This window comes from Rummeliibacillus suwonensis, assembly GCF_007896435.1.
GTDB classification, from domain to species: Bacteria; Bacillota; Bacilli; order Bacillales_A; family Planococcaceae; genus Rummeliibacillus; species Rummeliibacillus suwonensis.
The window spans coordinates 230,685-288,355 of record NZ_VCBL01000002.1 but is presented as its reverse complement, the minus strand read 5'-3'; the positions used below and the strand labels follow the sequence as shown (position 1 = coordinate 288,355).

53 protein-coding genes, 1 pseudogene and 2 riboswitches (2 of these 56 cut by a window edge) are annotated in these 57,671 nt (G+C 38.0%); of the genes and pseudogenes, 42 read left to right on the top strand and 12 right to left on the bottom strand.

Features of this window, described 5'->3' with window-relative positions:
* On the top strand, positions 1-536 hold the 3' portion of the coding sequence (locus FEU33_RS14695; RefSeq protein WP_146550233.1) for an L-threonine 3-dehydrogenase. It extends 412 nt beyond the left edge of the window; only the last 536 of its 948 coding nucleotides appear in the window; its start codon lies off the left edge, out of view; its stop codon occupies positions 534-536.
* Between the two features lie 434 nt (positions 537-970).
* On the opposite strand, the gene FEU33_RS14690 is transcribed toward FEU33_RS14695, so the two are convergent.
* Positions 971-1,297, bottom strand: coding sequence for a YflT domain-containing protein (locus FEU33_RS14690; protein WP_146550232.1), 327 nt, complete (start codon positions 1,295-1,297; stop codon positions 971-973).
* 659 nt (positions 1,298-1,956) lie between these two features.
* On the opposite strand from FEU33_RS14690, the gene FEU33_RS14685 reads away from it, so the two are divergent.
* On the top strand, positions 1,957-3,561 hold the full coding sequence (locus FEU33_RS14685) for a long-chain fatty acid--CoA ligase (RefSeq protein WP_146550231.1): 1,605 nt from the start codon (positions 1,957-1,959) through the stop codon (positions 3,559-3,561).
* 326 nt (positions 3,562-3,887) lie between these two features.
* Here the strand turns inward: FEU33_RS14685 and FEU33_RS14680 are convergent, their stop codons facing one another.
* Positions 3,888-4,391, bottom strand: coding sequence for a QueT transporter family protein (locus FEU33_RS14680; protein ID WP_146550230.1), 504 nt, complete (start codon positions 4,389-4,391; stop codon positions 3,888-3,890).
* A gap of 7 nt (positions 4,392-4,398) precedes the next feature.
* Positions 4,399-4,443, bottom strand: a riboswitch (PreQ1 riboswitch).
* Between the two features lie 297 nt (positions 4,444-4,740).
* Between FEU33_RS14680 and FEU33_RS14675 the strand changes: the two genes are divergently transcribed.
* The 4 genes from FEU33_RS14675 (at position 4,741) to FEU33_RS14660 (ending at position 8,973) form a co-directional block, all read left to right on the top strand.
* Complete coding sequence (locus tag FEU33_RS14675) at positions 4,741-5,742, top strand: ABC transporter substrate-binding protein (RefSeq protein WP_146550229.1); 1,002 nt, start codon at positions 4,741-4,743, stop codon at positions 5,740-5,742.
* A 17-nt stretch (positions 5,743-5,759) separates the two neighbouring features.
* Complete coding sequence (locus FEU33_RS14670) at positions 5,760-6,782, top strand: ABC transporter permease (protein WP_146550228.1); 1,023 nt, start codon at positions 5,760-5,762, stop codon at positions 6,780-6,782.
* Positions 6,775-7,572 (top strand): ABC transporter ATP-binding protein, encoded by a 798-nt coding sequence (locus tag FEU33_RS14665; RefSeq protein WP_146550227.1) that lies wholly within the window; start codon positions 6,775-6,777, stop codon positions 7,570-7,572. Before FEU33_RS14670 ends, FEU33_RS14665 begins: the two co-directional genes overlap by 8 nt.
* A gap of 870 nt (positions 7,573-8,442) precedes the next feature.
* Entirely contained in the window at positions 8,443-8,973 is a 531-nt protein-coding gene (locus tag FEU33_RS14660; RefSeq protein ID WP_146550226.1) for a hypothetical protein, read from the top strand.
* Positions 8,974-9,093: 120 nt separating this feature from the next.
* Here FEU33_RS14660 and ilvA read toward each other — a convergent pair whose 3' ends face one another.
* The 3 genes from ilvA to FEU33_RS14645 all read right to left on the bottom strand — a co-directional run bounded on the left by ilvA (position 9,094) and on the right by FEU33_RS14645 (position 11,756).
* Complete coding sequence (ilvA, locus tag FEU33_RS14655) at positions 9,094-10,356, bottom strand: threonine ammonia-lyase IlvA (RefSeq protein WP_146550225.1); 1,263 nt, start codon at positions 10,354-10,356, stop codon at positions 9,094-9,096.
* Positions 10,357-10,694: 338 nt separating this feature from the next.
* Entirely contained in the window at positions 10,695-11,387 is a 693-nt protein-coding gene (bshB2, locus tag FEU33_RS14650) for a bacillithiol biosynthesis deacetylase BshB2 (RefSeq protein ID WP_146550224.1), read from the bottom strand.
* Between the two features lie 15 nt (positions 11,388-11,402).
* Entirely contained in the window at positions 11,403-11,756 is a 354-nt protein-coding gene (locus FEU33_RS14645; protein ID WP_146550223.1) for a YojF family protein, read from the bottom strand.
* 576 nt (positions 11,757-12,332) lie between these two features.
* Between FEU33_RS14645 and FEU33_RS14640 the strand changes: the two genes are divergently transcribed.
* Positions 12,333-13,778, top strand: a complete 1,446-nt coding sequence (locus FEU33_RS14640) for a magnesium transporter CorA family protein (protein WP_146550222.1) — start codon at positions 12,333-12,335, stop codon at positions 13,776-13,778.
* Positions 13,779-13,871: 93 nt separating this feature from the next.
* Here FEU33_RS14640 and thiD read toward each other — a convergent pair whose 3' ends face one another.
* Positions 13,872-14,705: a bifunctional hydroxymethylpyrimidine kinase/phosphomethylpyrimidine kinase gene (thiD, locus tag FEU33_RS14635; RefSeq protein WP_146550221.1), complete on the bottom strand. Its 834-nt coding sequence runs from the start codon at positions 14,703-14,705 to the stop codon at positions 13,872-13,874.
* A gap of 602 nt (positions 14,706-15,307) precedes the next feature.
* Between thiD and FEU33_RS14630 the strand changes: the two genes are divergently transcribed.
* The 6 genes from FEU33_RS14630 to FEU33_RS14605 all read left to right on the top strand — a co-directional run bounded on the left by FEU33_RS14630 (position 15,308) and on the right by FEU33_RS14605 (position 19,031).
* A complete protein-coding gene (locus FEU33_RS14630; RefSeq protein ID WP_146550220.1) occupies positions 15,308-16,042 on the top strand; it encodes a DUF4230 domain-containing protein in 735 nt (244 codons plus the stop codon).
* A 6-nt stretch (positions 16,043-16,048) separates the two neighbouring features.
* Complete coding sequence (locus FEU33_RS14625) at positions 16,049-16,726, top strand: uracil-DNA glycosylase (protein WP_146550219.1); 678 nt, start codon at positions 16,049-16,051, stop codon at positions 16,724-16,726.
* Between the two features lie 684 nt (positions 16,727-17,410).
* Positions 17,411-17,611: a hypothetical protein gene (locus FEU33_RS14620; RefSeq protein ID WP_146550218.1), complete on the top strand. Its 201-nt coding sequence runs from the start codon at positions 17,411-17,413 to the stop codon at positions 17,609-17,611.
* A 562-nt stretch (positions 17,612-18,173) separates the two neighbouring features.
* Entirely contained in the window at positions 18,174-18,350 is a 177-nt protein-coding gene (locus FEU33_RS19170; protein ID WP_146550379.1) for a uracil-DNA glycosylase, read from the top strand.
* Positions 18,347-18,637 (top strand): YwdI family protein, encoded by a 291-nt coding sequence (locus FEU33_RS14610; protein WP_146550217.1) that lies wholly within the window; start codon positions 18,347-18,349, stop codon positions 18,635-18,637. Before FEU33_RS19170 ends, FEU33_RS14610 begins: the two co-directional genes overlap by 4 nt.
* Before the next feature lie 19 nt (positions 18,638-18,656).
* On the top strand, positions 18,657-19,031 hold the full coding sequence (locus tag FEU33_RS14605) for a DUF423 domain-containing protein (protein ID WP_146550216.1): 375 nt from the start codon (positions 18,657-18,659) through the stop codon (positions 19,029-19,031).
* Positions 19,032-19,243: 212 nt separating this feature from the next.
* On the opposite strand, the gene gerQ is transcribed toward FEU33_RS14605, so the two are convergent.
* Entirely contained in the window at positions 19,244-19,642 is a 399-nt protein-coding gene (gene gerQ / locus FEU33_RS14600) for a spore coat protein GerQ (protein WP_146550215.1), read from the bottom strand.
* Between the two features lie 20 nt (positions 19,643-19,662).
* Positions 19,663-20,073: pseudogene (locus FEU33_RS14595) on the bottom strand (cell wall hydrolase).
* Positions 20,074-20,281: 208 nt separating this feature from the next.
* On the opposite strand from FEU33_RS14595, the gene FEU33_RS14590 reads away from it, so the two are divergent.
* A complete protein-coding gene (locus tag FEU33_RS14590; RefSeq protein WP_146550214.1) occupies positions 20,282-21,046 on the top strand; it encodes an HAD-IIB family hydrolase in 765 nt (254 codons plus the stop codon).
* Between the two features lie 53 nt (positions 21,047-21,099).
* On the opposite strand, the gene hemQ is transcribed toward FEU33_RS14590, so the two are convergent.
* On the bottom strand, positions 21,100-21,867 hold the full coding sequence (gene hemQ / locus FEU33_RS14585) for a hydrogen peroxide-dependent heme synthase (protein ID WP_146550213.1): 768 nt from the start codon (positions 21,865-21,867) through the stop codon (positions 21,100-21,102).
* 375 nt (positions 21,868-22,242) lie between these two features.
* Between hemQ and lipL the strand changes: the two genes are divergently transcribed.
* Positions 22,243-23,076, top strand: a complete 834-nt coding sequence (lipL, locus tag FEU33_RS14580) for an octanoyl-[GcvH]:protein N-octanoyltransferase (protein WP_146550212.1) — start codon at positions 22,243-22,245, stop codon at positions 23,074-23,076.
* 116 nt (positions 23,077-23,192) lie between these two features.
* Here lipL and FEU33_RS14575 read toward each other — a convergent pair whose 3' ends face one another.
* A complete protein-coding gene (locus tag FEU33_RS14575; RefSeq protein WP_146550211.1) occupies positions 23,193-23,834 on the bottom strand; it encodes an RsfA family transcriptional regulator in 642 nt (213 codons plus the stop codon).
* Between the two features lie 171 nt (positions 23,835-24,005).
* Between FEU33_RS14575 and FEU33_RS14570 the strand changes: the two genes are divergently transcribed.
* From FEU33_RS14570 to FEU33_RS14560, 3 genes are all read left to right on the top strand, one after another.
* Complete coding sequence (locus FEU33_RS14570; protein WP_146550210.1) at positions 24,006-24,266, top strand: YuzB family protein; 261 nt, start codon at positions 24,006-24,008, stop codon at positions 24,264-24,266.
* Between the two features lie 131 nt (positions 24,267-24,397).
* Positions 24,398-25,696, top strand: a complete 1,299-nt coding sequence (locus FEU33_RS14565) for an HD domain-containing protein (RefSeq protein WP_146550209.1) — start codon at positions 24,398-24,400, stop codon at positions 25,694-25,696.
* Between the two features lie 22 nt (positions 25,697-25,718).
* Entirely contained in the window at positions 25,719-26,225 is a 507-nt protein-coding gene (locus FEU33_RS14560; protein WP_146550208.1) for a YwgA family protein, read from the top strand.
* A gap of 301 nt (positions 26,226-26,526) precedes the next feature.
* Here FEU33_RS14560 and FEU33_RS14555 read toward each other — a convergent pair whose 3' ends face one another.
* Entirely contained in the window at positions 26,527-26,712 is a 186-nt protein-coding gene (locus FEU33_RS14555; protein ID WP_146550207.1) for a 2-hydroxymuconate tautomerase, read from the bottom strand.
* Positions 26,713-26,779: 67 nt separating this feature from the next.
* Here FEU33_RS14555 and FEU33_RS14550 point away from each other — a divergent pair, with 67 nt between their 5' ends.
* Positions 26,780-27,292: a YwhD family protein gene (locus tag FEU33_RS14550; RefSeq protein WP_146550206.1), complete on the top strand. Its 513-nt coding sequence runs from the start codon at positions 26,780-26,782 to the stop codon at positions 27,290-27,292.
* 421 nt (positions 27,293-27,713) lie between these two features.
* Here FEU33_RS14550 and FEU33_RS14545 read toward each other — a convergent pair whose 3' ends face one another.
* Positions 27,714-29,768: a transglycosylase domain-containing protein gene (locus FEU33_RS14545; RefSeq protein WP_146550205.1), complete on the bottom strand. Its 2,055-nt coding sequence runs from the start codon at positions 29,766-29,768 to the stop codon at positions 27,714-27,716.
* 615 nt (positions 29,769-30,383) lie between these two features.
* Between FEU33_RS14545 and FEU33_RS14540 the strand changes: the two genes are divergently transcribed.
* The 23 genes from FEU33_RS14540 to FEU33_RS14435 form a co-directional block, all read left to right on the top strand.
* Positions 30,384-30,821 (top strand): YwiB family protein, encoded by a 438-nt coding sequence (locus FEU33_RS14540; protein ID WP_186731438.1) that lies wholly within the window; start codon positions 30,384-30,386, stop codon positions 30,819-30,821.
* Positions 30,821-32,488 carry an arginine--tRNA ligase gene (gene argS, locus FEU33_RS14535; RefSeq protein ID WP_146550203.1) on the top strand — a complete coding sequence of 556 codons (1,668 nt, stop codon included), beginning with the start codon at positions 30,821-30,823 and terminating at the stop codon, positions 32,486-32,488. The genes FEU33_RS14540 and argS overlap by 1 nt, the downstream gene beginning before the upstream one ends.
* A gap of 674 nt (positions 32,489-33,162) precedes the next feature.
* Positions 33,163-33,351: riboswitch (cobalamin riboswitch) on the top strand.
* A gap of 108 nt (positions 33,352-33,459) precedes the next feature.
* The gene (locus FEU33_RS14530) at positions 33,460-34,425 is read left to right on the top strand and encodes an ABC transporter substrate-binding protein (RefSeq protein WP_146550202.1); all 966 of its coding nucleotides are present in this window, start codon (positions 33,460-33,462) and stop codon (positions 34,423-34,425) included.
* Positions 34,422-35,417 carry a FecCD family ABC transporter permease gene (locus FEU33_RS14525; protein WP_146550201.1) on the top strand — a complete coding sequence of 332 codons (996 nt, stop codon included), beginning with the start codon at positions 34,422-34,424 and terminating at the stop codon, positions 35,415-35,417. The genes FEU33_RS14530 and FEU33_RS14525 overlap by 4 nt, the downstream gene beginning before the upstream one ends.
* Positions 35,418-35,419: 2 nt before the next feature.
* Positions 35,420-36,895 carry an adenosylcobinamide amidohydrolase gene (locus FEU33_RS14520; protein ID WP_146550200.1) on the top strand — a complete coding sequence of 492 codons (1,476 nt, stop codon included), beginning with the start codon at positions 35,420-35,422 and terminating at the stop codon, positions 36,893-36,895.
* Position 36,896: 1 nt separating this feature from the next.
* Positions 36,897-37,871 carry an adenosylcobinamide-phosphate synthase CbiB gene (cbiB, locus tag FEU33_RS14515; protein WP_146550199.1) on the top strand — a complete coding sequence of 325 codons (975 nt, stop codon included), beginning with the start codon at positions 36,897-36,899 and terminating at the stop codon, positions 37,869-37,871.
* The gene (locus tag FEU33_RS14510; RefSeq protein ID WP_146550198.1) at positions 37,846-38,925 is read left to right on the top strand and encodes a pyridoxal phosphate-dependent aminotransferase; all 1,080 of its coding nucleotides are present in this window, start codon (positions 37,846-37,848) and stop codon (positions 38,923-38,925) included. Before cbiB ends, FEU33_RS14510 begins: the two co-directional genes overlap by 26 nt.
* Complete coding sequence (locus FEU33_RS14505; protein WP_146550197.1) at positions 38,907-39,485, top strand: bifunctional adenosylcobinamide kinase/adenosylcobinamide-phosphate guanylyltransferase; 579 nt, start codon at positions 38,907-38,909, stop codon at positions 39,483-39,485. Before FEU33_RS14510 ends, FEU33_RS14505 begins: the two co-directional genes overlap by 19 nt.
* 15 nt (positions 39,486-39,500) lie before the next feature.
* The gene (gene cobS / locus FEU33_RS14500; protein ID WP_146550196.1) at positions 39,501-40,277 is read left to right on the top strand and encodes an adenosylcobinamide-GDP ribazoletransferase; all 777 of its coding nucleotides are present in this window, start codon (positions 39,501-39,503) and stop codon (positions 40,275-40,277) included.
* On the top strand, positions 40,250-40,849 hold the full coding sequence (locus FEU33_RS14495) for a histidine phosphatase family protein (protein WP_146550195.1): 600 nt from the start codon (positions 40,250-40,252) through the stop codon (positions 40,847-40,849). The genes cobS and FEU33_RS14495 overlap by 28 nt, the downstream gene beginning before the upstream one ends.
* A complete protein-coding gene (locus FEU33_RS14490; RefSeq protein ID WP_146550194.1) occupies positions 40,801-41,199 on the top strand; it encodes a bifunctional adenosylcobinamide kinase/adenosylcobinamide-phosphate guanylyltransferase in 399 nt (132 codons plus the stop codon). Before FEU33_RS14495 ends, FEU33_RS14490 begins: the two co-directional genes overlap by 49 nt.
* Before the next feature lie 165 nt (positions 41,200-41,364).
* On the top strand, positions 41,365-41,961 hold the full coding sequence (locus FEU33_RS14485) for a cob(I)yrinic acid a,c-diamide adenosyltransferase (protein WP_146550193.1): 597 nt from the start codon (positions 41,365-41,367) through the stop codon (positions 41,959-41,961).
* Between the two features lie 275 nt (positions 41,962-42,236).
* Positions 42,237-42,404 carry a hypothetical protein gene (locus FEU33_RS18875; RefSeq protein WP_186731437.1) on the top strand — a complete coding sequence of 56 codons (168 nt, stop codon included), beginning with the start codon at positions 42,237-42,239 and terminating at the stop codon, positions 42,402-42,404.
* Between the two features lie 125 nt (positions 42,405-42,529).
* Positions 42,530-43,732, top strand: coding sequence for a macrolide family glycosyltransferase (locus FEU33_RS14480; RefSeq protein ID WP_146550192.1), 1,203 nt, complete (start codon positions 42,530-42,532; stop codon positions 43,730-43,732).
* 488 nt (positions 43,733-44,220) lie between these two features.
* Positions 44,221-46,368 (top strand): (Fe-S)-binding protein, encoded by a 2,148-nt coding sequence (locus tag FEU33_RS14475; RefSeq protein ID WP_146550191.1) that lies wholly within the window; start codon positions 44,221-44,223, stop codon positions 46,366-46,368.
* 326 nt (positions 46,369-46,694) lie between these two features.
* Positions 46,695-47,903, top strand: a complete 1,209-nt coding sequence (locus FEU33_RS14470; RefSeq protein ID WP_146550190.1) for an acetyl-CoA C-acetyltransferase — start codon at positions 46,695-46,697, stop codon at positions 47,901-47,903.
* Positions 47,900-48,751 carry a 3-hydroxybutyryl-CoA dehydrogenase gene (locus FEU33_RS14465; protein ID WP_146550189.1) on the top strand — a complete coding sequence of 284 codons (852 nt, stop codon included), beginning with the start codon at positions 47,900-47,902 and terminating at the stop codon, positions 48,749-48,751. Before FEU33_RS14470 ends, FEU33_RS14465 begins: the two co-directional genes overlap by 4 nt.
* Before the next feature lie 406 nt (positions 48,752-49,157).
* Positions 49,158-50,291: an acyl-CoA dehydrogenase gene (locus FEU33_RS14460; RefSeq protein ID WP_146550188.1), complete on the top strand. Its 1,134-nt coding sequence runs from the start codon at positions 49,158-49,160 to the stop codon at positions 50,289-50,291.
* Between the two features lie 79 nt (positions 50,292-50,370).
* The gene (locus tag FEU33_RS14455; protein WP_146550187.1) at positions 50,371-51,507 is read left to right on the top strand and encodes an acyl-CoA dehydrogenase; all 1,137 of its coding nucleotides are present in this window, start codon (positions 50,371-50,373) and stop codon (positions 51,505-51,507) included.
* Positions 51,508-51,510: 3 nt separating this feature from the next.
* Positions 51,511-52,137, top strand: a complete 627-nt coding sequence (locus FEU33_RS14450; protein ID WP_146550186.1) for a TetR/AcrR family transcriptional regulator — start codon at positions 51,511-51,513, stop codon at positions 52,135-52,137.
* 255 nt (positions 52,138-52,392) lie between these two features.
* A complete protein-coding gene (gene icmF / locus FEU33_RS14445; protein WP_146550185.1) occupies positions 52,393-55,650 on the top strand; it encodes a fused isobutyryl-CoA mutase/GTPase IcmF in 3,258 nt (1,085 codons plus the stop codon).
* A 761-nt stretch (positions 55,651-56,411) separates the two neighbouring features.
* Positions 56,412-56,978, top strand: a complete 567-nt coding sequence (rpoE, locus tag FEU33_RS14440; protein ID WP_146550184.1) for a DNA-directed RNA polymerase subunit delta — start codon at positions 56,412-56,414, stop codon at positions 56,976-56,978.
* A 170-nt stretch (positions 56,979-57,148) separates the two neighbouring features.
* Positions 57,149-57,671, top strand: partial view of a CTP synthase gene (locus FEU33_RS14435; RefSeq protein WP_146550183.1) — the beginning only. 1,070 nt of this gene lie beyond the right edge of the window; the window shows 523 of its 1,593 coding nt (coding positions 1-523); it begins with the start codon at positions 57,149-57,151; its stop codon lies off the right edge, out of view.

Here is a 57,671-nt window from a genome sequence, read left to right as displayed (position 1 = left end):
ATGGTGTCAACAAAGTGGCTGGTGAATTGCTGTGCGATTATTATCATACACGGTTTGGCTTAGATACTCGCGGTGTTCGTTTCCCAGGCCTAATCTCTTATGTAACGCCTCCAGGGGGCGGTACAACAGATTATGCTGTAGATATTTATTACAAAGCCGTACAACAAGGAAAATATACATCTTATATAGCAAAGGGTTCATATATGGATATGATGTATATGCCGGATGCATTACAAGCAATTGTTGATTTAATGGAAGCAAACCCGGATAAGTTGATCCATCGTAATGCCTTCAACTTAACAGCAATGAGTTTTGAGCCAGAAGAGATTGCCGCATCAATTCGTAAGCAAATGCCAAGTTTCAAAATGGATTACGATGTTGATCCAATTCGTCAAGCGATCGCAGATAGTTGGCCAGATTCTCTTGATGCAAGTGCTGCAAAGGAAGAATGGGGATTTAACGCTCAATATGATTTGGATGCAATGACCATTGATATGCTTAAAAAGCTAGAAAAAAAAATTAGCCATTCAGCCTAATTGAATAGTAGGATAAAGTGAAACTCCATCCGTGGGCGTTTTTCATCCCACTGAAATAGAGGAACTTAAGTGAAAAGCGCCACGTCCTGTAGCAATACCTGAGTGACCAACATCTTGCCTGCCCGAACCAATCGGACGCATGCGGCAGTTGATTCCCCATCTATCCTTGTCGTTTCTTTCTAAATCTTGAGAGGGGGTCTTGCTGCCTCTTAAAGCGGGATAAATTTAAAAAAGCAACCTATAAGCGAGGGATGATCTCAACTGATAGGTTGCTTTTGCTCCTCATTGATGGCAGCAAAGTTCCTCTCTTCAAGACACAAGTAACGAACGGAAAAATAAGGATCAACTACATGGAAAGTCTAATGTTCAACTAACACCCAAGAAAGTCCTCCACACTAGGTGAAGTTTCGCTTTATTCATTAAAATAAATACAATTATTGTAATGTTCGTGCGATAATAATGAGTTTTCCTTGGTCTAACTCTTTTTCTGCTTGAGCAGCTTCTTCTTTACTTAAACCAACAGCTTCCATTTGACTGCGAAGCTCATTACCACGGGCAACTACATAATTTTTCATGGATCTGAAAAATCCTTGTTCTTTGATACCTACCTCGGCTGTATGGAGTGCATCTGCAATATCTTCTTCGCGTTCATCACCATGAGCAAAAATATAAATATTATCGCGGCTCAAACCTTGTGATTCTAACTTCTCAATTTGATTTTTTGCTTGTACTGCATTTTCTACAGAAATGTTACTGATCATCTCAATCTCCTCCTATTTTAGATGTTACTTATGGTATTCCCCAAAATGAAAAGATTAAACGTTCCTATTTTTAGTTAAATCATATCGTTTATTCATAAATTTTTTTTAAAATCATAATATCAATTAGATGAATAGAATTTTCTGCACTAGTTGAGCTGATAGTTAGAAAATTGAAATGTTCTTATAGACGAATCAATTTCATCATGCAAAATCTAGATAAAAAATATGAACATTTTCTATTAATATAAGCATTAACATTCAGACTTGTATGTGCCACTACAGACGGCGTCTTCCGCGGGCTTTGGCTTCAATTTCTTGGGGGCAACAAGAGATCTTCTTCCGCAGCATCGAAAGCGTAAGCGACAGATGTGAAGCCGTTGCCACAGGACGTGACGAACCTAGGCTTTGTCCCTTAAAAGGTTCCTGCGGTGCTTTCAGCTCAAGCTTTTTCCGTAGGACTTTGAATAAACTTCCTGAACTAACAACGCACGAAGGAAATGCGTATGCATTTTCGAGGAGTCGCCGTCCTCCGCTCCACAACTATTAAAAATAGTTATCACTAAATGTTCGCATTTTTCAAGAAGAAAATGATTTGTGAAATTGATTCATATAGATGGATGATTTTAAAAAATGATCACAAATAAGGGGATGGTTGAGTTATGATGCAGACACCACTAGTATTAACAGATTTTATCAAGAGAGCAGAACGTTATTTTCCAAAGAAATTAATCATTTCACGAACAGCTGAAAATACGATCCATCGCTTCACATACAAAGAGTTTGGGCAACGTACTCGAAAGTTAGCACATGCGTTGACCAAATTGGGGATGAAAAGAGGAACGAGAGTGGGTTCCTTTGCATGGAATCATCATCGACACTTAGAAGCTTATTTTGCTGTTCCTTGTGCAGGAGCTGTTCTCCATATGATTAATATACGTCTATCCCCAGAACATATTATTTATATTATCAATCATGCAGAGGATGAAATATTATTAGTGGATGGGGATTTGTTTCCATTAATAAAGAAAGCGATTCCACTGTTGAAATCCGTGAAACATATTATAGTCATGCAAGATGGCTCGGAACTACCTGAACCAACATCAGACAATATTCATTCATATGAACAGTTGATAGCCGATGCAGAAGAATATGAGTTTCCAGAAGATTTAGATGAAAATATGCCAGCGGGAATGTGTTATACGAGTGCAACTACAGGATTTCCGAAGGGTGTTATTTATACACATCGCAGTATAGTGCTGCACAGTTTAGCACTTGGTTTAGTAGATTCATTTGGACTTCACGAGAATGATATAGCAATGCCTGTTGTCCCTATGTTCCATGTCAATGCATGGGGAATACCATTCGCAGCTGTTAATTTTGGCACAACTCAAGTATTGCCTGGACCTATGTTCACACCCGCGTTGCTGTTAGATCTAATCGAGCAAGAAAAGGTGACCTTAACGGCGGGTGTACCTACGATTTGGCTAGGCGCATTAAAAGAATTAGAAGAAAAACCAAGAGATATATCATCCCTGCGTGCCATTGTTTGTGGTGGATCTGCATCACCAAAAGGACTCATCAAAGCCTTTGAGGAAAAATATAAAGTGCCATTTATCGTAGGATACGGGATGACGGAAACAACGCCAATTGTCAGCCTGTCTACTTATACATCTGAAATAGAACAATGGTCAAAAGAAGATAAACTAAATATTCGTGCAACCCAAGGGTTAACAGTACCATTAATCGAAACACGCATTGTAAATGATGATGGAGATGCTCCGTGGGATGGTAAAACGATGGGCGAGTTAATCATAAGAGGACCATGGATAGCGGATAAGTATTACAATGATGAAAGAACGGCGGAAGCATTTAAAGATGGCTGGTTATATACAGGTGATATCGCGGTAATCACACCAGAAGGTTATATTAAAATAACTGATCGAGTAAAGGATCTTATTAAAAGCGGAGGAGAATGGATCTCTTCAGTGGATCTTGAAAATGCTTTGATGACACATGAGGGGGTGTTTGAAGCCGCGGTGATTGCAGTGCCAGATGAAAAATGGCAAGAAAGGCCACTTGCCTGTGTGGTTCTAAAAGATGGGAGCACAGCAACAAAAGAAGAGCTTTTTTCCCATTTAGAGGGGCAATTTGCCAAATGGTGGATACCCGATGATATCGTTTTCTTAAAAGAGATTCCCAAAACATCTGTAGGAAAGTTCTTGAAAGCCAAACTTCGTGAGGATGTAAAAGGACGTAAACCATGATAGATTATGTAATTCATTCATAGATTTATCCCGCCTTTAACGGGCAGTAAGATCCCAATTTCAAGATATAGAGAGAAACGAGAAAGATAGATGGGGGATGAACTGCCCGTAAAAGTCCGATTGGTTTGGGCCAACAAGATGTTGGTCCCTCAGGTGTTGCCACAAGACGTGGCGTTTTTAACCTGAGTTCCTCTAGCCCAGTGGGGGATGAAGAAAACCCCCACTGATGGAAGCTTCACTTTATTAGGTTTTTCGGATATCTACAATAAGAAAAAGAGCATTTCTTTGAAACTTTCATTGAAATGCTCTTTTTACATGTAAACCGTCTACTCTTCTATCAATTTATTAAAATGAAGGCGTTTATTTAATAGCATCATCACAGGAATACCTACAGCCATGACTGCAAATTCACCAGCCGCGCAAGTAAGCCATGTCAATAAGAATGGTTTAAGTGCAAATGGGATATCTCCCACAAGTTGGATCTCTATGGCGATTAGGAACATCATAATCGTAAATACGATCGTATTAAAGATCATACGTGTTGCCTGTCCTTTAATAAAGCGAGCTGACCAAATAGTAATGGCAAGCGATAAGATTGATTGCCCAACACCAAATGCTAAATCATACATACCAAGCGGTGAAAACAGATTGGCGATGAAGACTCCTAAAACAATACCTATCATATACTTTTTGTTAAAAACAACAAGATGATTAAACATTTCTGATAGACGAAATTGTATAGCATTGTAGCCAAAAGGTTGGACAAGCATTGTTACAGCAATATATAGTGCTGCAATAATCCCGTTGATAACTATTGATTTTACTTTCAATTTTCAGTTCCCCCTAGTTTTTTTACGTGGGATGGTTTCGAACCACGATATTGTTAGAAACAAATTTACATTGTAAATATATTAAATAAAAATGTCAAATCATATTTTTAAAAATAGAAATGTATAACGCAGAAGCTTATTTAAAAGATTCACAAAATAGACACATTTTATAAAATGTATGGAGAATCCTTATAAACAAGCATTTCATCGCAGTGAAGCGTTGAAGTTCAACGCGATAAACTAATTTAAACATTCATAATATTATTGACGGTTATAAAAGTCTTCTGTAATAATTACTGTGTTTAGTTACTAAAAGAATAAGAGACAACAAGAATTTGAGGGGGATATTATGAAGAAAATGAAAAAGTACGCATTGCTTTTGATGACAACTATCATCGTATTAGCTTTAGCTGCGTGCGGTAGTAAAAATAATTCGTCATCTGATACAAAGGATTCTAATGCAGCAGAAGGCAAAACATATAAAGTCGGAATTACACAAATTGTAGAACATCCATCATTAAACCAAGCTACAAAAGGTTTTAAAGCGGCTCTTAAGGATGCAGGATTAAAAGTTGAATATCAAACTGAAATCGCTCAAGGGGATCAAAGTGTTAATACGACAGCTGCCAACAACTTGGTAGGAAGCGGCGTCGATCTAATCTTTGCTAACTCTACACCAAGTGCACAAGCGGTAGCTGCGGCAACATCTGATATTCCAATTGTTTTCACATCGGTGACAGATGCAGTTGGTGCAGAACTTGTCAAATCAATGGAAAAACCAGGTGGTAATGTAACAGGTACGGTTGATACACATCCTGATGCTATTCCAAATACAGTTAAATTTTTATCAGAACAATTAGGTGCTAAAAAAGTAGGAATGGTGTTTAACTCAGGTGAACAAAACTCTCGTGTACAAGTAGATATTGCGAAAAAAGAAGCAAAAAAAGCGGGCATCACAATTGTTGAAGCGTCAGCATCAACATCAGCAGAAGTAAAACAGGCGACAGAATCATTAGTTGGTAAAGTGGATGCCTTTTATATCATTACTGATAATACAGTTGTGTCAGCTCTTGAGTCAGTACTAGACGTAGCAAATGATAAGAAAATTCCTGTAATGGTAGGGGAACTTGACTCTGTAGCACGTGGTGGTCTTGGAGCATATGGCTTTAACTATTATGATATCGGTTATGAAGCAGGTCAAAAAGCAGTGGAAATCTTAAAAAATGGTAAAAAACCAGCAGATATCCCTGTTGCATATCCTACAAAATTAAAACTTGAAATCAACAAAACAACAGCAGATAAAATTGGCGTAGACGTCAAAGATGAATGGAAAGCAGAAGTAGTTAAATAGATAGGAGATGATTCTTTATGTTTACAGCAATTTTCGGCTCAGTCGAGCAAGGGATCATCTATGCAATCATGGCACTCGGAGTGTATATTACATTCCGAGTGTTAGATTTTCCTGATTTAACAGTAGACGGTAGCTTTGTAACAGGTGCCGCAACAGCAGCAACAATGATCACATTAGGATACAATCCGATCATTTCCACAATATGTGCAGCATTGGCTGGCTTTGCTGCTGGTTCCATTACAGGTCTTTTGCATACGAAGGCAAAAATCAATTCACTATTATCAGGGATCTTAATGATGATTGCTTTATATTCGATTAATTTACGAATAATGGGGCTGACAATAGATACAGCTGTTGGACGACCCAATATTCCACTTGCCAATTCCGATTCATTATTCACAGCATTCTCTGAATTCTGGGGAAAACTAGGAATCGATAAAGCTTTCAATGGTATGTTATCAAACATGGGAGTTGAACATGTTCCAAATACTTGGGGCACAGTTTTCATCATGTTTATTTTGACTTTTGCGATTAAGTTTGTCCTTGATTGGTTCCTCAAAACAGAAATTGGTTTAGCTATTCGTGCAACAGGTGATAATGGCAAAATGATCCGCAGCTTTTCTGCAAACACCGATACATTAACCATCTTAGGCTTAGGGTTATCCAATGGTCTAGTTGCACTATCAGGCGCTTTGATCGCACAATACGGTAAATTTGCAGATGTTGGTATGGGCATTGGGATGATTGTGATTGGATTAGCTTCTGTTATCATCGGTGAAGCTATTTTTGGTACCAAAACAATTGCTCGTACAACGTTTGCTGTTATTTTCGGAGCCATTATTTATCGAATTGTTCTTGCCCTAGCATTGCAAGTTGAATTTTTAGATACAGGTGATATGAAGCTAATTACGGCTGTTATAGTAGTGATCGCGTTAGTTATCCCAACTTTAAGAGCAAAGCAAAAAGAGAAATCCCGCATAGCTAAACGCCGTGCTGAACATGCTAGAGCAGTGAAACAGGAGGGGAAGAGGAGTGCTTAAATTAGAAGGGATCAATAAAATCTTCAACGAAGCGACACCCGATGAAAAAATTGCTTTAGATAATATTCATTTAGAGTTGAAAACAGGTGATTTTGTCACTGTTATTGGTAGTAATGGTGCTGGTAAATCTACGATGATGAATATGATTTCAGGGGCCTTAACACCAGATCTTGGGAAGATTGAGATTAATGGCAAGGATGTCACTAGACTGCCAGAACATAAACGGTCGCATTTTATCGGTCGTGTATTCCAAGATCCAATGGCAGGTACAGCGCCAACAATGACGATTGAGGAAAACTTAGCAATCGCTTATTCACGTAATCAAAAAAGAACGCTTCGAATAGGTGTAGATAAAAAGCGCCGAGAATTTTTCAAGGAATCATTAGAAACATTGCATCTTAATCTTGAAAATCGTTTAAATGCCAAAGTTGGTCTGTTATCTGGTGGAGAACGCCAAGCTCTGTCATTATTGATGGCTACCTTTACAAAACCAAATATTCTTTTACTAGATGAACATACAGCTGCTCTCGATCCATCAAGAGCAGAGTTAATTACTAATTTAACAAAACAGCTTGTAGAAAAAGATAAACTAACAACGTTGATGGTTACACATAATATGCAACAAGCCATCGATTTAGGAAATCGTCTAATTATGATGGATAAGGGACAAATTATTTTAGAAGTCGAACCATCTCTGAAAAAAGATTTACAAATAGATGACTTAATGCTTCAATTCCAACACATACGCGGAGAGAAAATGGTATCCGATCGAACTTTATTAAGTGTGTAAAGTATCTAAAGAGCCCTGTAATCGGTAAAGATCTGTTTGGAAAAATAAAAAGATCATTCAGAGAGATACTGATGGACGAGGTTCTTAAAGAGTTGAATATTATATCAAATTGAATACTAGGCGACTCTCTCGGTTTTAAGAATCCTAGGTTGGGTTCTTGACACCGAGTTTTTCTTTGATGGCTGTAATAATGAATCCACGCTATAATGCGATCTTCATATGCTTTGTCATAATGACTAGAAACGGCTTTCTAGCCATATAAAAAAATTCTACAAAAACCTTCTAAAAATTCTTAAAATAGAAGTTTTGCCAAAACATGTGCTTGACGAAATGAATAGGCATATTTATTGGTAAAAGATAGTGTTTAATAGTTAATTTTAGCTTTAGCTAGATTGGAGCGGAAGCTTGCTCGAGTCCTCGAAAATGCATACGCATTTCCTTCGTGCGGTGTTGATTCGATGAAGCCAATTCAATGTCCCACGGGAAAAGCGAACAGATGAGACCCTGCAGCGTAGCGATTAAGGAACGGAGTCTAAGGGCACCACGTCCTGTGGCAACGACTCCGTGACCAGCCCCCAGCGTTCGCCCGCAGGAAAGCGAGCAAGCCGTAGCGGAAATCAATAGGACATCTAATTTTTATGCCAAGAACAGATTTTGGTGTAGAGTCTAAAAATATTAATTTTTCAAGTTTAATATCCAATTAAAGCTCAATTCTTTAATATCCGCTATAATAGAATCAACTTAAAATAATAGAGAATGGATGACCATTTTAATTTTTAAAAGATACATTTAAAAATTACGATAATGGCTGTTAAAATAGATGAAATAACACTGATAGGAAATCCTATATGTAAAGCTGGGAGCACTTAAATGAATAAATTTTTGCCGAATGTGTGGAGTATCTGTTTATTACTGATTTTTGGTTTTTTAACGATCATTGGCGTCATTGCACAAATAGCTAGCAATCCAGATTTGAATAGTTGGACGTGGCGTCAAATAGTGATGCTCGTTATAGGTATCGTCGTTTACTTTTCGTTTTCATTTTTAGGTTTTTATTACTTGATCGCGCGTATGAAAATGCGAGGGATCTGTTGGGATGAAGAAGGGGTATATGTAGATTTTAGCCATCATAAAATATACTGGCATGAAATTGAGGATATCTATTGTACAAATTATCCTGGCGTCGGTAAAGCAACAGTGATCGCTACATTTACAAATTCTAAAAAAGACATCCAAAAGCGTCTTGATAAATTGAAATCGCCAGTTTCAAGGTATTCCTTTGATATTTTTTGGATCAGTGTACAAAAGTCCAAAATAATGCATGAGCAGCTTATTTATGACTTTGAACAATATAAAAAAAGTCATATGGCTGTCTATCATAATGGTTATTTCATACAATAAAACCTCCAAAGATCATGGCTTCTTTGGAGGCTTTTTTACGATTATTTACAAAGGAAGATTTTCATTTTTATGCTTATAAGGAGAAATTTTCTTAGGTATTGGCAGTGTTTATGACCAATTTTATACTAACAATGCAAACAATGTACTATCATTATTCACAACTTTGAATGAGAAGTTGTTGTTCTTCATACGTTCAAGTAATCCAGCATAATCTTCTGGACGTTTCAATTCAATCCCGACTAGTGCAGGGCCGCTTTCTTTATTGTTTTTCTTTGTATATTCGAAAGTTGTGATATCATCTTCGGGTCCCAAAACTTGAGTTAGGAATTGACGAAGTGCTCCTGCGCGTTGTGGAAAGCTGACTAGGAAATAGTATAGCAATCCTTCGTGGATAAGTGACTTTTCTTTGATCTCTTGCATACGGCTAATATCGTTGTTACCACCGCTAATAATACAGACGACGGATTTACCTTTGATTTGATCTTTATAATAATCGAGTGCAGCAACAGGCAGAGCACCAGCAGGCTCTGCGATGATAGCGTGCTTATTATATAAGTCCAAAATTGTTGTACAATCTTTTCCTTCTGGCACAATAATGATATCATCTAAATATTTGTTACAAATTTCAAATGTTTTTTCACCTACACATTGAACGGCTGCACCATCAACAAATTTATCGATATGCGGTAATTCTACAGGATGACCTTCTGCAAGTGCTTTTTTCATACTTGCAGCACCAGCAGGTTCAACACCAACGATAGATGACTGTGGTGAAACGTTTTTCACATATGTGGCAATTCCAGACATCAAGCCACCACCACCAATAGTACCGAAAACGTAATCTAAAGGCTCTTCAATATCGTTCATAATTTCAACAGCGACTGTTCCTTGTCCGGCAATAATCTCTGCATCATCAAATGGGTGGATAAAAATATGTCCATCTGCATCTGAGAATTCTATTGCACTTTTCGCGGAGTCATCGAAAGTATCTCCAGCTAAAATAATTTCGACGAATTCACGACCAAACATTCGAACTTGGTCAATTTTTTGTTTTGGAGTGGTTGTTGGCATGAAAATATGTCCGTGAATACCTAAATGGGCGCAGGCGTAAGCAACACCTTGTGCATGGTTTCCTGCACTAGCACAAACAACACCTTGTTCGCGGGCTTCTTCTTCGATTGTTTTGATTTTATAGTAAGCGCCTCGTAATTTAAATGAGCGTACGTGTTGTAAATCTTCACGTTTTAGGTAAACATTACACTCATATTTTTCAGATAGATATTCATTCTTTTGTAAAGGTGTATGCACGACGACGTCTTTCAAAAATTGATAGGCGATTAGTACATTCTCTACCTGTACAGTATTTTCTTGTTGTACAGTCATCTTAAAACCTCCTGCTTTCAGTAGTCATCAAAATAGTTTAACTTATTATATCTCTAAAATCGCAAAATTTTAAGTTAATTCTAAATATTTTATATAATAATTACGAAAATGAAGAAAATGGGTGGAGTAAGTGGCTTTTTATCATAATCAATGTTTTGAAAAAAGGGCTATGCATCTACATTTTTTGGGAACATTGAAAAATAATAATTTCGCCATTTTTATTGATAAATGCGTATAATTTCTTAAGGATTAAGGAAACCATTTATCACATTTTGGGAGATGGGTTAAATTTTTCAGTGCCTTTATCTTTTCGTGTAGTGTAGCCCTTTGGATTTTAATTAGAAGCTAGCTTCAAAATCTTCATGCCAGCGGTAAGAATACATACGTTCAATTGTGAGCCAGTTATCCTCATTTGTAGCCCCTTCGTTTTTTCGTTTGGCTTCTTCTTGAAGGATCCAGCCAGTTTGTGAAATATGTGCATGCATGGAATTCCATTTCGCCTCTTTTACATCGCGTATGTCATTCACAATATCTGGTTCGCCAAGCCCTTTTAAAGTATCGTTAGCAAATGCGACACCATATAGGCGAGGACGATTTTCTTCAGGTATGCGCCGTACTGCTCGCACAACAGCTCTTGCAGTAGCTTCATGATCAGGGTGTACTGCATAATTTGGATAAAAGGTGATGATGAGGGAAGGATTTAATTCATCGATTAGATCCGTGATCATTTGAACCATTTTCTCATCATCTTCAAATTCAACAGTCTTATCCCGCAGACCCATCATACGTAAATCTTTGATGCCGATCGCGTCACATGAGGCTTTCAACTCCTCTTTACGGATAAGAGGCAGCCCTTCACGAGTTGTAAAAGGTGGATTTCCTAGATTACGTCCCATTTCGCCAAGAGTAAGGCATGCATATGTAATGGGTGTACCAACTTTTGCGTATTGTGCCAATGTTCCAGATACTCCAAATGCTTCATCATCTGGATGCGGGAATACAACTAGTATTTGACGTTCAGGTTGTAGCATGAAATTCAACTCCTTTTAGTATGCAAATGGTTTTTCGCTAATTTCTAAAGCGACAGCTAATTTGCCGTCATAGCCGTGTCCAGCCATCAATAAGCGACCCAGTTCATCTAATTCATAGTGTGTAATACCTTGTGCATAGACCCAGCCATTGTCGTGTAATTTCAAGCCGATACGATGCGGGGAATCTGGTGTTACTTTCCCTAGTTCATAACGTAATTTGACATTACGTATAAAGGCGCTTGCATTGAAAACTTTTTCATCGAAGTGACTTGCATAAGCACCGTTCGTCGTTTCTAAGTGTATATAGACTTCCTTATTAGCAAAGGAATTTAAAAGTTCTTGAAGCTTTTTTGTATCTACTATTTCCATCAAAATGCTCCTTTCAAGGGATAGAATCCTATTCTCCTAGTATAGTGAATTCTCTATATAAATGCGATTACTAAGTATCCTTTTGACCGATTACGCAATCACAAACGGTTCAAGTCGCAAGAAAAAACAGGAATGAAAAACAAATTGTCTGTAAAAGTCCGAGTAGTTCAACCAATACTCATTGAGGGATAAAAGAACTTCTCAACAGTACATTTTAACTATATGACAGTCTTTTATTTTGGTGTTTAAGTGAATCAATTTCATAAATCATTTTCTTCTAAAAAAATACGAACGTTTAATAATAACTAATTTTGATAGTTGTGGAACGGAAGACGGCGACTCCTACGGGAAAAGCTTGAGCTGAAAGCCCCGCAGGAACGTAGTGACGAGGAGATTGAAGCCAAGCCCGTGGAAAGCGCCGTCTGGAGCGGAACAAAAATTTCTGAATATTAATGTTCATGCTGATTTGAAATGTTCGTGTTTTTTATCTGAATCTTGCATTATGAAATTAATTCAAGTAAATGTTGTTTATAAAAAAGGCTATAATGGGAATAATAGCTATGGGAGGCGAGAAGGGTGAACTTTACATTACCAAGTGTGGACGAAGAAAGTAAGATTTCAAAAGCATTGATGACGTCTATGATGCCTTTTTTATTTGTCGCTAAAAAAGATAAGGAATTGTCAGAAGAATTATTAGCAAATGGTTTTAAATTTTTTGATCTGCAAGATGAGACCCAGGAATCTGCCTATTATGGAGATATCCACATTTCGAACATTGCACTGAATCAACATTTTTTGCCGTACATAGAACGCCGTCTTTTTCCAAGTAGTATGGATGAAGATGCTTTCCATCGTTTTACGAAAGCAATCCCGAAAAAAGGTGAATTAGTCATTCATGAACGTCATTATCATTTTCAAATATTAAGTGTTGATGTGATCCTTTGCCCATTTGGTGTTGGCTTCGTTAATCTGCGAATTGAATTAGACAATGAGTATTCATTATCCGAAGCATTGGATTTTATGCATCATTTTCGAATACTAGAACCCAAAGCATTGGATGAAAAAGGTGTTCGACTTTTTGTTTCATCTTATACGTTTCATACGATAAATGATTTCATCATGATGTATATTTGTCCAGAGATTCAGCCTTTTACCATTCATGATGAAGTACGAAATGGCTATTATGGAAGCCTGCCTTTTTTTGAAGATGAGCGGATGCTTGTTTCTTCCTATATTGAAGTCGATGAAGATGAATTGCCTATTGAGCAGATTTATCGAGCTAGTCAATTAGACGGCTATACAGAAGATGGAATTCCGTTAGTTTCTGCAGGAAATAAAGAACATATGAAAGACTATTTACAAACGAAGGTCAATAATCGATACATGCCAAAATTATGCGATATCACGACAGAACACGTTCAGACAACGATTGTTTTTCGGCAAGCGGACGATGTATTGAGAAAGAAAGCAAGAGCTCGATTTATGGGCGTTCATTATTACAATGTATTATTACACTATTTTTATAAACTAACATTATTAGAATTATCCTTTCGATATAGTGAACTTTCTTGGAGAAAGGATGAAATATATGTCGAAAAATTAATGAAACAAATTACCATGTTTTCTTCTAAATTTTATTTCCAAGAAGTTAGCAGTCGATCATCGAGTAGGGAAACGGCTAAAAGATTACGTAGTATTTTTAGGATTGATGAGTTATTTGGAGATGTTGCCAAAACATTGGATGCCCTCTATGTTAATCAGGAGAAAACAGCAGATCAAAGACAAAACCAATTACTATTTATCTTAACGATGTTCTCAGTGATTTCTGGTATCTTTGGGATGAACCTTGTTATAAATGAATGGGGCAATGATTATAAGTGGATGAAAATTTTCGAGTATTCCATATACGAATGGATTTGTCTCATAACAGCGGTGTCAGGACTTTTGATGTCTGCTGGTTTATTATTGAGCACCGTTTATTTATGGGGTCGACGAAAAGTACAATTAAAAAAATGGTATTAAAAACGATGAAAAAAGCATAATTGAATTTTGTCCTATCATAAAGTATAAAAAAGCTTCCACCTATAGAATAGAGTGGAAGCTCTCTTTTGGTTATTAAATTTCTGTTACTGTAATTTCTGGAGCTCCATAAACGGCTTTTGCACCATGCATAACAGGTCCAACAAATTGGTTTAATTTCCAACCGTGAGTAATGGCAGCAGCTACAAATTCTTTCGCTTCAATAATGGCTGCTTTTGCATCAAGACCATTTGCAAGGTTTGCTGTAACAGCCGCAGCAAATGTACAACCTGCGCCATGATTATAAGTTGTATTGATTTTTGGTGTTTCCAATAAATAATGTTTTTCACCATCATAGTATAAGTCGAATGCTTTAAGGGGATCGATTGAGCGACCACCTTTGATGACAACGTTTTTCGCACCGAGAGCGTGAATCTTTTCAGCGGCTTCTTTCATTTCGTCAATATTTTTAGGTGTTTTGATGCCTGCTAATTGACCTGCTTCAAATAAGTTTGGAGTTGTCACTAAAGCAAGTGGAAGTAAGTATGTAATCATGGCATCAACATTTCCAGGGTTCAACACTTCATCTTCCCCTTTACATACCATAACTGGATCAATGACAATATTTTGTACGCCTGAAGCTTTAATGGCTTCACCGGAAGTTCTAATCACTTCTTCTGTTGACAACATACCTGTTTTAAGAGCATCGATACCTGTAGAAAAAGTTGTTTTTAGTTGTGCTTTAAGAGTATCGATTGGCAATGTATAAACGCCATGCGACCAGTTATTATCTGGATCCATTGTAGCGATTACAGTAACAGCGGCCATACCGTAAGTTCCGTGTTCTTCGAATGTTTTTAAATCTGCTTCTAAACCAGCACCACCTGATGCGTCAGAACCAGCGATTGTTAATGTTTTTTTCAATGACATAGTTAAAAAACTCCTTTGTAAATGGAATGATCAAATTTTTCGGATAACAGCTATTATAGCTTGTCCTTTTATCGCTTTTTCATAAGCGGAATATGCGCAATTCTATCGCTTCTTATTATATGTATTAAACTGAATAGAAGAAAATAGTCAAAAAGCATAAATTTAATATGGTCAGTTTTAACTTGAAAGAGAAACTGCCCGAATCAATTCCCACAAAAAATAATAACATTGATTGTGATAAAAGCTATGATCATTGCTATAATATAGTGATTTTGTTGGTAGAGCCCATCACTAAAGCAATAAATACAACCATCATGATCAAAAAGAGCAGGTAAAAGAAAATCATTCCTACTGACTCCACCTTTTCAGGTACATATGCTTTATTTTTTGTATATCAGTCATTATTTTTCAACTGTATTGTATAGTTGCTTTGGATTTTATTTGCTCCATTCGGCTGTTTTTTGTTGATGTAGGTTGATAGAATGAGAAAAATAAATGATATTGAAACTTGATGCTTCGACAACTAGTCTATTATTTCGCTACAATAACTTAAAAATAGATAAATAGAAAGATATAATAAGATTAAGAAAAGAGGGATACTTATGAAAAAAAATAAAGAGTTAGAAAAATTACTAAGGAATCTTCATGTAGAGGAAGAACAGGCAGCCACCATTATGGAGGCTGCACAAGGTTCTCAAACTCATTTTCAAAATAGATGGAGGATAAAACTATTAAAGAATTGGAAAATATGGGGTATTTTATTTATTATTTTAACAATTTTAATCGTACCGTTTGTAACATGGAAACTTATTCAAGGAAATAGCTTCGCAGAACAAAAGGGTTCATTTGTAGAGCGAATACAAGATCTAAATGAGTTAACAACAGTAGAAGTATATACGAAGGCTGCGGTTGAGCAGGAAGATAATAAACTGTTTGGAAAAGAAATTGGGATGGATTTGCCTGGAATAAATAGTAAAATATTGGTAATTGTCCCAGGCGGTGTTAAAGCAGGGGTCGATTTTTCAAATGTCACTGACAAAAATGTGGATATTGATGAACGGGATAAAACAGCTACAATTACTCTACCAGCTGCTAAAATACTAGGAGAACCAGAGCTTTATCTTGATAAAGCACAGGTATTTACGAATACAGGCTTATTTCGTAGTGAGCCAGATATTAAAAAGGCCTATGATTTAGCAGACGAGGCAAAAAAACAGATGATTGAAGAGGCAACAACACAAGGAGTGCTTAAAACTGCTGAGAAAAACGCAAAAAATTCAGTAGCAGATATGTTCTCACTAGTCGGATACCATGTCACAGTAAAATTTAAGGAGTAGTAGTAAATGACAAAAATTATTTTTGATAATGATTGGCAAGAATTATTAGGAGAAGAATTTGATAAACCATACTATTTACAATTACGTGAGTTTTTAAAACAAGAATATTTTACGCAAACAGTTTATCCACCGATGCAAGATATGTGGAATGCCTTTCGCTATACACCTTATCATAAGGTGAAGGTAGTCATCCTAGGGCAGGATCCTTATCATGGCCCGGGTCAAGCTCAAGGAATGAGTTTTTCCGTGCGACCAGGAGTACCGCATCCACCAAGTTTACAAAATATATTGCAAGAATTGCATGATGATTTGGGGTACGATATACCTCGTGATGGCACATTAATCAAATGGGCACAACAGGGGGTTTTGTTATTAAACACAGTACTCACTGTTCGTGCTCATCAAGCCCATTCACATAAAAATCAAGGTTGGGAACAATTCACGGATACAGTGATTCAAAAATTATCTCAAAGAGAAAAACCGATCGTCTTTGTGCTATGGGGAAGACCTGCACAACAAAAAGAAAGACTGATTGATACCAAACGTCATGTTATTATCAAAGCGCCACATCCAAGCCCTTTGAGTGCACATAGAGGCTTCTTTGGTAGTCGTCCTTTTTCTAAGATCAACAATCAGCTTATTGCATGGGGCGAGGAGCCAATCGACTTTGATTTGACAAAATAGCCATCTGAGGGAAATCCCGCTTTATATCAGGGAAAAAGATTTCTATTTCAGGGAAGAAATCGCTTTTTATCCACGGGAAATAGGACTTTATCCACGGGAAATACGATCCTATCCACGGAGTAACCCATTCCATCCACGGAAGTCGCTCGCTCATCCACGGAAAAATGAATTGTATCCACGAATGAGAAAATTTAAGTCTTCTCCCGATTCATTCAAAGGACTAAGAATGAATGATTATTCCTAAAAAGTAATACAAGAAACTTGAAAACAAGCTATAAATAAAGTCTTCAATCTCCACCGAGGTTGAAGGCTTTTTAAAATCCGAATGATTTTAATTAGATTCATTATCATTTAAATGAGATGTAATCAACGGAGATGCCGAGTTGCTTGCCAAGTGGATATCCTACGCATTAGAAACTCTCAAATTATCGCAGTGGAAACCAAAGGATTAGGAGCCGTAACGAAGACAGGAATAACCACAGCCAAAGCCACTGTCCAAGCAGGAGTCTGTCCTGTGCGACTACTCATCTTTATGGTCAATATCTGTTACTCAGAAGTGGTTTCAGTCGCACACCTGAGGGAAAGCGAGTAAACTGTAGTGGAAATTAAAGCAAATGATGTTCTGCATATCAATAAAATCGATTAATAAATAACCCCCTAATACAAAAAGAAAGGATAACTCTAATGACATTAGAAAAAGATCTTTTTAAAGCTGCTATTCAAGCATTTTGCAAACATAACAAAATTCCGCCTCAGAAAGCAAGAGTTACAAAATTTGATCATTTTGTAACTATAAGTTTGAAAAATCACTTTGAACAAGGACTAGATATGGAATGTTTTAAAATTTTAGATTTTATTTTTAATGTAATTGAATCAATTTCATAATGCAAAATTTAGATGAAAAACACGAACGTTTCGAATTAACATGAACATTAATATTCAGAAGTATTTGTTCCGCTCCAGACGGCGCTTTCCACGGGCTTGGCTTCAATCTCCTCGTCACTACGTTCCTGCGGGGCTTTCAGCTCAAGCTTTTCCCGTAGGAGTCGCCGTCTTCCGCTCCACAACTATCAAAATTAGTTATTCTTAAATGTTCGTATTTTTAAAAAGAAAATGATTTATGAAATTGATTCAATTGGACCTAAAAAAAGAAATTCAGTCAAACAACTTTTGTTGTACCTAACTCTCAAAAAATAGATAGAATAGATATTTCTTTTGATGAAAAAGATTATAAAATGTTAATAGAAACGCTTTATCATTAAATAGCTAACTAAGAGAAAGAAGAAAAGTATCGTTTCTTTGCTGTATACTTATTTTGTTTTTGGGTGATATAATTCAATAAAAAGCTGTCCGTAGTATATTGTCAAAAAGGAAAGGGGCAGTTATTTCACACAATAAAACGATCAAAAGTAAAAATGGAGCACTGAAGAAGGAGAGGGGATGTATGATGCAACAGAGTTGTTTTAAATGTAGACACTTTTTCATCACCTGGGATCCACAAAATCCTAGGGGGTGTCGTGCTTATCAATTCAAAAGTAAAGCGATCCCTTCAATTATCGTAAAGAACTCGTCAGGTATGGATTGTTTAAAGTTTGAGCCGAAAGGGAGAGGAAATGTACAATGATTTCTTATGAAGTAGTTGTAGCAGAGATAGCCAAGCATGTTGTTAAAGCTCAATCTGCCATGAATGATACACAAATACGTGAAGAACTTTCTGCTATTCGCGCATTATGTGATGTGGCATTACATGTCGAAGGATCAAAGCCATCGTCTACGAATCATATTCCTAAAATGATGATAAGTACTGAGCATCCATTACCGCAGCAAACTTCTGTACAAGCTAATCGGACTTTAAACGCCAACAAACTGCAAGAAGACGATGCAAATGGTGATTCAATTTTTGACTTTTAGAAAGGAATGTTAAAAGGTTATGAAATTTAATATGATTGCAGGTGCTGTATTTGCCCTTCTATCAGTGGCATTTGGTGCATTTGGTGCACACGCTTTAAAGGATGTATTAACAGAGCATTATGCAGCTGTATGGGAAACTGCCGTACAATATCAAATGTTCCATGCTGTTGGTTTAATCGTGATTGGCATACTAATGAGTAAAAGTCTTTTGGGTCCTACACCAATGTTATCACGTGCAGGAATTCTTATGTTTATCGGAGTTATTCTATTCTCAGGAAGCCTATACGTGTTATCTATTACGCAAATAAAAGTATTAGGCGCGATTACACCAATTGGCGGTGTATTATTTTTAGTGGCATGGCTAATGGTAATCCTAGCTGCATCGAAACTATAAAAGCGGAGCCGGCTCGAACTGCTGCGACAAGCACTGGAAGCTTCGAATCGAAAGCATCTTTTTAGCTTTACACCGAGAAGGTGAAGTGACCTCGAGCGGCAAGCCGGTGCAGCTAGACAAATAAAAGCGAAACCGGCTCCGAACAGCTTATTAATTTCTAAAATGAAAAATGCCATGTGCTATTTTATAACACATGACATTTTTTTGGTGTTTTATGGTGTTTGGTCAAAGTAACTCATCTGCTCATCAAATTCGGCATAGTCAAAATAAATCATAGGGAAGAGGAATCGATGATTTGTTCTGCTGTCACGTAAAATAACATGATCTCGACCCGCAGCTTCAACAACGCCCCTTATAGCGATCGTATTTTCTCCAGCTGCTACTGCATGTTCGAAAGAAAAGTGGAAAGTTCCAATTTTCCCACGATTTAAGCGCAAAATGTTTTCAATATATGATTGTTCTCGACCTTGAACAACAGGACTAGCAACAGGTGGTGTTCCAGATGAAGTTTGAGAAGCGCCGGATGGGTAAGGCGTGCTACCAGGATAAATAGTACCACTGGGATATGGGGTAGCTCCTTGATAATTTGGTGTCCAATAATATTGAACCATTACATCTTCCTTTCAAAATATTATACTTGTGGGCAATCATCAACTGATGGTGTAAAAAGCCAATGTGCTTTAAAACGGCCGATGTTCCACTGACCGTACCAATCTGTTGGACAATTACCTACCGGTTGGAAAAAACCATAATGCTCGGGTTGCTGGGTGGAATCGTTCACCATTCGTAACACGCTGGGCTAAACGACGATCTTGCTCTCTGGTCAAAGTAGCTTCTGGTTATATTGCTTCAAAACTACCGGGACTTTGAAAAACATTCGTTCTATGATCTTATCTCGAAAGGCCAAATAATCGCCTAAAACTTGATTAGCACTAACGTTGCCAACCATTAGCATGCCAAGATCACCGTCGCTTTCTACTTCTGCCCTCATGAGTCGAGCTAGTCGATCAAGTTCTCTTGAGGTTGATTTCACAACAGGCATTACATGACCTCCTCTTCTTTATATATGACAGTTTTCTAAAATAAGAACCCATAGATCATGTATAAATTTGTTGGAAGAAGGGAAATAATTTAAAACTGAGATGTCCCTATATGTAATAGGACAGAAATAAGCTGAATACCATTATCTATTTTCAACTAGAGGTTTAAAAATCCATGACGTAAAAATATAGAAAGAAGTGTTCATTCATATGCAATTTGTTTTTGACTTAGATGGTACGATTTGTTTTGAAGGAAAGCCTGTTACTGAACCTATATTATATAGTATGGAGCATTTAACAGAGAAAGGGCATGAAGTCATTTTTGCTTCTGCTCGCCCAATACGCGATATGTTACCGGTTTTACATAAAAGATTTCATGGCTATAAAATGGTAGGAGGTAATGGTTCCCTAATATGTATGAATGGAAATGTAAAGCAAAACGCGGAGTTTGATGATAGGACTTTAAAACAGATAAAAGTACTAATAGAAGAATATCATGCTACTTATTTAATCGATGGAGATTGGGATTATTCTTACACAGGCCCAGTAGATCATCCCATTTTAAATAATTTAGATACCCAAAAACTTGCAGTCAATAGATCATTAGAAAGATTAGAACACATCGTCAAAATAGCAGTTTTAACATCGTTTAATATGGAGAGTTTAAAGAAAAAGCTTGAGAACTTAGATGTCATTATACATACTCATCATCAAGAGGGTATGTTAGATATTAGCCCTTGTGGAATTCATAAATGGAGCGCTCTTCAAAAGCTAGGTGTTCAAAAAGGAAAATATATTGCTTTTGGTAATGATGTCAATGATATAACGATGTTTGAGAATGCTCAACACAGTGTGATGATTGGTCAACATCCCATATTGTCTCATTATGCGGATGAAAGTATTGAGAAAGACTCGATAGTAGAAGAAAAAATAATTGAAAAACTAGCAGAGCTAGATAAACGTTTTGCCTATTAAAAAAGCCCAGCTCTTCTTATTTGTATAAAAGAAGAGTTGGACTTTTTCTTCGTCTATTTTACTTCTAAGAATTTAACTAATTTTTCTTTATCCATAATGTTACCAACAAAGAATTCACCAAAGTCAGCGTAGCGTGCTGAAACTTCATCGAAGCGCATTTCGTAGATTAGTTTTTTAAATTCAAGAACGTCATGTGCAAATAGTGTAACGCCCCATTCATGGTCATCAAATCCGATTGAACCAGAAATAATTTGTTTTACTTTTCCTGCATAACTACGTCCGATCAAACCATGAGAACGCATTAATTCACGACGTGCATCCATTTCTAGCATATACCAGTTAGCGCCTTTTTGACGGCGTTTATCCATTGGATAGAAGCAAATATGTTCCCAACGTGGTAATTCGGGATATAGGCGTGCTCGAACATGTGGATTTTGATATGGATCTTCTACAGGTCCATCACCGTTTTGTTTGCTTGCTAAGTAGTTAGAAAGTTCAACTACAGATACATATGAATATGTTGGAATTGTAAAATCAGCAATCGCTAGTTTATTGAATTCGTTTTCAAGATCTTGCAGTTCTTCCATTGTTTCACGCATTGTTATTAACAAGAAGTCGGCTTTTTGCCCTAAGATTGAGTAGAAAGCATGGCTACCCGTTTTTGCAATATCTGCTTCGTTGATTTTTTCTAGATAGTTGATAAATTCATCAACAGCTGCTTGGCGTTCTTCCTCAGAAACTAATTTCCATGAAGCCCAGTCAATTGAGCGAAAATCATGTAATGCGTACCAACCGTCTAGTGTTTTTGCTGCTTCGATCATAATTATGGACACTCCTTCTTATTGAGAATCATTCACGCTTATTTTAACATAAAAGCTTGATAGGAGTACGTAGAACGCTTGAGTTTCACGAATTTGACATGAGATGTTTGGACAAATCATGTATGCTTAATATAAAGTGAAACTCCATCAGTGGGGGTTGTCTTCATTCCCCACTGGAATAGAGGAATGAAAGTGAAAAATGCGATGTCCTATGGCAACATCTGAGGGGCCAACATCCTGCCCGCCCGAACCAATCGGACTTTTACGGGCAGTGGTTCCCCCATCTATCTTTTTCGTTTCTCTCTAAATCTTGAGATGGGGTCTTACTGCCCGTTAAAGCGGGATCAATATAAAATAATTTCAGGAGATTGAACGATGAAGAATTATTTACAACAATCCGTATGGCGTTTTTGGGATCAATCTATCAGCGGTATAGGGCATTCGCCATTAGAATCATTTGCCGCCGATGACACGCTTTGCCATCTCGTAGGACAAGGACAATCACCAGCTACTATTCGGACATGGGTCCATGATCAATCCGTTGTGCTTGGTATACAGGATCATCGACTACCACATATTCAAGAAGGAATGGCATTATTAAAAAAAAGAGGATTTGAGCCAATTATACGCAACTCTGGTGGACTAGCGGTTGTGTTAGATCCGGGTGTATTGAATATATCACTTGTTTTATCTGAGCGGGAGGAAAAAATTGATATTAACACAGGCTATGAGATTATGGTCACATTGATTAAGCGATTATTTCCACAGGTTGCGGATAAAATCGAAGCTTATGAGATTGTAGGATCTTATTGTCCCGGTTCATATGATTTAAGTATTGCTGGCAAGAAATTTGCAGGGATTTCACAACGTCGCTTACGCCAAGGGATTGCCATACAAATTTATCTATGCATAGAAGGCAGTGGAGTGGAAAGAGCCATGCTTGTACGAGATTTCTATGAGGTTAGCTTGCAAGGAGAGAAAACAAAGTTTCAATATCCTATTATAAAACCAGAAGTAATGGCTTCTTTAAACGAATTATTAGATGAATCGCTAACTGTGCAACAAACCGTTCTCACATTACACCAATTATTAATCTCTTTAAGCGATGAGATGAAAATAGGTACATTGCAGACAGACGAAATGGAACTGTATACTTTCTACTTAAAGAGAGTGCTTGAAAGAAATCAATCGATGCTATCTAAGAATTAGAGCCTGAAATTGATGCAAATAAAAAATAAAACAAAAGAAGACTGCAAACAAATTTTGGAGTTTGTTTACAGTCTATTTTTGTATTTATCCCGCGTTAATGGGCAGGAAGTTTCACTTTATTCCTCTATACCTACGGATGCATCTTCTTTTTTGACAAGATTTCCGTTTCGCTCCATTGTAAAGACAGGAGCAATATGCTCATCTTCTGTGCCAAGCGTCATTAAACGTCTTGCACGGTTCATCACTTGCATAAATTGATCATAATCTTTTTTCATATTACGATGTTCTTTTTCTAAACGAAGTACTTCTTTTTCCATTTTCGCTGCCTTGTCATTTGCAATATTTGCTAAATGCCGCCATCTTGATATTTCCTCATCATGGAAGTTACTTTGTTGTAAACGCATTAAATAGGCAATTACAAGGTCAATAGACATTGCAGAAAGAGGAATCGTGCGTGTGACTTCATTATGCTTTTCGTTTGGTAGCAGATAAAGCCCTGCTGTTCTTCTACGAGCAGAAGCACCATAAATTCGCATTCTTTCCTTTCTCTCTTTTTTAGCAGAAGCTAGTTCCTTCTCATAGTTTTTGCGTACTACCGCATTCCATCGGAAACCACAAGCAGCAGCGGTACGGTTCAGCGCATCACCTGCTTCTTCAAAGGCGGTAAGCTGAGTACTTCCTTCTTTCACATGGCGTAAAACAGCTTCTGCCAATAATTCATCATTCTCTGGTAACCAAGCATCTTGTCTTGTTTTCATTGTTTTCAAACCTCCTATTTCATTCATAGGATTAGCCTAGACAGTTTTTATATTTTTTATTCATAAACTTGTAATAGCTTTATCAGATAAAATATCTTGAACGAAAGATAGGAAATACGATACACTAATAGATAGACTTAAAACTGAGATATAGAAAGGGTTGTAGACAAAATGGCAAACGAATTCCGTGTTTGCGATGAATGTCAGGCCGTTAATTTAAAAACATTAATTCCTAAACTGAAAGCAATCGATCCTGATGCTACGATAGATATTAAATGCCAATCATACTGCGGTCCTGGACTTCGCAAAACATTTACAATCGTCAACAATCGTCCATGCGCGGCGCATACGGAAGAGGAATTAATACCAAAAATTATCGCCAAATTGAAATCACAAAAAAGATTACCAGAAAGTTATCAAGAAAACGAATGAAAATAAAAACGTATCATTATTTTTTTCATAACACGACTTTTTCCACCTTTCAATAAGGTGGTTTTTTCGTTTATAATGTTGAAATATATAGATTACGGAACTTTAAAATAGAAAGAGTGGAAGTGCTTGAATTGAGTTATGCGACTAAAAAGCTAGACGAAGAGAAAGTATTCAAAGATCCGGTTCATCGCTATATACATGTGCGCGATCAAGTGATATGGGATTTAATAGGTACAAGAGAGTTTCAACGTTTACGTCGTATTAAACAGCTCGGTACGACTTATTTGGTATTTCACGGAGCAGAACATAGTCGCTTTAGTCACTCTTTGGGAGTCTATGAAATTGTCAGGCGAATGGTCGATGATGTGTTCAAAGGTAGAAAAGAATGGGATGAAAGCGAACGCCTAGTAGTGCTTTGCGCGGCGTTATTGCATGATTTAGGTCATGGACCATTTTCCCACGCATTTGAACATGTTTTTGATTTAGATCATGAGGAGTACACTAGAGCGATCATTAAAGGTGATACAGAGGTAAATCAAGTATTGAGTCGTGTCGCACCTGATTTTCCACAAAAAGTGTCAGATGTCATCGCTAAAACGTATGTCAATAAACAAGTTGTTAGTATGATTTCAAGCCAAATTGATGCAGATCGTATGGATTATCTACAAAGAGATGCCTATTTCACAGGTGTTAGTTATGGACATTTTGATATGGAGAGAATCCTTCGTGTGATGCGTCCACAGGAAGACCGAATTGTGATCAAATCAAGTGGTATGCACGCGGTTGAAGATTATATTATGAGCCGCTATCAAATGTACTGGCAAGTTTATTTTCATCCAGTTGCTAGAAGTGCTGAGGTCATTTTAAATAAAATCCTTCATCGTGCAAAAGAGCTAAGTAAAGAAAATTATCAATTTATCCACGAACCTACACATTTTCAAGCGTTTTTTAATAACAATATTGAATTGGAAGATTATATATCATTAGATGAAAGTATTTTACTAACATATTTTCAAATGTGGATAAAAGAAAAAGATCCAATATTGAGCGATTTAAGTCGCCGTTTTATCAATAGAAGATTATTCAAATATATTGAATTTGATCCAGCAAATGAATATGAAAAATTAAGAGATTTAGAAGATTTATTTATCCAAGCGGGGATCAATCCCAAATATTATTTAGTACATGATTCTACATCGGATTTGCCTTATGATTTCTATCGTCCTGGCGAAGAAGAGGAAAGAGTGCCCATTCAATTATTAATGCCGAATGGGGAAATTAAAGAGTTATCACGTTGTTCTGAAATCGTTGATGCAATATCAGGTAAACGTCGATCTGATCACAAATTATATTTTCCAGAAGATGCATTGTTGAAAAATGGAAAGCAAAAAACATTAAGAAAACAAATATTAAATGTATTGAGAGGTTAAATCTTCTCGAAAGGAGAAAAACGTGCTAGAAGAACATGCGAAAGTCGTACAATTTGTGTCATTGGCGGGACAAGTTACTGGCCGAAAAAAATTGCAAAAAATGGTTTATATCGCTAAAAAAATGCAATTTCCATTCCACGAAAAATATCATTTTCATATTTACGGTCCCTATTCAGAAGAACTTACATTACGTGTTGAGGAATTATGCACGATGGGTTTTTTAACAGAGCAAATGGAGGACAAGGGTTCATATGTTCAATATTGTTATGAAGCAACCGAAAAAGGAGCGGATTTTTCCGAAGCTTTGTGTGAGGAACCACAAAATTTAAAAGAGGTTGTCTATATTTTAAACAACAAGAGTGCAAGATTTTTAGAACTTGTTTCAACACTCCTATATTTTGATGAATTGCCCAAGACAGAGCAAATAGAAAAAATTCATGTTGTCAAAGGAAAATTGAATTTTACCGAGCAAGAGATGGAAGATGCTTTTGAGCTGATCGATATGCTCAATCAATATAAAGTGAACTAAATAGTCATTAAAAATGGTATGCGAAAAAGTTCATAAGTTCGCATACCATTTTCATTTTATTGAAGGTTATTTTCGAAAGCCTGTTATTTACCCCGCGTTAACGGGCAGTAGGACCCTCATCTCAAGGTATAGAGAGAAACGAGAAAGATAGGTGGGGGATCAACTGCCTGTAAAAGCCCGATTGGTTTGGTCCAACAAGATGTTGGTCCCTCAGGTGTTGCCACAGGACGTGGCGACTTTAACCTGAGTTCCTCTACATCAGTGGGGGATGAAGAAAACCCCCACTGATGGAAGCTTCACTTTATTGTTCGCTCTTTCGCACGCCACCAACTGCATAATGCTCTTTCTTCATTTCTTCAATAATAATAGTGACATTTTCTTTTGGTGCATTGACCGTTTCAGAAATCGCTTCGGTCACCTTTTCAACAAGATTGTGTTTTTGTTCATCAGTACGTCCTTCGATCAGTTTAATCGTAACTACAGGCATTGTAAGCCCTCCTCGTGTAAAATATAGTGTATATTCGTTATAATAACAGAACGGAGGGATTTAGCGTATGGCAAATGAAGAAAAACCTAAAAAAATGGAATTTACGATTCTAAAAAATAATCCAACTGATGGTCATAAAGGATTTGGCATCGGATCCATATCACTTGAGAACGTATCACCGGTTATTATCGATATACAAGAAAAAACGGCTGAGGTGGATATTGGCGCTATGCATGCTCGGAGTGCGGTAGAAAGAGGTATCAAATTTACAACAGACCGTACTGATTCAGAAGGTGGCAAACCTTATTGGCTAGTATGGGTGACCATTGAGCAAAAACCAGAAGGTGCATATTATGCTGGTGTAACAGCATGCGAAATGGTCGTCAATCGTGAAAAAAGACGTGGCTATAAAATATTAGCAGATCATGTCAACAAAATGGATAAATCGATGAAACGCCATATAATTGTTGAACATATGGATGACTCTTCCAAACATGTTTTAGGAGAGTTTTTAAAGAACTTTAATGAGGATATGTGGAAAAGTAGTGATGTTCAATTACGTACAGATTTGGGATTTTAACCACCTAATTATTGAATAATCTGTGACATTTTCTAAGCGTTTTCAAATACATAGTTGAAACCGTCATAGAAAGGAAGTAAACTGAAATAAAGCTTACAAAGGTAGGCTAGGACAAAAACTTATTGATGATGATGGGTGTCATGTGGCATTTTGTAAGGATCAAGCTTAATGCCACATGATTCTCATATTCAGTAAGTAGTAAAGCTTTCATTCTAAAGGATAACGGACTCCGATAGAATGGAAGTTTTTTTAGTTAGAAGATCATTTTGGTTGATAAGGAAAATATATACTCCATCATGGCTCGCAACTCACTCGCAGTAAGGGTGCAACCAATTGATCCATCATATGATTAATAAGAAAAAACGCTTTTCTAAAAGGATTCAATATTCCTCAAAGAAAAGCGTTTTACTTTTGAATCATATTATTCAAAGAATGAAAAAGGAAAAAGGCTCCATGAATCATTCGTATCTCTTGTTAAATCTTTTACGATCGATGGATCTGTACATTTTTTCTTCGGTATATCCTTTTTCTTTAGATAAACAACCCGTTGTCTGCTACAGCTTTTGGTTGCAATGCCACCTGTTTCTACATCAATGATAGCCGCTTCTACACCATCTGGCGCTATAAAAGGTTCACTTGGCAAATCTTTATGGGCATTTTCCATGAAGTCGATCCATATTTGCTTGGTTGCACGGCTATCAGCAGTATCTGTCATTTGTTTTCCTTGGTCATAACCATTCCAAACGCCCGCTGTCAGCGAAGGAGTGAATCCAATCATCATTTGATCTGTTAATGTCGTTCCTGATTTTGCAGCATATGGACGTGTTTGCTTATTGCGAATGCTAACACCAGTTGCTGGTGCATAGTCATTAAATACGGGATCAAACATACCTGTCATTAATTGCGTCAGGATAAAATTATCATCTTTTTTCAACACTCTTTTAGATTCTCTATGTTTTTTCACTTTGTAAAGTACTTTACCATTAGAATCTTTAATGGAGAGAACGGTGATCGGTGTTCTCTTTACACCGCCTGCTGCGATAGTATTATAGGCGGAAGTAATATCCTTTAAAGAAACTTCGGTGGTGCCTAAAGCAACAGATGGCGTGTTTTGTAAAGATCCACCTAAACCAAAGCGATCTAGCATTTGTCTAAATTTACGATAGCCTACTTCTTCAAAAGTTTTCACTGCATAAATGTTATCTGAAATGGCAAGTGCTTGTGCCAAAGAAAGTGGGTGGTTCGCAAATTTACCATTAACGTTTTTCGGCTCGTATTCAGAGCGCCCACCATCATAAGTGAAAATGGTTTGTTCGGCATCCATGAATGTTAAAGGAGAAAAATTATCCTCTAAAGCAGTGGCATACAGCAATGGTTTAATGGCTGAACCCGGTTGTCTCTTTGCTTGTGTTACACGGTTAAATGGACTTTTCGTATATTGGCTGCCTCCAACCAATGCTGTAATGTAGCCTGTTTTGGGATCCATACTCACGAATCCCACCTGTAGACCTGAGTTTGGCAAATTCTTTTTAATCGCTTCTTCAGCTGCTATTTGATGTGTAGGATTTAAAGTTGTTTGGATCGTCCAACCGCCTTCTTCGATACTTCGGCCGTTCTTCTCCAATATTTTTTGCGCTTCTGCCCAAACAGTATCGATAAAATAGGGAGCGTTTATTTTTCCACTGTCCCATTCATCATATTTGAACGCAAGCTTTTCTTGCTGAGCTCGCTCTTTAGCGTCTTTTGTGATCATATTTTGTTGCTCCATTAATGATAGAATCAGCTGTTGTCTTTGGTGGTTCTTTTCTTCATTTGCCAGCGGCGAATAAATACTTGGCCCTTTTGGTATAGCTATTAAAGCCGCCGCTTCTGGAAGTGTTAAATCTTTGGCTGATTTTGCAAAAAAGTATCTGCTTGCAGCTTCCACACCATACATGCCATGTCCAAAATACACTGTATTCAAATAACCCTCTAATATTTGATCTTTATCATAAAAAGTTTCTAAACGATAGGCATATAGCGCTTCATTTATTTTTCTGACCCATGTTTTATCATAGGTAAGATATAAATTTCGAGCATACTGTTGAGTAATCGTACTTGCTCCTTCAACTTTTTTCATCGCTTTTATATCTTTAAAGAGAGCCCCGGCAATACGTGTATAGTCAAAACCATGGTGGCTATAAAAATTTTGATCTTCCGTTGCAATAAGTGCTTTTGTTACAAAGGGAGAGATTTCATCAAGATCGACCCAGTACCGTCGTTGCTGGGAGAATTTATCTCCTATTTGCTTTCCGTCTGCGTCTAAGAAAACCGTTGCTTTAGGGACGGTTAAAGAAGGAGCTCCTGTAATTTGAGCATATATTCGGAGTGACAGCAGAGCAGATGCAAGTGCTGAGCCACACACGATAACCCAAATAACGATTTTCCGTAGTCGTAGCTTTTTTTTTCGCTGCCGTTGATATTCAGCTCTATTCATCCCAATCGCTTCCTTTCTTCATCGTTGAATCTAGTATGTGATGTCTTTAGATAAACTAAACGAAGGAAAAACACTAATTTTGTCGAATAAAACATTTTCACAAATTTAATGTTTGAAGGGAATATATTCGTGTTTTTTGTATGAATTTGGAGTTATGAAATTGATTCGAATAAGAACAGGTGAGTTGTGCATTGATAAAAGCTGGGGAAGTGTGAAAGACTCCATATTTTTCATGCCGTTTTATAAATTGCAGCGGAGGCTTGCTAGAGTCCTCGAAAATGCATGCGCATGTCCTTTGTGCGGTGCCCACTCAGTGAAGCTCATTCAATGTCCCGCGAAAAAAGCTAGCAAGCCGTAGTGGAATTTAGTGAATTGTCTATAAGAAGCTGTCACGGATTTTGAAGCGGAGCTTTTTGAACAAGCTCGAAAAAAATTGAGATGCAGTTATACTGAGGCGTAATTGATAAATCTATGTATTTTAGTCTGCTTTATCATACTGATCTATTGTTAAAAGAAAATAATAAACCATCATTTGAATGTTGCATCTTGAAAACAAGTAGATTCCTATCCTATAATAAAAAGGTTACATCAAAAAGAAAACGGAGGCGTCATAAAATGTCAGATGTACTGACAGCACCCGTAAAAATAAAAATTATAACAACGATTACGCAACAAGATACAGAACCAGAGAAATTTGAACTTTGGTCTGAGGGCACAATTATGCAAAAAAAAGATCAAATCTATTTACGATACGAAGAAGTACAAGAAGATCAACATAGAAATACAACTTTACGATTTGGCCAAAAAGATGCGGTTATCATTCGAAATGGTGACATTAAAATGCGAATGCCATTTGTACTTGGACAAGCAAGAAAAGGTCATTATAATAGTAATTATGGTCAAATACCCATTGTAACATTGACAAAAGAGATGAAATTTGAACCGTCTGAATCTATTCAAAACGGTCGATTTTATGTGCAATATGAATTATTAGTAGGCGAACAATCTGTCGGAGATTATTGTCTAGAACTGAACTATACGGAGGGAAATTAATGAACGCAGTAGAACAAGTTCAACAAGCCATTAAAGAAGCGCTTGTTGCAGCGATTCAAAAAGCAAATCTTGTAGAAGATGCAAATGCATTGAACATTCATCTAGAAGCACCAAGAAACAAAGCGAACGGTGACTATGCAACGAATATTGCTATGCAATTAACAAAATTAGCAAAAAAACCACCACGTGCTATTGCAGAAGCCATCTTGGAAAACCTTGAAACCGAGGGCACAAATATTGAAAAAATCGATATTGCAGGACCAGGCTTTATGAATATTACTTTACGAAAGGACTACTTGGCCGAAGTTGTTGCGACTGTTCTCGATCAAGATGTTAATTATGGTCGTACCGATGCGGGGCATAACGAAAAAATTCAAGTCGAATTTGTATCCGCAAACCCGACTGGAGATTTACATCTAGGACATGCTCGTGGTGCTTCTGTTGGGGACTCTTTATGTAATGTGTTAGATTTTGCAGGGTATGATGTATCACGTGAATACTATATTAATGATGCTGGTAATCAAATCACAAAATTGGCCAAATCATTAGAAGCACGTTATCGTGAAGCACTAGGTTTAGAATCGGACATGCCTGAAGATGGCTATCACGGAAAAGATATCATTGTTATTGCGAAAGAATTATCTGCAGAATATGGTAAAGATGTATTAGAAAAACCTGAAGAGGAACGTTTTGAATTTTTCCGTGAACACGGTTTAAAACATGAATTTGGCAAACTCCAAAAAGATTTAAAAGACTTCCGTGTCGATTTTGATGTCTGGTTCTCTGAAACATCCTTATACAAAGAAGGAAAAGTTCAAACAGCACTTCAAAAATTAAAAAACAACGGTCATGTATTTGAACAAGATGGTGCTACTTGGTTCCGTTCTACTACGTTTGGTGATGACAAAGACCGCGTATTGATTAAATCAGACGGTTCCTATACTTATCTAACACCAGATATCGCCTATCATGAAGACAAATTACGTCGTGGCTTTGATAAACTTATCAACATTTGGGGTGCCGATCATCATGGTTATATCCCACGTATGAAGGCTGCTATCGAAGCACTTGGCTATGATCGTGATGTATTAGAAGTGGAAGTAATCCAAATGGTTAATCTTCTACGCAATGGTGAAAAAGTCAAAATGTCAAAACGAACGGGGAATGCAGTTACTCTTCGTGAACTAGTTGAAGAAGTAGGCTTAGATGCTGTACGCTACAATTTCGCAATGCGTGCAGGTGATACGCATTTAGATTTCGATTTAGATTTAGCTGTGAAGCAATCAAACGAAAATCCAGTGTACTATGCTCAATATGCTCATGCGCGAATTTGTTCGATCTTACGTCAAGCATCAGAAAAAGGTTTTGCGGCTTCAATTGATCATCTTGATACATTGTCATCAGAAAAAGATATTGAAGTATTGAAAAAAGTGGGGGATTTCCCACAAATTGTAGCAGATGCAGCACGTGTACGCGCACCGCATCGTATTGCAAACTACATCCAAGAACTAGCAGCAACATTCCACAGTTTCTATAATGCAGAGAAAGTTTTAGATGACGACAACAAAGAACGTTCTGAAGCACGCCTGGCCCTAATTACAGCAGTGCGCATCACATTAGCAAATGCTCTAAAACTGATTGGTGTATCAGCACCGGAAAAAATGTAGTATTTAGTGCATTGATTGCATCAGAACAAAATGTTCTTCTGTTTTTTGTTTGAGAAGCTAAAATGCATAGTAGTTAAGCAATTTTTCTGCTCAACCATTATTAATAGAAAATGGTCAACGAAATCGCTGTTTCGTTGGCTTTTTTCTTTTGACTAAATTTTATTCCGCTTTAAAGGGTAGTAAGATCCCGATCTCAAGATTTAGAGAGAAACGAGAAAGATAGATGGGGTCTCAACTGCTCGTAAAAGTCCGATTGGTTCGGGCCAACAAGATGTTGGTCACTCAGGTGTTGCCACTGGACGTGACGCTTTTAGACTCCGTTCCTTAATCGCTTCGCTGTGGGGTCTCAACTGTCCGTTTTTCCCGCGGGACATTGAATGAGCTTCACTGAACTGGCACCGCATGAAGGAAATGCGTATGCATTTTCGAGGAGTCGAGCAAGCCTCCGCTCCAATCTATATAAATGGTTCTAAAAATACAGGGTTTTTCAAAAATTACGCCAAACAGGCACATCTAATTTTGTCAAATCAACGTGAAATTTTATATTAACAGTACAAATATCATTACTAGTAAAAAATAGCTATAAGTATCAAAAATATATACTAAAAAGTTCTCAATATCTCATCGCCTGTCTTTTACAAAAGCAAAATATTCGGTATAATGATAAACAATTCAATAGAAAATCAATGTACGGTTCTTGACACTGCTAAAATGTTGAGTGAAAAGGGAAGTCGGTGAAAGTCCGATGCGGTCCCGCCACTGTAAGTGTGAGTGATTCGTAAATAGCCACTGAAAAATTTTTTGGGAAGGCACGATGAGCGTTGAACACAAGCCAGGATACCTGCCGTATAGGATCACGCCAACAATGACTACGAGGATAGAATGGGTGACAGTGTATGCAATACACTGGAATCATGATGCCTCTCGAATGAATTGAGAGGTTTTTTATTATGCTGAAGGAGGTACTTTTCATGAAAAAAATATGGCAACTAGTAAGCGTGTTGATGATGGCATTTGTTTTACTTGTTGGGTGTAGCCAAGGAGATACTCAGCAATCGTCTACTGATAAAACAAATACCACTTCTCAAACCAATGACAAAACATCCACATACCCAATGACGGTGAAAGATGCACTTGGTAATCATATAGAATTCAAAGAAGCACCCAAAAGAATTGTTTCATTAGTTCCAAGTAATACAGAAATCTTATTCGCATTAGGTTTAGAACATGAAATTGTAGGGGTAAATGATAACGATGATTATCCCAAAGCCGCTACTAAAAAGACAAAAATAGGCGGTATGGAATTCAATGTTGAAAAAGTATTGAGCCTAAAACCTGATGCAGTATTTGCACATGAATCTAATGCAAAATCAGTAGAGGCTGGATTACAACAGTTAAAAGATGCAGGTATTCCTGTCTTTGTTGTAAAAAGTGCGACAAGTTTTGAAGAAACCTACAGCACGATCAAACAGCTTGGCCAAATTACAAACAAAGAACAAAAAGCAGATCAAATTATCACAAGTATGAAGGAAAAAGTAAAAAATGTTCAAGCTAAAGTAGCGAATGTAAAACAACGTACTGCCTTTGTGGAAACGGCAGATGAACCGGATATTTTTACGGCAGGTAAAGATACATTTATGCAAGAAATCTTTGACTTAGCGAAGATTAAAAATGTGGTAGACGATCAATCAGGTTGGTTTAAAATTGATACAGAAGAAATCGTTAAACGTAATCCTGATACCATTATTGTGATGGAAGACTATGTTCCAAATATCGTAGAGAAAGTGAAAAAACGTCAAGGCTTTGATAGTATTACAGCTGTTAAAAATGATGCCGTAGTAAAAGTGGATCAAGATTTGACAGCTCGTACAGGTCCTCGTCTTGCCGATGGGCTAGAGGAAATAGCAAAGGCTGTTTACCCAGAGGCATTTAAATGAGAAAAATAGTAATGGGATATATCGTAGCGCTTATCATTTTATGTATAAGTATATGGCTCGGTATTTCCATAGGCTCAGTAAAGGTACCAATCAGTACGTTATGGAATACTGGAGCTGATGAAACGGCAACAAATATATTATGGAAAATTCGTATGCCACGTGTCATATTAGCAGGACTTGTTGGGGCAGCTTTAGCGATTGCAGGCGCTGCCTTTCAAGGATTGTTAAAAAATCCGCTTGCTGATCCGTATACGTTAGGAGTGTCATCTGGCGCCTCAGTGGGGGCTGTGGTGACGCTTTTTTTCGGTATTACGACACCTATTTTAGGCATTTATACGCTGCCAACATTCAGCATGATAGGTGCTCTAGTATCATTGTTTATTGTTTTGGGCTTTGCAAAATTGGTTGATCGTATGATGAAGATGGAAACATTGATTTTAACCGGCATTATCGTCAGCTCATTTTTAAGTTCTATTATCTCCCTGATGATTGCTTTAACAGGAGAAGAACTTCGCCAAATTATTAGCTGGCTGATGGGGAGTGTATCTATGCGTGGTTGGCCTTATGTCAAGATGATTTTCCCCTTCATCATATTTGGTTCATTGATGCTATGGGTCAATCGTCGTGAACTCAATGCTATGTTATTTGGAGAGGAACGGGCCAAATATTTAGGGGTCAATGTAAAAAGAAGCAAACGTCTTCTTTTGCTTGGAGGCTCTATTTTGACTGGTTCCGCAGTGGCGGTATCGGGAACGATCGGCTTTGTTGGCTTGGTCGTTCCACATATGACGAGGTTAATGTTTGGAGCTGATCATCGCCATCTATTGCCCTTATCTTTTATCAATGGGGCATCATTATTGATTCTTTGTGATTTGCTGGCGAGAACGATTATTGCACCAACGGAATTACCGATTGGTATTATTACATCCTTTATTGGGGCACCAGTTTTTGCCTATATTTTCTTCCGTCAGCGTAGAACGAAGGGGGCATAGGAATGCTTATTGTTGAACGACTTAGTGGTGGTTATGACCCTAAAAAAGAGATTATAAAAAATATTTCATTTACAGTGGAAAAGGGACAATTTGTTGGTATTCTAGGACCGAATGGGAGTGGAAAGTCAACACTTATTAAACTGATTAGTGGAATCATAGAAGCAACAAGTGGCACAGTTTTGATAGATGGGAAGAATCGAGAAAATTATGACACAAAAGAATTAGCACGCAAAATGGCTGTATTGCCACAATTGCATGCCTATGCTTTTTCGCATTCTGTTCGTGAGACGGTATCAATTGGACGTTATCCATATCAAAATAGCTGGCTTCAAACATGGACAAAAGAGGATGAGGAAGCTGTTGTCACAGCGATGGAACAAACAGGAGTCACCATATACAAAGATCAACCGTTAGAATTTCTTTCCGGTGGCGAACAACAGCGTACCTTTGTGGCGCAAGCATTGGCACAGCGCTCGGATCTATTGCTGTTGGATGAGCCAACCAATCATTTAGATATCGAACACCAACGAAAACTAATGGATATGATTCGATATGAGGTCGTGCATAATGGATTGACAGTTATTTCTATTTTTCATGATATGAATCTAGCTTCTCTTTATTGCGATCGATTGCTTTTACTTGAAAATGGACAAATTAGCTCAATAGGTGAGCCGCATGAAGTTTTAAAAGAGAAACATGTGATGGATGTTTACCATACAAGAGTATCCAGCTATCCGCATCCCGTATTACCGAAACCACAGATTACGTTAATACCAGAATTACAGGAAGAGAGACAAGCTTTTTCTGTCATCACTGCTCAGCAAATAAAGATTCGTGATGAATTTGTTGAATTACAAACATCTTTTCCGTTGAAAACGGTTTCCTCTGCTGTTCACAATGCGGGATTTGGTTGGTTCCAATCATTTATCAATCGTTCAGTGGATAAAGGGTATATGTGTGAGGATGCCCATGAAGAGTTAAGAAGATATCTTGAAAAGCATGGCTTTTCACCATCTAATACAGTAGCCATGATGACAGCAGTGGCATCAGAGCACGTTGTCATTAGAGATTTTTCGTCTTTAATCGGCAGTATTGTTGTTGCTGTCACAGCAGGTGTGGGAAACGCTGTCGATGTTTCAAAAGCCTATGAACGTTCTGAAAAGCCGCATATTGGAACGATCAATACATGGGTCTTCATCAATGGTACATTAACGGATGAGTCCTTTATGCAAGCGATGATAACGGCAACGGAAGCGAAAGTAAAAGCATTAGCAATGGAGGAAATTCAAGATAAAGTTTCAAATACGATTGCAACTGGAACGTCAACAGATAGTGTACTAATTGCAGCTACACAAATAGGCCCCTTCTTTGAGTATGCGGGAACAATTACGGGTATCGGAAAACTAATTGGTCACGGTGTATATGAAACGACACGTATTGCATTACAAGATTATAAACGAGCGAAGGGGATGCTATAAAATGTTCGTATTAGCACACTTAATCGCTTGTACAATCGGTGTGATCCTTGATCGATTAATCGGTGATCCACCTAAGATGCCCCATCCAGTGAGGTGGATCGGTCATTTTATTCAATGGTTAACCATCAGGCTCAATAAAAGACAGTTCAGAAAGACGAAAGGGCTTTTTCTGGTCCTTTTAGTGGTTGGCGTGACGACAATTGTCGCTTATCTGATCGTGATTGCCGCATATCAGGTAGGAACAGTATTTGGAATATTGGTAGAGGGCGTTCTGATTGCGATCGCTTTAGCGCAAAAGAGTCTTCAGCAAGCAGCAATGGATGTCTATACACCACTTATTAAAGGGGATATAAAAGAAGCACAAGTCAAGCTTTCTTGGATTGTTGGACGTGATACAGACAAATTATCTGTACCAGAAGTGACTAGGGGCGTTGTTGAGACCGTCTCAGAAAATACAAGTGATGGCATCACAGCACCATTATTTTGGGCATTTTTATTTGGGGCAACAGGAGCCTGGATGTACAAGGCAGTGAATACACTTGATTCGATGGTAGCCTACAAAAATGAAAAGTATGGTGATTTCGGGTTTGTCGCAGCGCATACGGATGATTTTTTTAATTACATACCGAGTAGAGTAACCGGCTTTCTTATGCTCATCGGCACCAAAAAAGAGTCCATGCATGCCTTTTCTTACCGCTTTAAAAGGTGGTTAAAGGATGCCAAAAAACATCCAAGTCCGAATAGTGGATTTTTGGAGGCAGCCACAGCTTATCAGCTTGCTATTCAATTAGGTGGTACAAATAGCTATAAGGGAATTATTTCTGAACGAGCAAGGATGGGAGTGCCAGAAATAGAACTTGCGCCACGACATATTAAACTAGCGATCCAACAAATGCATGTAGTCACCATATGGTTCTGGCTGGCTGGAGTTTTGATAGGAGGGATTTATATTGTCATTACCCAATCATGGTGCTAATCCGCATCGTTTATACGAACAGCTATCTATTCAAAAGCCATTGCAAATTATAGACTTTAGTGAAAATGTGAATCCTGCGGGACCGCCCATGTTTATACAAGAAAATTGGGGGGAGCTGTTTCACCTTATTTCACGCTATCCAGATCCACAGGGGCAGCCGTTTCTCTCAGCTGTAGCCGATTTTCATGGAGTGAGCGAGGCACAGATTTTATTAGGAAATGGAGCGGCAGAAATCTTTTCATTATTAGCTCTATTATTCCATCAAAAAAAGGCGATTGTGATTGATCCCACATTTTCTGAATATGAAGCAACTTTGGCAGTAAATGATGTTGAAATCATTCACCTAGAAGTGGAAGATATAGCGACTTGGAAGCTCCCCATTGAATCTATCATCAGGGCTATGCAGCAAGCGGATATTTTATATCTTTGCACACCCAATAATCCAACAGGAGTGCTGCCGTCAAAAGAGGATCTACTTTTCCTAATGGAGGAAGGAAAGAAAGCGAATTGCTCTATTGTTTTAGACGAAGCGTTTATTGATTGGATAGGCGAGGATGCCTCCATGATTCCTTATATAAAAGATAACCCGCATATTATGATAGTCCGTTCTATGACGAAAATGTATGCGATCGCAGGGGTTCGGCTAGGCTATATGGTTGCATCACCTACTATCATTGAAAGGCTGCAACAAAAAACTTCTCATTGGCATATCAATGGTTTAGCCGCAGCTATAGGTGCAGCTTGTCTAAAGGAAAGTAAATATCGGGACGAAGCGATTCGTTATGCGCAGAAAAGTAGAAAAGAATTGACGTCCTTTCTACAACGCCATGGCTGTCAAACAACTAAGAGCATGACAAATTACGTTAGCTTTCAACTACCTCAACCAAAACAATCTAAGCTTTTCTTTCATGCCATGTTGGAAAAAGGAATCGTTCTTCGACATACAGAGAATTTTAGAGGCATGAATGGCGAATGGTTCCGTGTAGGGATGAAGGATGAAAAAGCAATGCAGGCATTACAAAAGGAGATGGGTTCATGGCTGAAGCAGAACTGATCTTTATAACTGGTGGTGTTCGGAGTGGGAAAAGTGCCTATGCAGAACAGCAGCTACAATTGTTAGCTGAATCGTACCATGTGAAACGGCTTATTTATGTAGCTACGGGTGTAGCCTTTGATGATGAAATGAAAAAACGCATCACAAGGCACCAGCTTGACCGTCAAAAGCACCCGCAAAATTGGGTTACTTTAGAACAACCGACTGATTTACATCAACTTCTTTCAACCATTCAGCAGGGGGATGCAGTGCTATGGGATTGTGTCACAACATGGCTGACGAATGAGTTTTATGAAGGATTTGAAACAGGGATATGCAACTGGCAAAGGCCCTTGAAACTTGAAAAAAGAATGGCTGAAATGAAAGCCACCATTTTACAGTTACATGCGATGCAAATTCCGCTTGTGATCGTTTCTAACGAAGTATTGGACGAGCCTGTATCGAACAGCGTAGAGGTAAAGCTCTATCAACAACATCTAGGGCATCTTCATCAATGGTTTGTACAGCAGGCAACACAAGCCATTGAAATGGAATATAGCTATGTACACGAATGGAAATAAGGGAGGTGTATTGGAATGAAAAACATGGTCAATGGAATATTATTAGCATTTCAATTTTTTACTGTATTGCCCATTCATAAAGAGTTGCCATTAACCAAGAAAACCATTACCGCCATGTTTTCTTTTTTGCCATGGCTTGGTGCGATCATGGGTGCAATAATAGCAGCTATATTTTATATGCTTCAAACATATACCGATATTAGTCCAATGTTGACGGGATTTCTTCTTGTATTTGGCTATATAATTTGGACGGGCGGATTACATGTAGATGGTTTTGTTGATATGGGAGATGCTTATTTTTCGTATCGTAATGTAGAAAAACGAATTGAAATATTAGATGATCCCCGTATTGGAGCTTTTGGTGCAATGTCATTAGTTTTTCTGATATTAACAAAAATATTTTTTATTTCAGAATTAGTTGGTCATCAAGATTTCAATGTGATTTGGCTTATAATTGTGCCATTTCTATCTCGATTAGGAATGTCCATTTATTTTATTCAGACGAAATGTTCAAAGGAAAAGGGATTAGCCTATTTTTTTAAACAACATTTACATACGAAATCATGGCTAATCAATACCATTATTTCAACAATAGTCGGTACGGTATTGATTGTTTGGATAAGCGGTCAATGGCAGTTGATGATGGCTCTTCTTATCGTTGTCATAGCCGCTGCATTCTTTTATAAATGGTGGACGATCCGAAATTTCCGCGGTAGCTCGGGTGATTTACTTGGTGCATTTATAGAGGGGATGGAGGCTGTCTTATGGATTACGCTGTTACTGTTTACCTGATTCGCCATGCAAGGACAAAAAGCAATGTTGAACATCGTTATTTAGGATGGACGGATGAAGAAATTTTACCAAATCAAGATTTGCCAGTTATTAGTCGCTATGGAAAAGTTGCTTTTGGAAGCGATCTAAAGCGCTGTAGACAAACGGCTAAGCTCTATTTTCCAAGTGCAGCCTATTATAGCGATGCTGGTTTTAGAGAAAGCAATTTTGGGGAATTCGAGGGGAAAACGTATGATGATCTAAAAGAAATTCCCCAATATAGGAAGTGGATTGATGATCCCACTCATTTGGCTCCACCAGCAGGTGAGACCTTGGTAGAGGTTACCAAGCGTTGTATGGCCGCTTTTAGAAGATTACCAAAGGATTTTGATCTTTATCCACTTATATTACATGGCGGTACCATCCGTACATTGCTGGTTCAATTGGCGCCAGAGCCTAGTGAATTTTGGGATTGGCATGCGTCACATGATGAATTGTTCAAGCTTCAATGGACCACGAAGGAAGATTTTAAGGAGGGAAAACGATGCACGTCTTTATCGGTGGTGCCTATAACGGCAAACATGAATATGTAAGGCGGTGGCTAAAAAAACAGCAGCTGAACGATGTAGAATGGTATATTGGACAGTTACCTCAAAAACCGACTAACCAAGTCGTTGTTGTCTCTGGACTGGAAAAGGTTATCCAACCATTACTTGAACAAGATGAAATATCACTTGCTAGTAAAATAGCAGAAAAGCTACAATCATTAGATAAAACACATCAAATAATTGTGATTGCAACAGAAATGGGTAGAGGTATCGTACCTGTTGATCCGCAAGAACGCCGATTAAGAGACACTCTTGGAAGATTGTATCAACAACTATTTGCAACAAGCAAGCATGTCACAAGAATTTGGTATGGATTAGCTGAACCACTGAAGTAAGTTCATAATTGATTCCTAGTCTATGTATGAAAAATTTTTTACACGAAAAAGCATTACTGCTATAGAATAACACGCGTGTTGATTTTACAAAAATGAGGAATACATGTTTAGCGTAATTTTTGAAAAACCCTGCTAAAAAATATCAAAAAGAAAGAAGGATGACGGATGAATTTGTATACACGTACAGGAGACAAGGGAAAAACAAGTATTATAGGTGGAAGAGTAGATAAAGATGATTTAAGAGTAGAAGCATATGGTACAATTGACGAACTCAATTCTTTCATCGGTAAAGCAGTAACAGAGTTAGATCCAGATAAATTCCAAGATTTATTGCAGGATTTAGAAAACATTCAAAACGAACTGTTCGATTGTGGCGGCGATTTGGCAAATGTGATGAAAGAACGCCATTATAAAATGACAGACGAACCTATAGAATTATTAGAAAAAAGAATCGATATTTTAATGGATGAACCTCCTTTACTTGAAAAGTTTATCTTACCTGGTGGATCATCATCAGCTGCAACACTGCATATTGCAAGAACAATCGCCAGACGTGCAGAGCGTCAAACGGTAACATTATTGAAAAATGCAAAAGAAGGGGACGTCCCTACAGTTGTTCAACGTTATTTAAATCGTCTATCAGATTACCTATTCGCAGCAGCACGTGTAGTAAATGTCCGCTTGAATGTGGCAGATGTTGAATATATTCGAGGTGCGAAAGTGTTTAGAAATGGTGGCAGAAAAGATAAAGCAAAGGATTAGAAGTCTTGTTCTACAAAAATCTGCTCCATCCAATTGGGTGAAGCAACTGCTTATAAAATCCCAATTGATTTAATTAGCATACAGTGGGGGGATGAAGAAAACCATCACTGTGTGAAGTTTAAATTGATTGGGTTTTTTTCTTTAAGGATCATGGTTCAAAAAGCAAAAATAGATTTTATCCCGCGTTAACGGGCAGTAAGATCCCCATCTCAAGGTTTAGAGAGAAACGAGAAAGGATAGGTGAGGGTACAACTGCCAGTAAAAGCCCGATTGGTTTGGGACAACAGGATGTTGGTCACTCAGTTGTTGCCACAGGACGTGGCGTTCTTAACCTGAGTTCCTCTAGTTCAGTGGGGGATGAAGAAAACCCCCACCTGATGGAAGCTTCACTTTATATTGAACGAATTGTGCCAATGATGCGAGCTAGCTCAAAAAAGATTTAAATTTGAGATTTTCAAGTATTGTATTATGATGAATTTAATTCAATTAATTGAGTCAGGTAAGATATGGAGCAGAGATCTATACTCATACAAAATCTAGAAAACATTTTTCCTAAGGAGTCGTTATAATGGCACGTGTTTTATTTATTAATGGTGGATCAGAAGGGCATATTAATCCAACGATTGGTGTTGTACAAGAGCTTATTTTACGTGGAGAAGAAGTCGTATATTTTACATACGAAGATTTTCGCGAGCGCATTGAGAAGACGGGGGCTACAGTGCGAACATTCGATGTCCAAAAATTTATCAAAGCCTTTATCTCAGGTGGGAGGAATTCTATTCTCGAAAGAGTCAATGGCCTTTTACTTACTGCAGATATTATGATACCTAGTGTTTTGGAGCAAATCGAAGGCGAACACTTTGACTATATCATCCACGATTCTATGTTTGGTTGTGGATATTTGCTCGCGCAAAAACTGAAGCTTCCAGCTATCAGCTCCTGCACTACTTTTGCGCAAACAAAAGCATCATTTGATAAATTGTTGGAGCAATTTTCTAAACAAAATCCTGCAGAAGTTGTTCAAGCTAAATATGGTGAATTTCAAAAATTGACCGAACGGGTGAAGGAAAAATATGGCGTAGAAATCCATTCTCCATATGAAGTATTTTGTAACCCTGCTTCACTGACTATTGTATATATCCCTAAAATGTTTCAGCCATTTAGTGAAGAATTTGATCAAACATACAAGTTTGTAGGGCCATCTATCTCTTCGCGTGCAACTCAAGAAAACTTCGACCTTTCAGCAATCAAGGGAAAAAGCCTCATTTACATTTCACTGGGTACCGTTCGTAATCAGGCAATAGACTTCTATAAACTTTGCTTTAAAGCATTTGAGGATACGAAACACACGGTTGTCCTATCAGTTGGTGCACAAACAAAACTAGCAGATCTAGGAGAAATCCCTAAAAACTTTGTGGTTCAAAATTATGTTCCACAAACCGAGGTGTTGAAATATACTAAATTATTCATCACACATGGTGGAATGAACAGCACCTTTGAAGGCCTTTATAACGGGGTTCCGCTAGTTGTCATTCCACAAAGCGCAGATCAACCGGTAATTGCCGAACAGGTCGCCAAAAATGGAGCAGGTATCCAATTGCAAATGCAAGGCTTGACTGCAGATCAATTACATGAGGTTGCAGACCAAGTGTTAAACAATCCATCATTCCACAAAGCTGTTGCAACAATTAGGGAATCTCTAAAAGAATTGGGAGGCTATCGTCAAGCTGTTGATGAGATTTTTAAATTCAAAAGTCAATATGATAGCTAAAGGTAACAATCTCGAGCTGCCATTATTGTGATTTTTTCTAAGCGATAATGGCAGCTCTTTTTAAATCCAGCCGTGGAGCAGGAAATGATTATAAAGTGCCAGGCTGTGAAAATGGCTCAGTGCTTGCCCATGGAAAGCGAGCAAGCTTTCGCTGCAATCAACAAATCCCCCTATTTTCATGGATTAAATTGGATAATCAACACGCCTGATATTAAAAGTATAAACGTGAAAGCTGTGCGTATTTTTATCTGGATTTTGCATGAGGAAATGGATTTAATTATATAATTCATACAACTATTAAAATCCCTTGCTAAAGTAGAAATATTAATATTTTTAGAGAAATTATTATAGAATTTATAAAAAATAAGATTGACTGAATGCTCATTCATATTTTACAATGATTAAAACAAGGTATTTTCTAGAAACTACTATTAAACCAAAATAGTAAAAGCAAAGGTGGAAGGAGCAACTAAGAGGGGGGAAATGAAATGTCTGCATTATTAATCATTAATTGGCTATTATTTTTAGCTGTAGTTGCTTATGGATTAGGACTATTCACGTATTTAGTAAAGACACGCTATCAATTTATTAAAATGGGGAAAAAAGTTGAATTTGATAACGATGTTAAAGCACGGTTACGAAAAATCGGTGTATATGTTTTTGGACAAAAGAAATTATTAAAAGATAAAAAGAGCGGTGCCATTCATGTCATGTTTTTTTACGGATTTATATTGGTTCAGTTCGGGGCTATCGATTTTATCTGGAAAGGTCTAAAGCCAGGTTCACATTTACCGTTTGGGCCACTGTATCCATATTTCACCTTTTTTCAAGAAATAGTGACGCTTGTTATTTTAGTCGCTGTTGTTTGGGCATTTTATCGTCGTTATATCGAAAAGCTTGTTCGACTAAAACGGGGGTTAAAGTCGGGACTTGTTTTAATTTTTATCGGAGGTTTAATGGTTTCTGTACTTGTCGGTAATGGAATGGGAATGATTTGGCATGGGGAAGAGGCTTCTTGGTCAGAGCCAGTCGCTTCTCTAATCGGCACGGTGTTTGGATTCCTACCACCTGTTGCTGCGATTACTATATTTTTCATCATGTGGTGGATTCATTTAATAACTCTTATGACATTCTTAGTTTATGTACCACAATCTAAACATGCCCATTTAATCGCTGGTCCTGTAAACGTTTACTTTAATCGTCTGACGCCAGCTGGGAAATTAACGCCAATCGATTTTGGAGCATTGGAAAATGAAGATGAAGAATCAGAGGAAGTACCATCTTTTGGTGTTGGAAAAATAGAAGACTTCACACAGCTTCAATTGATTGACCTCTATGCCTGTGTTGAGTGTGGGCGTTGTACGAATATGTGTCCTGCCAGTGGCACAGGAAAAATGCTATCGCCAATGGATTTAATGACAAAACTTCGTGATCATCTGACTTTTACTGGTGCAGTACAAACCCATCAAGAACCATGGGTACCGAAAATGTTTTTCAAGAATACGCAAGGGAACCAACTTGCTATTGCAGCTGGGGCAGAGGGGGCGACTGTTGAAGACATATACAGCCCTTCATTGATCGGCGATGTTATCACAGAAGAAGAGATTTGGGCATGTACTACTTGTCGTAACTGTGAAGATCAATGTCCAGTTATGAATGAACATGTTGAGAAAATCATTGACTTGCGTCGTTATTTAACAATGACAGAGGGCAAAGTACAATCAGATGCTGGACGCGCAATGACAAATATTGAACGGCAGGGAAACCCTTGGGGAATCAATCGTAAAGAAAAGGAAAACTGGAGAGATGCACGTCCAGACTTGCATATCCCTACGCTGAAAGAGGCTTCAAAAGCAGGTGAAGAATTCGAATATCTATTCTGGGTAGGGTCTATGGGATCTTTTGATAATCGTTCACAAAAAATTGCTTTAGCGTTTGCTCATTTGATGAATGAGGCTGGGGTAAAATTCGCTATTTTGGGCAATAAAGAAAAGAATTCTGGTGATACGCCACGCCGTTTAGGAAATGAGTTTTTATTCCAAGAACTTGCTGAAGCTAATATAAAGGAATTTGAAAAAGCGGGTATTAGCAAAATCGTAACAATTGACCCACATGCTTATAATATTTTCAAAAATGAATACAGCGATTTTGGATGGAGCGGAGAAGTATACCACCATACAGAACTGTTATATGATCTAGTTCAACAAGGGCGTTTAAAACCACAATATGAAATCAACGAAACCATTACATTCCACGATTCTTGTTACTTGGGTCGTTACAATAATGTATATGATGCACCACGTGAGATTCTTAAAGCGATTCCAGGAGTTAAACTGGTTGAAATGGAACGCAATCATGAAAATGCCATGTGTTGCGGAGCAGGTGGTGGGCTGATGTGGATGGAAGAACATGTTGGGAACCGTATCAATGTAGCTCGTACAGAACAAGCGTTGGCAGTGAATCCTACGATTATTTCTTCAGGATGTCCTTATTGCTTAACAATGCTGTCAGATGGTACGAAAGCAAAAGAAGTAGAAGATCAAATAAGCACATATGATATCGCAGAATTGTTAGAGAAATCTGTTTGCGGGAAGGTTCAAGTCACAAAAATAGATATAGAAGAAACGATACAATAAACAGAAAAAAATAGGGTATTGCATAATATTTAAAACTTTTATACAATATTTATAAAGCAAGGCTTCACATAGCGAGGGGGAGTTGGACCAATCAAGCTTTTTACGGGCAGTTGTTCCTCTCGCTTATCTTCCTACTTTTTATCTGCGTTTGGAAGTGGGTTACTGTCCATTAATGAAGGATAAATGGGAGAAGAGAGAATAAAACCTTCTCTTTTTTTTCAAGATTTTATTGAGTGAGCGTTCAGTCAATATGGAAATTCGAGCACTCATTTTCTTTTTATGATCCATGTAAGCGTATTCAATGACAAATTAAAGGGGTGTTTAATTTGCAAAAATCGGTAATTATTAATGGAGCACGGACAGCTTTTGGAAAGTTAGGCGGTAAACTGAGTTCTTTATCGGCCAGTGATTTGGGTGGTGTAGCGATAAAAGAAGCATTAAGGCGTTCCAATATAGGGGTTGAGCAAGTAGATGAAGTCATTATGGGAACGGTTTTACAGGCGGGGCAAGGCCAGATCCCTTCTCGTCAAGCCGCTACAAAGGCTGGAATACCATACTCTGTAAAAACAGAAACGATTAACAAAGTTTGTGCATCAGGATTACGTAGTGTAACACTTGCAGACCAACTCATTCGATTGGGTGAGGAACAAGTAATAGTAGCTGGTGGAATGGAATCCATGTCTAATGCACCGTACTTATTACCAAAAGGTCGATTCGGCTTGCGAATGGGGGATGCAACGCTGGTCGATGGGATGGTTTATGATGGCCTTTCATGTGCACTTCATCCGAAACATGTACACATGGGCACATATGGTGATGAAACAGCAGAGAAATTTGAAATCTCAAGAGAAAAACAAGATGCATGGGCATTGCGTAGTCATCAAAAAGCAATAGCTGCAATAGAAGGAGAGAAATTTGCGAAAGAAATCGTATCAGTGACAATCCCTCAAAGAAAGGGGGATGCCGTTGTCGTTGATACAGATGAAGCTCCACGAAAGGATACGTCAATCGAAGTATTGGGTAAATTGAGAGCGGCATTTAGTCCAGATGGTACGATCACAGCTGGTAATGCACCGGGCGTCAACGATGGAGCTTGTGCAGTAGTTGTCACAAGTGAGCAATATGCAAAAGAACATCAGTTATCACCACTTGCATATATCATTGGTCATGCAGAAGTAGGAGTAGAGCCAAATGATTTTCCACAAACGCCAGGGCTTGTGATCAACAAAATCTTAGAAAAGACTGGTAAGACGATAGCGGATATTGATCTATTTGAGATCAATGAGGCTTTCGCAGTTGTAGCGCTTGCAAGCAGTCAAATTGCAGGGCTCAACCTAGATAAAGTAAATGTCAATGGTGGGGCTGTAGCACTGGGGCATCCAATTGGGGCATCGGGAGCAAGAATCATTTTGTCATTAGCTTATGAACTACAACGTCGTGGCGGTGGAATCGGTATTGCAGCTATTTGTTCAGGGGGTGGTCAAGGGGATGCTATCATGATTGAAGTTCCAACACAAGGGGGAGTAGAAAAATGACAATTCAAAAAGTAATGATAATCGGCGCAGGGCAAATGGGTTCGGGGATTGCTCAAGTCTGCGCACAGGCAGGATTAGACGTCAAACTAAACGATATTAGTGAAGCATCTTATGTTAAGGGAGTTCAAACCATCGCCCAAAATCTTTCAAGGAATGTCGTGAAAGGACGAATAACGGAAGATGAAAAAGATATCATTTTGCAAAGACTGACAAAATCATTATCGATTGAGGACGCAGCAGACGTGGATTTAGTAATAGAAGCAGCTGTAGAAAATATGACAGTCAAGCAATCTATTTTTAAACAACTAGATGATATCACTCCACAACATACTATTCTCGCTTCTAATACGTCATCACTGCCAATAACAGAAATCGCAGCAGTAACCAAAAGACCTGAGCAAGTAATCGGTATGCATTTTATGAATCCTGTGCCAGTGATGAAATTGGTTGAAATCATTCGAGGCTTAGCTACTTCCGATGAAGTGTATAACGATATCGAAGAGCTAACGAAAAAACTCGAAAAAGTACCAGTGGAGGTAAATGATTTTCCTGGATTCGTTGCCAATCGAGTGTTAATGCCAATGATCAATGAAGCTATCTACACACTTTATGAAGGTGTGGCAAGCAAAGAAGCCATTGACCAAGTGATGAAATTAGGGATGAATCATCCGATGGGACCGTTAACTTTAGCAGATTTTATCGGTTTGGATACATGCCTTTACATCATGGAAACATTATATGAAGGCTTTGGTGATAGCAAATATCGTCCTTGCCCACTATTGCGAAAATACGTTAAAGCTGGATGGTTAGGAAAGAAAACTGGCAGAGGGTTTTACCATTATGAATAAAATAAATGCTGAGCACTTCTTTTGTTAATAAGGATATCAGGCGTGTTGATTAGGAAAGCTGAAGACAATCCAATGTTCCACGGAAAGAGTGAATAAAGTCTCGGAAAGAACAAATAGACCTTCCGAGAGAGCAAATACTCCTACGAAAAGAGCGAATAAATCCGTGGGAAAAGCGAACAGTTGAGACCCATATGAACAATTAAGGAACGAAGTCTAGGAACGCCATGTCCTGTGGCAACGATTCCATGACCACCGTCTGTTGTCCTAAGGTGGCTCAGCGCTCGCCCACAACAAAGCGTGAAAGTCGTAGTGGGAATCAGCGAATACACTATATTTTATAGGGGAAATTGGATAATAATCAATACGCTTGTAAGGATATAAATGCATGATAAAGGGGAGATTCCTCATGGATTTACAGTTCACAGAAGAGCAATTGATGATGCGCGATATGGTTCGAGATTTTGCAAAGGATGTCGTTGCCCCACAAGTCAACAATATGGAAAATGGGGATTTTCCACGTGATATTCTAGCTAAGATGGGAGAGCTAGGACTTATGGGAATTACGGCACCAGCAAAATATGGCGGTTCCGAAATGGATTTTACGTCTTATATTATGGTCATTAACGAATTATCAAAAGTGAGTGCAGTCATTGGGGTGATTTTGTCTGTGCATACATCGGTTGTAACAAATCCAATCCTCTATTTTGGCAATGAAGAACAAAAACAACGTTTCGTTCCCAAACTGGCTTCTGGAGAATATTTAGGAGCATTTTGTCTAACAGAACCCTCATCAGGATCAGATGCAGGTTCCTTAAAAACGACAGCGAAAAAAACAGGAAAACATTATGAACTGAATGGTTCAAAAGTTTTTATCACTAATGGTGGAGAGGCAGATATCTATCTTATTTTCGCATCTACAGATCCATCAAAAGGTACAAGTGGCATTTCAGCATTTATCGTCGAAAAGGATACAAAGGGGTTAATCATTGGTAAGGATGAAAGAAAAATGGGGCTACATGGTTCGAGGACAGTCCAGCTCACATTCGATCAGATGAAAGTTCCTGCGGAAAATCTACTTGGTGCAGAAGGGGAAGGCTTTAAAATAGCTATGGCGAATTTGGATGTTGGACGCATTGGCATAGCTGCACAAGCATTAGGAATCGCAGAAGCGGCTTTAGGAGAAGCAACAAAATATGCGATAGAACGAAAACAATTTGGAAAACCAATTGCTGAAAACCAGGGAATCTCCTTTAAGATAGCTGATATGGCAACATCCATCGAAGCAGCTAAATTACTTATATATAGAGCAGCAAGCTTGCGAGCAATGGGGGAATCCTGTCGAAAAGAAGCGTCAATGGCGAAGCTTTTTGCTTCCAAAACAGCTGTTGAAGTGACGACAGAGGCCATTCAAATATTTGGGGGCTACGGCTACACCAAAGAATACCCAGTAGAACGTTATTTTCGAGATGCGAAAATCACAGAAATATACGAGGGCACCAATGAAATTCAACGAATGGTTATTGCAAGATGTTTATCTTGATTCAGCAGCACTACGATATAAAACATAACAATCACAGAGGGCTTTTTTATAAAAATAAAACACAAAGGGGATAATTGATATGAACTTTAAACTATCTGAAGAACACGAAATGATTCGAAAAATGGTAAGAGATTTCGCGGTAAATGAGGTTGCTCCTACTGCAGCAGAACGTGATGACAACGAAAAATTCGATCGTGCAATTTTTGATCAAATGGCTGAGCTAGGTTTAACAGGTATACCTTGGCCAGAAGAATACGGCGGCATTGGCTCCGATTATTTAGCCTATGTGATTGCTGTTGAAGAATTGTCACGTGTTTGCGCATCAACAGCTGTAACACTTTCAGCACATACTTCGCTTGCAGGCTGGCCTTTATATAAATTTGGTACCGAAGAACAAAAACAAAAATATCTACGCCCAATGGCTGAGGGCAAAAAAATCGGGGCTTATGGGTTAACAGAGCCAGGTTCAGGCTCTGATGCTGGCGGTATGAAAACAACAGCGAAACTTGATGGCGATCACTACATTTTAAATGGTTCTAAAATCTTTATTACAAACGGTGGTGTCGCAGATATTTATGTAGTTTTTGCTGTAACTGATCCAGAAGCTAAAAAGGGCACATCTGCCTTTATCGTAGAAGCTGATTTTGAAGGGTTCTCAGTAGGGAAAAAAGAAAAGAAAATGGGCATTCGTTCATCACCCACAACAGAAATTATTTTTGATAACTGTCGTGTACCTAAAGAAAACTTGCTTGGTGCAGAGGGTGAAGGCTTCAAAATCGCGATGAAAACACTAGATGGTGGCCGTAATGGGATTGCCGCTCAAGCAGTCGGTATTGCACAAGGGGCATTAGATGCAGCTGTAGATTATTCAAAAGAGCGTGTTCAATTTGGTAAACCGATATCTGCTAATCAAGGCATTTCATTTAAATTAGCAGATATGGCAACTGCTACGGAAGCTTCCAGATTATTAACTTATCAAGCAGCTTGGTTAGAATCAAATAATTTACCATATGGTAAACAATCAGCTATGGCAAAGCTAATGGCTGGTGATACGGCGATGAAAGTAACGACTGAGGCAGTTCAAGTCTTTGGAGGTTATGGTTATACAAAGGAATATCCAGTAGAGCGCTTTATGCGTGATGCTAAAATTACTCAAATATATGAGGGGACACAAGAAATTCAACGTCTCGTAATCTCTCGGATGCTTTTAAAATAATAGATGGCAAAAGAAAATAAAAGGCTAGTTCACACCTCCATTAAAGATGAAAATCTCATCGAGAAAAGACGAAAAGAAATGATCCAAGCGGCAATCCGTCTCTTTAAAGAAAAAGGTTTCCATCGAACAACAACACGAGAAATTGCGAAAGCAGCGGGTTTTAGTATTGGTACATTATATGAATATATTCGAACAAAAGAGGATATTCTCTATCTAGTTTGCGACAACATCTATTTAGAGGTTCTCAAAAGATTAGAACCTTTGCAGCAGCAAGAAGCGACTATTAAGGGGTTAGTATCTGCAATCTATCAATATTATCATCTTGTAGATGACATGCAAGATGAAATGCTTGTCATGTATCAAGAATCGAAATCTCTGCCAAAAGATGCTCTCGAATATGTATTGTCGAAAGAAATGGAGATGGTTGGGCTTTTTAAGGCTTTGCTAATAGGCTGCGAGAAAAAAGGGGAACTCCAAATGTCTATAGCAGAGCTCAATCTTCTGGCTCACCAAATTGTTCTTCAAGGTCAAGCGTGGGCATTTCGCCGTTGGGCATGGCGGAAGAATTTAAACATAGAAGACTATATCAAGATGCAAACAAAGATATTACTAAATGGTATTCAAGTATAAGTGAAGCTTCAACTTAGTAGGTTTTTTCACCCCTCACTGAGAGTTAGAGTTGAACGAATTGGCATATAAAGCGGTGTTTTCGTGGATCTTCTACTTTTGCTTGAGTCTAAAAGTAGGGGACTTACTGCTTGTTAACGCGGGATAAAGTTTTTAGGGATGCAAGGAAGAAAAATACGGACAGTAGTAATTGCCGTTTCTTTCCTTGCATTTTCTATCTGGGGGAAATGTTCTGATGCAAAAAGGGGGAATTTTTCAATGACAACAAAGTTAGAAATGCAAAAGTATAGGCCACAACACCATGTAAGGTTTATAACAGCGTCAAGTCTATTTGACGGTCATGATGTATCTGTTAATATTATGCGTCGTATCCTACAAGCGAGTGGAGTAGAAGTCATACATCTTGGTCATAACCGTTCTGTGGAGGAAGTCGTCAATGCTGCGATTCAAGAGGATGTACAAGGAATTGCGGTATCATCCTACCAAGGGGGTCATATGGAGTATTTTAAATATATGCATGATCTTCTAAAGGAAAAGGGTGCACCTCATATTGGGATATTTGGCGGTGGCGGAGGGGTTATTTTACCGAAGGAAATTAAAGAGCTTCAGGATTATGGTGTAAAAAATCTATTCTCGCCCGAGGATGGTCTTGCCCTTGGATTACAAGGTATGATCAATAAAATGATTGAAAAAAGTGATTTCTCAACGATACAAGGAGATCTGATCGATAAAATTCATCAGCTGACAACTGAAAAGCCTGAAATACTAGCACAGCTCATCACAGCAGTTGAGGAAGGAAAATATCCAAAAGTGGAAGAGTTGCTAGACACAGCAAGAGGATTGTCTAAAAAGACACCTGTTTTAGGAATTACCGGTACAGGTGGAGCGGGGAAAAGCTCATTGACAGACGAACTTATTCGGCGCTTTCTTCATGAATTCCCAGATAAGAAAATTGCAATGATCTCCATCGATCCAACTAAACAAAAAACAGGTGGTGCTTTACTTGGAGATAGGATACGCATGAATGCGATTTTTAATAATCGTGTTTACATGAGAAGTTTGGCAACACGCAATTCACATACAGAATTATCTGCTGCGCTTAGCGATGTTTTAGACATTGTGAAAGTCGCAGGATTCGATTTGATCGTTGTTGAAACAAGTGGTATAGGTCAAGGGGATGCTGCCATTACGGAGGTGTCTGATCTATCTATGTATGTGATGACTAGCGAGTTTGGCGCTCCTACACAACTTGAAAAAATCGATATGATCGACTTTGCAGATCTAATCGTTATCAATAAATTCGAAAGAAAAGGCTCAGAAGATGCACTTCGACAAGTGCAAAAACAATATCAACGTAGCCATGAATTATGGGATCAAAATGTGGATGAGATGCCTGTCTTTGGTACCATTGCAAGTCAGTTTAATGATAAAGGTACCAATTCTTTATTTGCAGCATTAATCCAAATTATCAATCAAAAGTATGGATATAATTGGGATACTTCCTATGAGCAATTTGTCAAAACGCAAAAACAAAATGTCATTATTCCCAATGATCGCCGTTATTATTTACGGGAAATCTCTGATGCTGTAAGGACTTATCATAAAAAATCGGTGCAGCAAGCAGAGTTAGCAAGAAAGTTGTTCCAATTAGAAGGTACGTTAAAATTAATGCAGGAAGAATCACTTGATACTACGCTTGTCCCATCATTACAACAGTTACTAGATGGTGTGAAGAATCAACTATCAACAGAATCAAAACAAATCCTTAATAACTGGCAAACATTAAAAGAAAATTATCAAGGCGATGAACTTGTAACAAAGATCCGTGATAAAGAAATCCGTACGATTTTAACGACTACAAGTTTATCAGGTCTTAAAATTCCAAAAGTTGTTTTACCAAAATTTGTAGACTATGGGGAGATTCTTCGCTGGGTTTATGCAGAAAATGTTCCAGGCTCTTTCCCTTATACGGCAGGCGTTTTTCCATTTAAAAGACAGGGAGAAGATCCAAAACGGCAATTTGCTGGAGAAGGGACACCAGAACGTACGAATCATCGTTTTCACTACTTATCCAAAAATGATGATGCCAAGCGTCTATCAACAGCATTTGATTCTGTAACATTATATGGAGAAGATCCAGATGGACGTCCAGATATTTACGGTAAAGTTGGTGAATCAGGTGTAAACGTTTGCACATTAGAAGATATGAAGAAATTGTATGCTGGATTTGACTTGTGTGCACCGTCAACATCCGTTTCAATGACGATCAACGGACCAGCGCCTATTATTTTAGCTATGTTTATGAATACGGCAATTGATCAACAAGTGCAAAAACGTGAAAAAGAACTGGGCAGGACTTTAACGGTGGAAGAGTTTACAGAAACTAGAGCCAAAACATTAAATATTGTTCGTGGTACAGTGCAAGCAGATATTTTAAAAGAAGACCAAGGGCAAAATACTTGCATCTTTTCAACCGAATTTGCACTTCGTATGATGGGGGATATTCAACAATATTTTATTGATAAGAAAGTACGTAACTATTATTCGGTATCGATATCTGGTTATCATATTGCTGAAGCGGGAGCAAATCCGATTTCACAACTTGCTTTCACGTTAGCAAATGGCTTTACGTATGTAGAATATTATTTGAGTCGTGGCATGCATATAGATGATTTTGCCCCAAATCTTTCGTTCTTTTTCTCAAATGGTCTTGATCCGGAGTATAGTGTTCTGGGACGTGTTGCACGGCGCATTTGGGCAGTGGCAATGCGTGATCTATATGGCGCAAATGAACGCAGTCAAAAATTAAAATACCACATCCAAACATCTGGCAGAAGCCTGCATGCACAAGAAATTGACTTCAATGATATTCGTACAACATTGCAAGCACTGATGGCCCTGCATGATAACTGTAACTCTTTGCATACGAATGCCTATGATGAGGCCATTACGACACCAACAGAAGAATCTGTTCGACGTGCGATGGCTATCCAAATGATTATTACAAAAGAACATGGGTTGACCAAAAATGAAAATCCATTGCAGGGCTCTTTTATTATCGAAGAGCTAACAGAACTTGTGGAAGAAGCAGTACTTGCAGAGTTTGATCGGATAAATGATCGTGGTGGTGTGCTGGGAGCAATGGAAACTCAATATCAAAGAGGGAAAATCCAAGAGGAATCCATGTACTATGAATCCCTAAAACATTCAGGTAAACTTCCAATAGTAGGGGTCAATATGTATTTAAATCCTAATCCGCCATCAGAGGAAGCGGTCAATAGTATGGAGATTGCACGTGCAACGAAAGAGGAGAAAGAAGCACAAATCCAAAATTTGCGAAACTTCCAGCAACAACATGCAGAAGAAGCAGTAATAGCATTACAAAAACTAAAAGAAGTAGCCAAACATGGTGGCAATATCTTTAAAGAACTAATGGAAACTGTCAAAGTAGCAAGCTTAGGTCAAATTACCAATGCGCTTTATGAAGTTGGGGGAAAATATAGAAGGAATATGTAAGCATCCATTTCTTCATTTGTGGTCACAATACAGGTATGTTCCATCAAAAAGTCAAAGTCTAAGAAAAGTGAAAATTCACCCAGTGAGGGCTCTTCATCCTTTACTGGGTGTTCGTTGAATAGATGGGGTTTTTATAGGCAGTTGGATCCCGGCTGATCCTCTTTTTTCCTTGTGTTTTAGGTGTGACCCATACTGCTTGTTTATGCGAGAGAAAGCCAAAATAACAATCGTCACTTCCAAAGTAATCATGCCATCATTTTTTATCGTTCTCCTACTTTACGAATAAGCGATAGAGGAGTATGCTTATTCAACAGAGTAAATTTGATAGAAGAACTTATGACTTTTGATATAATTACGGAGTGTCTAGTCGTTTGATTAGGCCTTCTTTTTCGCATTTATCTTGATTCAATGGGAGTACAAGCGTTCGCTAAATCAGAAGGATTTTTTAAGCAAGCTCGAAAAAATCCAGACAACTGGTTAGCTGGAGCGAGCGTGAGTGATTTGAAATACTGACTAGACTATTTTGAAGGAAGTGACAGTACAGTGAAAATCGTGATGCATTTCATGATTATTATATTGTGCTTAGTACTGACCTATTATATATATGATAAGCAATTAGGAGCTATATCATTCCTTCTACTCGCTATATACTTGTTTATTTATGGGTATTATCGTTTAAGAATAGAAAAAAAGAAGAATTGATTGTGGCAAAAATAAAGTATAATTGTTTATAATGGATATTATGTTTATGAAGAAAGGACGTGCACGTATTGAATCCTCGTGATTTAACTCAAGAACAATTAATAGAAGAATCCTTAATTAACTTAGCATACGCTATTTTAGAAGAAAACCACAAACCAATGTCATTTGCTGAAATAATTCAGGCAATCATTGACTTAGGTGCTCGCACTTCAGAAGAAATGAAAGCAGCATCTATCCAATTCTATACAGATATCAACATTGATGGACGTTTCCTTGTATTAGGCGAAAATCGTTGGGGTATTCGCGAATGGTACGCGATCGAACAAGTAGAAGAAGAAACTGCACCAACTGTTAAAGTCCGTAAGAAGAAAGCAAAAGCGCCAATCGTTGATGAGGATGTCGTCGCTGAAGATGATGATGACATCATATTTGATGAAGATTTTGATGAATTTGTTGATGACGATGGCGATGAAGAAAATGATGAAGAAGAAGACTTCGATTCAGCCGACATTGAAGATATTGATGATAATGATCTAGATGAAGATATTGAAATCGACGATGAAGATTTTGATATTGAAGAAGACTTAGATGAAGAAGACGAATTAGAAGAAGACAAAGAGAAATAATAACATCTTGACAATTTAAGTAATTTCGTATACCCTTTTACTTGGGCTCCTCAAAAAAGGAGAATGACCGTATAATTAATACGCTCCCTCTGCAATTATTTGCAGGAGGAGCGTTTTTTGTATTTTTTATAAGTGTTTACGAAACACTTACTATAGAGGAGGAATTTGCATTGACCAAATATATTTTTGTAACGGGCGGTGTAGTATCATCACTAGGAAAAGGTATTACAGCAGCTTCACTAGGAAGATTATTAAAAAATCGTGGTTTAGAAGTGACAATTCAAAAATTTGATCCATATATCAACATTGATCCCGGAACAATGAGCCCATATCAACATGGCGAAGTATTTGTAACTGATGACGGGGCAGAAACAGATTTAGACTTAGGTCACTATGAACGTTTTATTGATATCAATTTAGGCAAACATTCAACCGTTACTTCTGGTAAAGTTTATTCAACTGTTTTGAAAAAAGAACGCCGTGGTGATTACAATGGTAGAACGGTTCAAGTCATTCCGCATATCACAAATGAAATCAAAGACCGTATTCAACGTGCCGGTCGTGAAACAAATGCAGATATCGTTATTACTGAAGTGGGTGGAACAGTAGGCGATATCGAATCATTGCCATTCCTTGAAGCTATTCGTCAAATGAAGCGCGATATTGGCAATGACAATGTATTATATTTACACT

Excerpts from the sequence above, each read along its gene's own strand:
- FEU33_RS14690 (WP_146550232.1), bottom strand. The coding sequence starts at position 1,297 with ATGATCAGTAACATTTCTGTAGAAAATGCAGTACAAGCAAAAAATCAA.
- FEU33_RS14685 (WP_146550231.1), top strand. The coding sequence starts at position 1,957 with ATGATGCAGACACCACTAGTATTAACAGATTTTATCAAGAGAGCAGAA.
- FEU33_RS14675 (WP_146550229.1), top strand. The coding sequence starts at position 4,741 with ATGAAGAAAATGAAAAAGTACGCATTGCTTTTGATGACAACTATCATC.
- FEU33_RS14670 (WP_146550228.1), top strand. The coding sequence starts at position 5,760 with ATGTTTACAGCAATTTTCGGCTCAGTCGAGCAAGGGATCATCTATGCA.
- FEU33_RS14660 (WP_146550226.1), top strand. The coding sequence starts at position 8,443 with ATGAATAAATTTTTGCCGAATGTGTGGAGTATCTGTTTATTACTGATT.
- ilvA (WP_146550225.1), bottom strand. The coding sequence starts at position 10,356 with ATGACTGTACAACAAGAAAATACTGTACAGGTAGAGAATGTACTAATC.
- bshB2 (WP_146550224.1), bottom strand. The coding sequence starts at position 11,387 with ATGCTACAACCTGAACGTCAAATACTAGTTGTATTCCCGCATCCAGAT.
- FEU33_RS14645 (WP_146550223.1), bottom strand. The coding sequence starts at position 11,756 with ATGGAAATAGTAGATACAAAAAAGCTTCAAGAACTTTTAAATTCCTTT.
- thiD (WP_146550221.1), bottom strand. The coding sequence starts at position 14,705 with ATGTCATTGAAAAAAACATTAACAATCGCTGGTTCTGACGCATCAGGT.
- FEU33_RS14630 (WP_146550220.1), top strand. The coding sequence starts at position 15,308 with ATGAAAAAAAATAAAGAGTTAGAAAAATTACTAAGGAATCTTCATGTA.
- FEU33_RS14625 (WP_146550219.1), top strand. The coding sequence starts at position 16,049 with ATGACAAAAATTATTTTTGATAATGATTGGCAAGAATTATTAGGAGAA.
- FEU33_RS14620 (WP_146550218.1), top strand. The coding sequence starts at position 17,411 with ATGACATTAGAAAAAGATCTTTTTAAAGCTGCTATTCAAGCATTTTGC.
- FEU33_RS19170 (WP_146550379.1), top strand. The coding sequence starts at position 18,174 with ATGCAACAGAGTTGTTTTAAATGTAGACACTTTTTCATCACCTGGGAT.
- FEU33_RS14610 (WP_146550217.1), top strand. The coding sequence starts at position 18,347 with ATGATTTCTTATGAAGTAGTTGTAGCAGAGATAGCCAAGCATGTTGTT.
- FEU33_RS14605 (WP_146550216.1), top strand. The coding sequence starts at position 18,657 with ATGAAATTTAATATGATTGCAGGTGCTGTATTTGCCCTTCTATCAGTG.
- gerQ (WP_146550215.1), bottom strand. The coding sequence starts at position 19,642 with ATGGTTCAATATTATTGGACACCAAATTATCAAGGAGCTACCCCATAT.
- FEU33_RS14590 (WP_146550214.1), top strand. The coding sequence starts at position 20,282 with ATGCAATTTGTTTTTGACTTAGATGGTACGATTTGTTTTGAAGGAAAG.
- hemQ (WP_146550213.1), bottom strand. The coding sequence starts at position 21,867 with ATGATCGAAGCAGCAAAAACACTAGACGGTTGGTACGCATTACATGAT.
- lipL (WP_146550212.1), top strand. The coding sequence starts at position 22,243 with ATGAAGAATTATTTACAACAATCCGTATGGCGTTTTTGGGATCAATCT.
- FEU33_RS14575 (WP_146550211.1), bottom strand. The coding sequence starts at position 23,834 with ATGAAAACAAGACAAGATGCTTGGTTACCAGAGAATGATGAATTATTG.
- FEU33_RS14570 (WP_146550210.1), top strand. The coding sequence starts at position 24,006 with ATGGCAAACGAATTCCGTGTTTGCGATGAATGTCAGGCCGTTAATTTA.
- FEU33_RS14555 (WP_146550207.1), bottom strand. The coding sequence starts at position 26,712 with ATGCCTGTAGTTACGATTAAACTGATCGAAGGACGTACTGATGAACAA.
- FEU33_RS14550 (WP_146550206.1), top strand. The coding sequence starts at position 26,780 with ATGGCAAATGAAGAAAAACCTAAAAAAATGGAATTTACGATTCTAAAA.
- FEU33_RS14545 (WP_146550205.1), bottom strand. The coding sequence starts at position 29,768 with ATGAATAGAGCTGAATATCAACGGCAGCGAAAAAAAAAGCTACGACTA.
- FEU33_RS14540 (WP_186731438.1), top strand. The coding sequence starts at position 30,384 with ATGTCAGATGTACTGACAGCACCCGTAAAAATAAAAATTATAACAACG.
- argS (WP_146550203.1), top strand. The coding sequence starts at position 30,821 with ATGAACGCAGTAGAACAAGTTCAACAAGCCATTAAAGAAGCGCTTGTT.
- FEU33_RS14530 (WP_146550202.1), top strand. The coding sequence starts at position 33,460 with ATGAAAAAAATATGGCAACTAGTAAGCGTGTTGATGATGGCATTTGTT.
- FEU33_RS14525 (WP_146550201.1), top strand. The coding sequence starts at position 34,422 with ATGAGAAAAATAGTAATGGGATATATCGTAGCGCTTATCATTTTATGT.
- FEU33_RS14520 (WP_146550200.1), top strand. The coding sequence starts at position 35,420 with ATGCTTATTGTTGAACGACTTAGTGGTGGTTATGACCCTAAAAAAGAG.
- cbiB (WP_146550199.1), top strand. The coding sequence starts at position 36,897 with ATGTTCGTATTAGCACACTTAATCGCTTGTACAATCGGTGTGATCCTT.
- FEU33_RS14505 (WP_146550197.1), top strand. The coding sequence starts at position 38,907 with ATGGCTGAAGCAGAACTGATCTTTATAACTGGTGGTGTTCGGAGTGGG.
- cobS (WP_146550196.1), top strand. The coding sequence starts at position 39,501 with ATGAAAAACATGGTCAATGGAATATTATTAGCATTTCAATTTTTTACT.
- FEU33_RS14495 (WP_146550195.1), top strand. The coding sequence starts at position 40,250 with ATGGATTACGCTGTTACTGTTTACCTGATTCGCCATGCAAGGACAAAA.
- FEU33_RS14490 (WP_146550194.1), top strand. The coding sequence starts at position 40,801 with ATGCACGTCTTTATCGGTGGTGCCTATAACGGCAAACATGAATATGTA.
- FEU33_RS14485 (WP_146550193.1), top strand. The coding sequence starts at position 41,365 with ATGAATTTGTATACACGTACAGGAGACAAGGGAAAAACAAGTATTATA.
- FEU33_RS14480 (WP_146550192.1), top strand. The coding sequence starts at position 42,530 with ATGGCACGTGTTTTATTTATTAATGGTGGATCAGAAGGGCATATTAAT.
- FEU33_RS14475 (WP_146550191.1), top strand. The coding sequence starts at position 44,221 with ATGTCTGCATTATTAATCATTAATTGGCTATTATTTTTAGCTGTAGTT.
- FEU33_RS14465 (WP_146550189.1), top strand. The coding sequence starts at position 47,900 with ATGACAATTCAAAAAGTAATGATAATCGGCGCAGGGCAAATGGGTTCG.
- FEU33_RS14460 (WP_146550188.1), top strand. The coding sequence starts at position 49,158 with ATGGATTTACAGTTCACAGAAGAGCAATTGATGATGCGCGATATGGTT.
- FEU33_RS14455 (WP_146550187.1), top strand. The coding sequence starts at position 50,371 with ATGAACTTTAAACTATCTGAAGAACACGAAATGATTCGAAAAATGGTA.
- FEU33_RS14450 (WP_146550186.1), top strand. The coding sequence starts at position 51,511 with ATGGCAAAAGAAAATAAAAGGCTAGTTCACACCTCCATTAAAGATGAA.
- icmF (WP_146550185.1), top strand. The coding sequence starts at position 52,393 with ATGACAACAAAGTTAGAAATGCAAAAGTATAGGCCACAACACCATGTA.